Source organism: Pseudomonas silensiensis (genome assembly GCF_050434865.1).
In the GTDB taxonomy this organism is placed as follows: domain Bacteria; phylum Pseudomonadota; class Gammaproteobacteria; order Pseudomonadales; family Pseudomonadaceae; genus Aquipseudomonas; species Aquipseudomonas fluorescens_W.
On sequence record NZ_JBNDJH010000018.1, the window covers coordinates 1 to 57,671 of the forward strand.

44 protein-coding genes (1 of these 44 running past the window's edge) are annotated in these 57,671 nt (G+C 59.7%); 22 read left to right on the top strand and 22 right to left on the bottom strand.

Annotated elements, in window-relative coordinates:
- Positions 1–3,266, bottom strand: a 3,266-nt coding sequence (locus QF010_RS23160) for a DUF6531 domain-containing protein (protein WP_429534025.1), incomplete at its 3' end; no start/stop codon positions are given.
- Between the two features lie 263 nt (positions 3,267–3,529).
- On the opposite strand from QF010_RS23160, the gene QF010_RS23165 reads away from it, so the two are divergent.
- A complete protein-coding gene (locus QF010_RS23165; protein WP_429512505.1) occupies positions 3,530–4,225 on the top strand; it encodes an HAD-IA family hydrolase in 696 nt (231 codons plus the stop codon).
- Positions 4,226–4,295: 70 nt separating this feature from the next.
- On the opposite strand, the gene QF010_RS23170 is transcribed toward QF010_RS23165, so the two are convergent.
- The gene (locus tag QF010_RS23170; protein ID WP_008146002.1) at positions 4,296–5,042 is read right to left on the bottom strand and encodes a 3-oxoacyl-ACP reductase family protein; all 747 of its coding nucleotides are present in this window, start codon (positions 5,040–5,042) and stop codon (positions 4,296–4,298) included.
- Positions 5,043–5,167: 125 nt separating this feature from the next.
- Here QF010_RS23170 and QF010_RS23175 point away from each other — a divergent pair, with 125 nt between their 5' ends.
- Complete coding sequence (locus QF010_RS23175) at positions 5,168–6,091, top strand: LysR family transcriptional regulator (RefSeq protein WP_429534026.1); 924 nt, start codon at positions 5,168–5,170, stop codon at positions 6,089–6,091.
- 31 nt (positions 6,092–6,122) lie between these two features.
- Here QF010_RS23175 and QF010_RS23180 read toward each other — a convergent pair whose 3' ends face one another.
- The 3 genes from QF010_RS23180 to QF010_RS23190 all read right to left on the bottom strand — a co-directional run bounded on the left by QF010_RS23180 (position 6,123) and on the right by QF010_RS23190 (position 9,642).
- Complete coding sequence (locus tag QF010_RS23180) at positions 6,123–6,851, bottom strand: aspartate/glutamate racemase family protein (RefSeq protein ID WP_033055712.1); 729 nt, start codon at positions 6,849–6,851, stop codon at positions 6,123–6,125.
- Between the two features lie 56 nt (positions 6,852–6,907).
- On the bottom strand, positions 6,908–8,449 hold the full coding sequence (locus tag QF010_RS23185) for an NCS1 family nucleobase:cation symporter-1 (protein WP_429534027.1): 1,542 nt from the start codon (positions 8,447–8,449) through the stop codon (positions 6,908–6,910).
- 452 nt (positions 8,450–8,901) lie between these two features.
- Positions 8,902–9,642 (bottom strand): phosphoadenylyl-sulfate reductase, encoded by a 741-nt coding sequence (locus QF010_RS23190; protein ID WP_429534028.1) that lies wholly within the window; start codon positions 9,640–9,642, stop codon positions 8,902–8,904.
- A 173-nt stretch (positions 9,643–9,815) separates the two neighbouring features.
- On the opposite strand from QF010_RS23190, the gene thrH reads away from it, so the two are divergent.
- On the top strand, positions 9,816–10,433 hold the full coding sequence (gene thrH, locus QF010_RS23195) for a bifunctional phosphoserine phosphatase/homoserine phosphotransferase ThrH (protein ID WP_033055708.1): 618 nt from the start codon (positions 9,816–9,818) through the stop codon (positions 10,431–10,433).
- Between the two features lie 42 nt (positions 10,434–10,475).
- Here the strand turns inward: thrH and pabB are convergent, their stop codons facing one another.
- The 4 genes from pabB to rloA form a co-directional block, all read right to left on the bottom strand.
- The gene (gene pabB / locus QF010_RS23200) at positions 10,476–11,813 is read right to left on the bottom strand and encodes an aminodeoxychorismate synthase component I (RefSeq protein WP_429534029.1); all 1,338 of its coding nucleotides are present in this window, start codon (positions 11,811–11,813) and stop codon (positions 10,476–10,478) included.
- Between the two features lie 250 nt (positions 11,814–12,063).
- Positions 12,064–13,050 (bottom strand): alpha-L-glutamate ligase-like protein, encoded by a 987-nt coding sequence (locus QF010_RS23205; protein ID WP_033055705.1) that lies wholly within the window; start codon positions 13,048–13,050, stop codon positions 12,064–12,066.
- Positions 13,050–14,585: an osmotic stress tolerance membrane protein RloB gene (rloB, locus tag QF010_RS23210; protein WP_033055704.1), complete on the bottom strand. Its 1,536-nt coding sequence runs from the start codon at positions 14,583–14,585 to the stop codon at positions 13,050–13,052. Before rloB ends, QF010_RS23205 begins: the two co-directional genes overlap by 1 nt.
- A 5-nt stretch (positions 14,586–14,590) precedes the next feature.
- The gene (gene rloA / locus QF010_RS23215) at positions 14,591–15,127 is read right to left on the bottom strand and encodes a retropepsin-like aspartic peptidase RloA (protein WP_008146333.1); all 537 of its coding nucleotides are present in this window, start codon (positions 15,125–15,127) and stop codon (positions 14,591–14,593) included.
- Positions 15,128–15,429: 302 nt separating this feature from the next.
- Between rloA and QF010_RS23220 the strand changes: the two genes are divergently transcribed.
- From QF010_RS23220 to prpD, 6 genes are all read left to right on the top strand, one after another.
- Complete coding sequence (locus QF010_RS23220) at positions 15,430–16,149, top strand: GntR family transcriptional regulator (RefSeq protein ID WP_176471555.1); 720 nt, start codon at positions 15,430–15,432, stop codon at positions 16,147–16,149.
- Positions 16,146–17,036, top strand: a complete 891-nt coding sequence (gene prpB, locus QF010_RS23225; RefSeq protein WP_010456549.1) for a methylisocitrate lyase — start codon at positions 16,146–16,148, stop codon at positions 17,034–17,036. The genes QF010_RS23220 and prpB overlap by 4 nt, the downstream gene beginning before the upstream one ends.
- A 219-nt stretch (positions 17,037–17,255) precedes the next feature.
- Positions 17,256–18,383, top strand: coding sequence for a bifunctional 2-methylcitrate synthase/citrate synthase (gene prpC / locus QF010_RS23230; protein WP_033055701.1), 1,128 nt, complete (start codon positions 17,256–17,258; stop codon positions 18,381–18,383).
- Between the two features lie 202 nt (positions 18,384–18,585).
- Positions 18,586–21,180: a Fe/S-dependent 2-methylisocitrate dehydratase AcnD gene (acnD, locus tag QF010_RS23235; RefSeq protein WP_429534030.1), complete on the top strand. Its 2,595-nt coding sequence runs from the start codon at positions 18,586–18,588 to the stop codon at positions 21,178–21,180.
- A 54-nt stretch (positions 21,181–21,234) separates the two neighbouring features.
- Positions 21,235–22,425, top strand: a complete 1,191-nt coding sequence (prpF, locus tag QF010_RS23240) for a 2-methylaconitate cis-trans isomerase PrpF (RefSeq protein WP_429534031.1) — start codon at positions 21,235–21,237, stop codon at positions 22,423–22,425.
- A 201-nt stretch (positions 22,426–22,626) separates the two neighbouring features.
- Positions 22,627–24,111 (top strand): 2-methylcitrate dehydratase, encoded by a 1,485-nt coding sequence (gene prpD, locus QF010_RS23245; RefSeq protein WP_033055696.1) that lies wholly within the window; start codon positions 22,627–22,629, stop codon positions 24,109–24,111.
- A gap of 7 nt (positions 24,112–24,118) precedes the next feature.
- Here prpD and QF010_RS23250 read toward each other — a convergent pair whose 3' ends face one another.
- Entirely contained in the window at positions 24,119–25,021 is a 903-nt protein-coding gene (locus tag QF010_RS23250; protein WP_429534065.1) for a DMT family transporter, read from the bottom strand.
- Between the two features lie 137 nt (positions 25,022–25,158).
- On the opposite strand from QF010_RS23250, the gene QF010_RS23255 reads away from it, so the two are divergent.
- Positions 25,159–26,568: an aminotransferase-like domain-containing protein gene (locus tag QF010_RS23255; protein ID WP_429534032.1), complete on the top strand. Its 1,410-nt coding sequence runs from the start codon at positions 25,159–25,161 to the stop codon at positions 26,566–26,568.
- A gap of 121 nt (positions 26,569–26,689) precedes the next feature.
- Here the strand turns inward: QF010_RS23255 and ppsR are convergent, their stop codons facing one another.
- Positions 26,690–27,508 carry a posphoenolpyruvate synthetase regulatory kinase/phosphorylase PpsR gene (gene ppsR / locus QF010_RS23260; protein ID WP_033055694.1) on the bottom strand — a complete coding sequence of 273 codons (819 nt, stop codon included), beginning with the start codon at positions 27,506–27,508 and terminating at the stop codon, positions 26,690–26,692.
- A 174-nt stretch (positions 27,509–27,682) separates the two neighbouring features.
- On the opposite strand from ppsR, the gene ppsA reads away from it, so the two are divergent.
- The 8 genes from ppsA to QF010_RS23300 all read left to right on the top strand — a co-directional run bounded on the left by ppsA (position 27,683) and on the right by QF010_RS23300 (position 35,771).
- Entirely contained in the window at positions 27,683–30,058 is a 2,376-nt protein-coding gene (ppsA, locus tag QF010_RS23265) for a phosphoenolpyruvate synthase (RefSeq protein ID WP_429512520.1), read from the top strand.
- A 100-nt stretch (positions 30,059–30,158) separates the two neighbouring features.
- Complete coding sequence (locus tag QF010_RS23270; RefSeq protein WP_429534033.1) at positions 30,159–31,148, top strand: alpha/beta fold hydrolase; 990 nt, start codon at positions 30,159–30,161, stop codon at positions 31,146–31,148.
- Positions 31,149–31,285: 137 nt separating this feature from the next.
- Entirely contained in the window at positions 31,286–31,777 is a 492-nt protein-coding gene (gene rraA / locus QF010_RS23275; protein WP_046053152.1) for a ribonuclease E activity regulator RraA, read from the top strand.
- A 38-nt stretch (positions 31,778–31,815) separates the two neighbouring features.
- The gene (locus tag QF010_RS23280) at positions 31,816–32,811 is read left to right on the top strand and encodes a zinc transporter ZntB (protein WP_033055690.1); all 996 of its coding nucleotides are present in this window, start codon (positions 31,816–31,818) and stop codon (positions 32,809–32,811) included.
- Positions 32,812–32,874: 63 nt separating this feature from the next.
- Positions 32,875–33,123 (top strand): hypothetical protein, encoded by a 249-nt coding sequence (locus QF010_RS23285; protein ID WP_027922557.1) that lies wholly within the window; start codon positions 32,875–32,877, stop codon positions 33,121–33,123.
- Between the two features lie 2 nt (positions 33,124–33,125).
- Positions 33,126–33,950: a mechanosensitive ion channel family protein gene (locus QF010_RS23290; protein WP_008027407.1), complete on the top strand. Its 825-nt coding sequence runs from the start codon at positions 33,126–33,128 to the stop codon at positions 33,948–33,950.
- A gap of 88 nt (positions 33,951–34,038) precedes the next feature.
- Positions 34,039–34,629: an RNA polymerase sigma factor SigX gene (gene sigX, locus QF010_RS23295; protein ID WP_008146300.1), complete on the top strand. Its 591-nt coding sequence runs from the start codon at positions 34,039–34,041 to the stop codon at positions 34,627–34,629.
- 107 nt (positions 34,630–34,736) lie between these two features.
- Positions 34,737–35,771, top strand: coding sequence for an OmpA family protein (locus QF010_RS23300; RefSeq protein WP_429512525.1), 1,035 nt, complete (start codon positions 34,737–34,739; stop codon positions 35,769–35,771).
- A gap of 85 nt (positions 35,772–35,856) precedes the next feature.
- Here the strand turns inward: QF010_RS23300 and cobA are convergent, their stop codons facing one another.
- The 8 genes from cobA to QF010_RS23340 form a co-directional block, all read right to left on the bottom strand.
- A complete protein-coding gene (gene cobA, locus QF010_RS23305; RefSeq protein WP_429534034.1) occupies positions 35,857–36,621 on the bottom strand; it encodes a uroporphyrinogen-III C-methyltransferase in 765 nt (254 codons plus the stop codon).
- A gap of 11 nt (positions 36,622–36,632) precedes the next feature.
- The gene (locus QF010_RS23310) at positions 36,633–39,347 is read right to left on the bottom strand and encodes a nitrate reductase (RefSeq protein WP_429534035.1); all 2,715 of its coding nucleotides are present in this window, start codon (positions 39,345–39,347) and stop codon (positions 36,633–36,635) included.
- A complete protein-coding gene (gene nirD, locus QF010_RS23315; protein WP_008146292.1) occupies positions 39,347–39,664 on the bottom strand; it encodes a nitrite reductase small subunit NirD in 318 nt (105 codons plus the stop codon). Before nirD ends, QF010_RS23310 begins: the two co-directional genes overlap by 1 nt.
- The gene (nirB, locus tag QF010_RS23320) at positions 39,661–42,114 is read right to left on the bottom strand and encodes a nitrite reductase large subunit NirB (protein WP_033055686.1); all 2,454 of its coding nucleotides are present in this window, start codon (positions 42,112–42,114) and stop codon (positions 39,661–39,663) included. Before nirB ends, nirD begins: the two co-directional genes overlap by 4 nt.
- A 402-nt stretch (positions 42,115–42,516) precedes the next feature.
- Positions 42,517–44,187, bottom strand: coding sequence for a bifunctional protein-serine/threonine kinase/phosphatase (locus QF010_RS23325; RefSeq protein ID WP_429534036.1), 1,671 nt, complete (start codon positions 44,185–44,187; stop codon positions 42,517–42,519).
- A 7-nt stretch (positions 44,188–44,194) separates the two neighbouring features.
- Positions 44,195–45,406: a nitrate/nitrite transporter gene (locus QF010_RS23330; protein WP_033055683.1), complete on the bottom strand. Its 1,212-nt coding sequence runs from the start codon at positions 45,404–45,406 to the stop codon at positions 44,195–44,197.
- A 338-nt stretch (positions 45,407–45,744) separates the two neighbouring features.
- Positions 45,745–46,320, bottom strand: coding sequence for an ANTAR domain-containing response regulator (locus QF010_RS23335; RefSeq protein WP_008146285.1), 576 nt, complete (start codon positions 46,318–46,320; stop codon positions 45,745–45,747).
- A gap of 15 nt (positions 46,321–46,335) precedes the next feature.
- Positions 46,336–47,547: a CmpA/NrtA family ABC transporter substrate-binding protein gene (locus QF010_RS23340; protein WP_429534037.1), complete on the bottom strand. Its 1,212-nt coding sequence runs from the start codon at positions 47,545–47,547 to the stop codon at positions 46,336–46,338.
- Positions 47,548–47,776: 229 nt separating this feature from the next.
- On the opposite strand from QF010_RS23340, the gene QF010_RS23345 reads away from it, so the two are divergent.
- Positions 47,777–48,796: a quinone-dependent dihydroorotate dehydrogenase gene (locus QF010_RS23345; RefSeq protein WP_429512536.1), complete on the top strand. Its 1,020-nt coding sequence runs from the start codon at positions 47,777–47,779 to the stop codon at positions 48,794–48,796.
- Positions 48,797–49,088: 292 nt separating this feature from the next.
- Here QF010_RS23345 and rmf read toward each other — a convergent pair whose 3' ends face one another.
- Positions 49,089–49,304 (bottom strand): ribosome modulation factor, encoded by a 216-nt coding sequence (gene rmf / locus QF010_RS23350; protein WP_003223300.1) that lies wholly within the window; start codon positions 49,302–49,304, stop codon positions 49,089–49,091.
- 530 nt (positions 49,305–49,834) lie between these two features.
- Between rmf and rlmKL the strand changes: the two genes are divergently transcribed.
- Positions 49,835–52,105, top strand: a complete 2,271-nt coding sequence (gene rlmKL / locus QF010_RS23355) for a bifunctional 23S rRNA (guanine(2069)-N(7))-methyltransferase RlmK/23S rRNA (guanine(2445)-N(2))-methyltransferase RlmL (protein WP_033055679.1) — start codon at positions 49,835–49,837, stop codon at positions 52,103–52,105.
- 142 nt (positions 52,106–52,247) lie between these two features.
- Positions 52,248–54,647 (top strand): sensor domain-containing diguanylate cyclase, encoded by a 2,400-nt coding sequence (locus QF010_RS23360; protein WP_429534038.1) that lies wholly within the window; start codon positions 52,248–52,250, stop codon positions 54,645–54,647.
- 114 nt (positions 54,648–54,761) lie between these two features.
- Here QF010_RS23360 and dacB read toward each other — a convergent pair whose 3' ends face one another.
- A complete protein-coding gene (gene dacB / locus QF010_RS23365; RefSeq protein WP_033055677.1) occupies positions 54,762–56,222 on the bottom strand; it encodes a D-alanyl-D-alanine carboxypeptidase/D-alanyl-D-alanine endopeptidase in 1,461 nt (486 codons plus the stop codon).
- 233 nt (positions 56,223–56,455) lie between these two features.
- Here dacB and QF010_RS23370 point away from each other — a divergent pair, with 233 nt between their 5' ends.
- On the top strand, positions 56,456–56,800 hold the full coding sequence (locus QF010_RS23370; protein ID WP_007896965.1) for a YggL family protein: 345 nt from the start codon (positions 56,456–56,458) through the stop codon (positions 56,798–56,800).
- Between the two features lie 138 nt (positions 56,801–56,938).
- On the opposite strand, the gene QF010_RS23375 is transcribed toward QF010_RS23370, so the two are convergent.
- Positions 56,939–57,671: the 3' portion of a benzoate/H(+) symporter BenE family transporter gene (locus QF010_RS23375; protein WP_033055676.1), read on the bottom strand. The gene runs 458 nt beyond the window's last position; only the last 733 of its 1,191 coding nucleotides appear in the window; its start codon lies off the right edge, out of view; its stop codon occupies positions 56,939–56,941.

Sequence of the window (57,671 nt, forward strand, 5' to 3'; positions counted from 1 at the left end):
CCGCAGGCGTCGTAGCCATAACGCAAGGTGCCCCAGCCTTGGTGTTCGCTGATCAGGCGGTCCTGCTGGTCGTACTCGAATTCCAGCGGGTGATCTTGACCGTCATCGACGCTGACCAACCGGCCGAGGCTGTCGTAGCGGTACTCCACCTTGATGCCGTCGGGCAGGGTTTTGACCAGCAACCGTCCGGCCGAGTCCCGTTGATACGCCGTTACCAACCGCGAACCGTCGTCGCCGAACTCGATTTTCTCCAGCAACTGGCCGTTGAGGTCGTAGGCGTACGCCGTGCGTTGGCCGTCGAATCCGGTTTCCTGTCGGATCAAGCCATTGGGCGTGTAGTCCAGGAGATATTTTTCACCGGATTCGTTTTCGATCTCGGTGAGCAACAGCTGGGCGTTGTCGTAGCGGTACTTCAGCTGGGTGCCGTCGGCATTGATCCGGCGGCTGACCAGGTGCAGGTCGTCGAGGTATTCGTAGCGGGTGACGCGGCCCTGCTCATCGCGTTCGGCGGTGATCTTGCCGTAGGCGTTGTAGCTGAAGGCGCGGCTGGCGCCGGTAGGCAAAGTCGTCTGGATCAGTCGGCCGACGGCATCCCATTGGTACTGGGTAACGGCACCGTGTTCGTCCTGACGGGTAATCTGCCGCCCCAGCGCGTCATAGGAAAACCGCCGCACACCACCATCCGGCAGCGTTTCCTCAACCAACTGCCCCAAGCCATTCCAGACGAACATCTGCCGGCTGGTGTCCGGGTAACGGATCGACAGCCGCTGGCCTTTTTCGTCGTAATGGTAGTGGGTGACATGACCGTCAGGATCGGTCGCTTCGGTGATGTCACCCTGGGCGTTGCGCTGGTATTTCCACACCGCTTTGCCGCGAAACCGTGCGTGCAGGAAACCGTTGCGATATTCGTAGGCCGTCGGCTCGTCTTCCGGCGGAATCAGCGCAACCAATCGTCCGATTTCGTCGTAACGGTATTCGGTGACGGCGCCGAGCGGATCCTGCTCGGCAATCAGCCGACCATTGTCGTCGTAGGCCTTGAGGTGTTCGCCACCGTCCAACTCGACCTTGCGCACCAGCCGTGCGCGGTCGTCGTGCTCATAAATCTCTTCGCTACCGTCGGCGTTTTTAACCAGCACACTGCCGTTGTCATCCCAGACATAACGCGTGTCCATCTGCGAAAAAGTCGCCCAATGCCGCACGCACCGGGCAGCCTTGCCGGACCTTTCCCACTCCCAGTAGAAACTCGCCCCACCGGCCAGTTGCCGCTGCAGAATCACGTGCTGATCGTCGTAGTCGTAGCGTTCGCTTTCGCCGGCGGCATTGGTGGCTTCGATCAAGCGATGACGAGCGTCATAGCGGTAGGCAACCAGTGTGTGCTCGGTACGCCACGCGTCTTCCAGGGTGTCGGCCGGATGAAAACGCTGGTACTCGACGGCGACCAGATGCCGGCGCTCATAGCGCAATAGAAGGGAGCGCCCTGCGCCGTTATCGAGGCGCTTGATCCTGTCAGAAGAGTCCCGCTGCACTGTCAGCCGATTGCCGTAGGCATCACTGATGGCCGTCAGACGTCCTGCACGAAAGTGGAAAAACCGCGCTTTTTCGCCAGCCAGTGCGAGGATCAGTTCTTCCGGCTCGTCACCTAGATAAATCTCTGCCCGTGACAGGCTGTTGTGAATTGCCGGGCGCTCGATATTCGGTAGCGGAAAGGTCGTACGACGGTTTTCGTGGTCGATCCAGATGACCGTATCGCCGTCGATGTCCAGCCGATGGGATAACGAATGGCTCCAGCCAAAACCTAAACCGTTGTCGATCTCGGCCGCACTGGTGCGATAGAGCCGGGTGAAGTCAAACGGCAAAATCCCGTCCAGCGCACCATCGGTCAGGGTCAGCAGTTCTTCGCCCGTGACCATCGATACCGGACAGCCGTTGGTACAGGTCAACGGTCCGCAATCGGCGCTGTCGCCGTTGGGGTTTTTCGCCTGGTCCGGGGCAACGTCGCGATGTTCCTGCCGGCCAATCCGGGTCATGGCTTCAGACTTGTCGCGAGCAATGGCCACCGGATTCTTCACCAACAAGGCCGGCGCAACACCCGCGTTAATTTGCAACGACACGGCGGGAGCAGGTTTGATCGGTGCATTCCGGGCATTGACCATCAGCGGTTTGAGCGCGCCAGCGTGGGCTGTCAGGTCGGACTTGGCGGTGAGCTCCGCCAATCGCAAACTGGCGGCCGCCAGCCATTGCCGGGTCTGCGGGGACTTGATCCTGGACAGCACCTTCTCACTCAGACGCAATTTCAGTCCCGCAGGACTGGTAAGGCACATGAGCAGGAAACTGATCAATATCTCCGTACGAATTTCCGCCACGACCTCGGCGATGTACTGCGGCGGCAGCATCCTCAGCCAACTGGTGAACGCCGCGAGATGAATGAACATCAACGGCTCGTCGCTCAGCATCAGCAACACCTTGGCAATGGAATCCGCCGAGGCGTTCAGCAGCGTTTCAAGCTCGGTTTGGGTCAGGTATTCAAGGAGTTTTTCGCTGTTGGCCTGCAGGTCCGCGATCAGGGCGTAAATCTGTTTGACGTCATCCCACAAACCGTTCAGCGAATTCTCGAAGCCGCGCCAATCTGCCTGCTGCAACATGCCGTAGCGCTTGGTGAAACCGGCCTGGGAGAACCCGGCCCACGCTGGTTCGAACTCGGTCGTCCACTCGTTGCGCAACCAGCGTTCCAGCTCGCCGATGACGCCTTGATAGGAGGCGTAAAGTGCTTTGACGTGATCAGCGGATACATCGGGAAAGAAGGTGATGCGATAGTGCTGGCCGCGCGGGCAATCGGGGATTTCCAGGATGCCGCTGGGGCCGATCTCGTGGTGGATCGGTTCGCCAAACGTCTGCTCACCCGCCACCTCGGAAAGCAAAGGTTCAAGCATCACCGGCGTATTGCCGATCGGTACGAAACGCGCAGCCTCAAACAGATGCACCAGGGTCAACGGACCGCTGGCCGGGCACGCGGCGACTGTCGCACTGACAGGCGTAGTCGAGTTCTTCGGCGCGCTTAGACGGACTTCGTTGCCGACCCTGAACACTTGCTCGATATCCAGTGCCCTGCCGGTCCAGAAGCTTTCCGCCCAGGTGTCGTAGTCATTGAGGCAGAGCCGAAAGTCATCGAGCAGCGCTTCGACATTCGGCTGGTCAGGGTCCATGGCGGCGACCACCAGCAGCCCGATGGTGTTGTTCAAGGCCAGGAGGTTGTCAGGTATGAACATTCGCAGTCCCTCGCGCGGATCAATTCAGAGCGCGAGACTTTGCGTGGGATCGGCGGGGAAAGAAGTCGGGAAAGTAAGTGTTTGGTGTAGGGGAAATCGCTAAATGACGGAGAGCACTTCGGCGCAGGTTTTAGTGCTGATCAGGCGTTGCCCGTTGCCCTATGCCCGTCGCGCTCGCTATGCTGCTGAATCCTTTAATCGATCGCGGAACCGGCCGTACCTGAGCCGCCTCTGGGATGTCATTAGAAAACGGATCAGATGCGATGAATGCACCGCTGAATGAATTCGGCCCGATCAAGGCCGTGATATTCGATATGGACGGCTTGTTGCTGGACACCGAGGGCATTTACACCGAAGTTACGTCCATGATTGCTGCGCGTTACGGTCGGGTCTTCGACTGGAGCATCAAACAGAACATCATCGGCCGTGGCGCGGGTGATCTGGCGCGTTATGTGGTCGAGGCGCTGGACCTGCCGATCACCGCCGAAGAGTTCCTGGTGATCCGCGAACCGCTGATGCGCGAGCGTTTTCCTACAGCGCTGGCGATGCCTGGCGCACAGGAGCTGGTTCGGCATCTGAAGGCCAACAACATTCCGATCGCGGTGGGCACCAGTTCTTCGCGTCAGTCGTTTGGCCAGAAAACCACCTTGCACCGCGACTGGTTCGCGCTGTTCGATTTCATTGTGACGGCCGATGATCCGGAAGTCGGTGCGGCCAAACCGGCGCCAGACATTTTCCTCACGGCCGCGCGGCGCCTGGGTGTTGCGCCTGAGGATTGCCTGGTGTTCGAGGATTCGCCGTTCGGTGTTACGGCGGCGAAAGCGGCGGGGATGACCGCGATTGCGATCCCGGATGCGGCGATGGCTGACGAAAAGTACGCACACGCTGATGGCATTCTTCGTACGCTGACGGCGTTCAGACCGAGCGCCTTCGGCCTGCCGGCGCTTGAATGGGCTTAAAGCCGCGTACATGAAAACGCCGGCAACCTGATCAGGGTTGCCGGCGTTTTTTTATGCGTGATTCAGAACATCAGGCGCCGAAACCACCGTCGATGGTCAGGCTGGCACCGGTGATGTAGCCGGCTTCGGGACCGACGAGGTAGGCGACGAAGCTGGCGATTTCTTCCGCTTTGCCGTAACGGCCCACTGCCATCAACGGGATCAGGCTTTCGGCGAAGTCACCGCTGGCCGGGTTCATGTCAGTGTCGACCGGGCCCGGTTGCACGTTGTTGATGGTGATGCCGCGCGGGCCGAGGTCGCGAGCCAGGCCTTTGGTCAGGCCGACCAGCGCCGATTTGCTCATGGCGTACGGGCCACCACCGGCGAAGGGCATGCGGTCGGCGTTGGTGCTGCCGATGTTGATGATGCGACCGCCTTCGGTCATGTGTTTGGCGGCGGCCTGGGTGGCGATGAATACGCTGCGCACGTTGATCGCGAGGGTCTGGTCGAAGTCTTCGAGTTTGAAGTCCTCCAGCGGTGCAACGGCCAGCACACCTGCGTTGTTGACCAGAATGTCCAAACGACCAAAGGCTTTTACGGTGGCGGTCACGGCGTTGCGGATGGCTTCGGCATCGGCGCTGTCGGCCTTGATCGCGAGGGCTTTGCCGCCGTTTCCGGTGATGCTGTTTTGCAATTCTTCGGCTTTGGCCGTGGAGCTGACGTAGGTGAAGGCGACTGTCGCGCCTTCAGCGGCCAGGCGTTTGACAATGGCGGCGCCGATACCGCGGGATCCGCCTTGAATCAAAGCCACTTTGCCGCTGAGGTTTTGAGTAGTCATATCGATCTCCAAAATCCCGAGGCGAGATGCCTCGGTTGATGGAGCCTAGTATCGATTCAGGATTACCGGCTGTGTAGACGGTAATTGCGATAGTCTGTGTAAACCAAAAGTTTATAGTGGCGCTTATGGAAACCTTCAGTAGTATCGAATGCTTCGTGCGCAGTGCTGAGGTCGGCAGCTTCGCCGAAGCCGCGCGCCGCCTGAGTCTGACCCCGGCGGCGGTGGGCAAGAGTGTCGCCAAACTTGAGGCGCGGCTGGGTGTACGGCTGTTTCAGCGCAGCACCCGCAGCCTGACGCTGACGGAGGCCGGTCAGCTGTTTCTCGGCGAAGTCAGTTCCAGCCTGCACACCATTCAGAATGCCGTGGCCAATCTGGCCAGTGCCGAAGGACGACCGGCAGGAACGCTGAAGGTCAGCATGGGCACGGTGTTCGGGCGGTTGTATGTCGTGCCGTTGCTTGGGGAGTTTCTGCGGCGCTTTCCGGCGATCAACCCGGACTGGCATTTCGATAATCGTCAGGTTGATCTGATTGCTCAGGGTTTCGATGCGGCGATTGGTGGAGGATTCGAGCTGCCGCAAGGGGTGGTGGCGCGCAAGCTGACACCGGCCCATCGAGTGTTGGTGGCGTCAGCCGAGTATCTGGCGGGGCGTGAGGCGATTGTCGAGCCGGATGATCTGAAGTATCACGACGGCATCCTGATTCGATCGCCGCAGACGGGGCGTGTGCGCTCCTGGCAATTGACCAGTCGCACCCAGCAACACAACCCGCTGACGCTCAAGGCGCGGATGACCATGAGTGATTCGGAGGCGGCCTGCGCCACGGCCGCCCAAGGGTTGGGCATTGCGCTGGTGAGCATGCCGTTCGCCGTGGGCTATCTGGAGGCCGGGACCTTGCAGCGGGTGCTGCCGGACTGGTATGTCGACGATGGCAACATTTCGATCTATTACGCGGAGCATAAACTGCTGCCCGGCAAGACCCGGGCGTTTGTGGATTTCATCATTGAGCAGTTTGCGGAGCAGGGGTTGGGGCAGCGGTTTAGTGCTCTTTGAGTTGGCTTGCCCGCGATGGGGGCGACGCGGTCTACCGCCCGAACCGCCCCGGCCAGCCAATAATTTTCTTCGGCCGCGGCGTCGCATAAGTTCGCACCTTGGACGTCGACAACCCCAATCGCACCAATGACTCGGCAATCGTCACCGCCGCCGTCACACCATCCACCACTGGCACGCCTGTGCGCCGGCGAATCTGTTCATCCAGCCCGGCCATGCCGCCGCAGCCCAGGCAAATCACCTCGGCCTTGTCTTCAAGCACGGCCAATTCCGCCTGGCGAATAATTGCCTCCAGCGCACGCTCAGGATCGGATTCCAGTTCCAGCACCGCCAAACCACTGGCCCGCACCGACGCGCAACGGTCCCAGAGTCCGGACAGTTTGAGGCGATCCTCGATCAGTGGCACGGTGCGGTCCAGCGTAGTGACCACCGAGTAAGCATGGCCGAGGAACATGGCGGTGCTGGCCGCCGCATCGGTGATGTCCACCACCGGCACGTTGAGCAATTCCTGCAAGCCTTCGCGACCGTGTTCGCCGTAACCGGCCTGGATCACGGCATCGAAGGGTTGGTCGTAAGCCATCACCCGGTCCATCACCGCGATAGCGGCCAGATAACTTTCGAAATTGCCTTCGATGGAGTCAGCACCGAAGTAGGGCGTCAGGCCGATGATTTCCGTGCCCGGCGCGGCCACGGATTGAGCCGAACGTGCGATGGCCTGGGTGATGGACTCGGTGGTGTTGACGTTGACCACGAGAATTCGCATGGGAAGTCCTTATAACGGGTGGTTCTGCGGCCCGACGGTGCCGGGCCGCCAAGGGATTAATGGCTGACGTTATCGACGGCGATGGCTTCACCGCTGACGTCTGCGTAATGAGGCTGCCGCTTGGCGATGATCAGGTAGAGCATCCCGGCAATCCCGGCACCAATCAGCCAGGAGAAGGGCGATACGCTGTCGAAACCCGGTACCAGCGCCAGGACGATGGCGATCAGGGCGGCAGGAATGAACGCCGCGACGGCGCGTAAATTGACTCCGCGGCTGTAGTAATAAGCGCCGTTGGGGTCTTCGCTGTACAACTGCGGCACGTTGACCTGACCTTTTCGTACGAGCCAGTAGTCGACCATGATCACGCCGTACAACGGGCCGAGCAGGGCGCCGAGGCCGGACAGGAAATACACGATCACCAGCGGGCTGTTGTAGAGGTTCCACGGCAGGATCAGCACTGCGATGGTCGCGCTGATCAGTCCGGCGCGGCGGAAGGTCAGGTATTTGGGCGCCAGGTTGCTCAGCACGAAGGCGGGGGCGACGAAGTTGGCCATGATGTTCACCGCCACAGTGACGATCAGGAAGGCCAGGCAGCCGAGCACCAGAAAGAAGGTGTTGGGAATCGACGCGATGATTTCCGTCGGGCTTTCGATGATCCGTCCATTGATCTGAAATTGCGCGCCGCAGAGCAGGACGGTAATGCTGGCGAACACCAGAATATTCACCGGCAGGCCCCAGAAATTGCCGACCTTGATGGTCTTGCGGCACGGCGAAGAACGGGCGAAGTCGCAGAAGTTGAGGATCAGCGTGCCGTAGATCGACAGCCACAAGGCACCGCCGGCAAAGATGTTGCGCCACATCTCGCCGCCGGTCAGCGGCTCGCGGATCGACCAGGCGATGGTCGCGTTGGCCTGAAAGTACATCCACGCGGCGAGGGCGGCGACGGTCAGCAGAATCACTGGCCCGGCGAACGCCTCGTAGCGCCGCACCATCTCCATGCCATAGGCGAGGATCGCCAGTTGCACGAACCAGATCGCTACGAAACACACCCAGCCCAGGCTCGATAGACCGAGGATCGAGTTGTGGTCGTAGTCAGCGAAACCTGGATGCACCGCTGTCAGCAATACGCGAAAGACCACCGAGGCCAGGTAGGTCTGAATTCCGAACCAGGCGATGGCGATAACGGCGCGGATCAATGCAGGAATCTGCGCCCCGTGAATGCCGAAACTGATCCGGCTGATGACAGGAAACGGCACGCCGGTCTTTTGTCCCATGTAACCGGAGAGGTTCATGAAGCAGTACACCAACGCCGCACCGATCCCCAGGGACAGCAGGATTTGCCAGCCGCCCAGTCCGAGCGCATACAGCCCGATGGCGAATGAGTAATTGGCGATGTTGTGAACGTCGTTGGTCCACAGGGCGAAGATGCTGTAGCGGCCCCAGCGTCGACCTTCGGCCTTCGTCGGCGCCAGGTCCTTGTTGTGCAGGCGAGGGCTGAGTACGACGGGTTCTTGAAACGTTTGATCGTGAGGGGCTGAAGTGGGTGGGAAGGAGGGCAGATCCAGCGCGATGTTGTTATTGGAGAGGCTAGTACGCATTCCGGCAGGCTCCGAGCTTGGCGTCGCGATGACTGTGCATGAGCGTTGGCTCGACAAATCTTCGTCGCGGGCAGTCAGCATCATTGGTTACGGGGCATCTGCAGCCTGTACGGGATAGGGCGCTTCAGGCTTGCGGATCTAAAGTGTGTGTATGTTTTGATATGATTGTATACAAAACATGTATGCACTTAAGCCAGATCCATGCCAGTCAGCGATCTATGAATTCTGCCGCTAATTTCGTTTTGTTATCTATTCGCGGTAAGTGACTGAAAAAAAGGCGATATAAATTGACTGTTTGAACAGCTATTTATTTTTCAGCGGGATTTGCCGGAAACGTCGACTGAGGAAGTCAGGGCGAGGGGGTGTAACTTTTTGGGGCGCTGAAATGAAAAGTGCACACACAAATGGCACCTATGGTGACATTCGTGTGTACACATTTTTCGAGGCGGTTTTTAAGCCTTGGATTTGCTGATGATGTTGCCTGCATGCAGGCCGCATTCTTTCTGCGTCGCTTCTTCCCACCACCAACGACCTTCGCGCTCGTGCTGGTTCGGCAACACCGGGCGGGTGCAGGGTTCGCAGCCGATGCTGATGAACCCGCGCTCATGCAGGCTGTTGTACGGCAGCTCCAGCATGCGGATGTAACCCCAGACCTCTTCACTGGTCATTTGTGCCAGCGGGTTGAATTTGTACAGGGTGCGTTCCGGGGTGGAGAACGCGGTGTCGATTTCCAGCACCGCGACGGCGCTACGAGTGCCAGGGCTCTGATCCCGACGTTGGCCGGTGGCCCAGGCTTTCACACCGGAGAGTTTGCGACGCAGCGGCTCGATCTTGCGGATGCCGCAGCATTCGCCATGGCCGTCCTTGTAGAAACTGAACAGGCCCTTTTCCTTCACGAAAGGTTCGAGCTTGGTGTAGTCCGGCGACACCAGTTCGATGTCGATCTTGTAGTGGTCGCGCACCTGATCGATGAAGCGGTAGGTCTCGGGGTGCAAACGGCCAGTGTCGAGGCTGAACACTTTGACGTTCTTGTTCAGCTTCCAGGCCATGTCCACCAGCACCACGTCTTCGGCGCCGCTGAAAGATATCCACAGGTCATCGCCAAACTCGGCGAACGCGAGTTTCAGGATGTCCTGGGCGGATTTGTTGGCATAGGTCGTGGCGAGTTCCACGACGTCGAACGTTGGGCTCATCAGGGCGGCTTCCTACAGGTCGGTGGCGCTGGGCGCTCTATATGGTCCTGATGGTAACAAAAACCTACGGCGGCTGGCGCGCCCTATGCGTTGCACCGGTCAGCCTGAGTCGCTAGAGTTCGGCAGTCTTTTGGCTCGCTCGACTCAATAATCAATACAAATGGGAGTGTCTTGTGGAAATTGCCTGTCTGGATCTTGAAGGTGTACTGGTCCCGGAAATCTGGATCGCCTTCGCCGAAAAAACCGGGATTGAATCCCTGAGGGCTACCACCCGGGACATCCCCGACTACGACGTGCTGATGAAGCAGCGCCTGCGGATTCTCGACGAGCACGGCTTGAAACTCACGGACATCCAGGAAGTGATCGCCACGCTCAAGCCGCTGGACGGTGCCATCGAGTTCGTCAACTGGCTGCGTGAACGCTTTCAGGTGGTGATTCTGTCGGACACGTTCTACGAGTTCTCCCAGCCGTTGATGCGTCAATTGGGCTTCCCAACCTTGCTTTGCCATCGTCTGATTACTGACGACTCCGGGCGGGTGACGAGCTATCAATTGCGTCAGAAAGATCCCAAACGCCAGTCGGTTTTGGCCTTCAAGAGCCTTTACTACCGGGTGATCGCGGCGGGGGATTCCTACAACGACACCACGATGCTGGGCGAGGCGGATGCGGGGATTCTGTTCCATGCGCCGGACAATGTGATTCGCGAGTTCCCTCAGTTCCCGGCGGTGCATACGTTTGAGGATTTGAAGCAGGAGTTCATCAAGGCTTCGAATCGTGCCTTGAGCCTGTAACCCAATTTTGTGGCGAGGGAGCAAGCTCCCTCGCCACAAAAGCTAGAGGTTTTGCAGGGTATCGAGCAGTACTTTTACCTTGGTAATCGATTCCTGATACTCGGCCTGCCACTCGGAATCCGCGACGATCCCGCCACCGCCCCAGCAACACACCTGCCCATCCTTGACCAGCAAACTGCGAATGGCGATCGAACTGTCCATCTCGCCGCGCACGTCCAGATAGAGCAAAGACCCGCAGTACAACCCACGACGCGTCGGCTCCAGTTCGTCGATAATCTGCATCGCGCGAATTTTCGGTGCACCGGTAATCGAGCCGCCAGGGAAGCTGCCGGCGATCAGGTCCAGCGCGTCCCGGTCATCCGCCAGTTCTCCGGTCACGCTGCTGACCAGGTGATGCACATTCGGGTAGCTTTCCAGGCTGAACAACTCCGGCACCCGCACCGAACCGATTCGACAAGTGCGGCCGAGGTCATTGCGCAGCAAGTCGACGATCATCAGGTTTTCCGCGCGGTCCTTGGGGCTGGCCAGCAGTTCGGCGGCGTTTGCCGCATCTTCGGCAGCGGTCAGTCCGCGAGGGCGGGTGCCTTTGATCGGGCGGGTTTCCACATGGCGTTCGCTGACTTTGACGAAACGTTCTGGCGACAGGCTCAACACCGCGCCGCCGTCGGGCAGGCTCTGAAAACCGGAAAACGGCGTCGGGCAAGCCGCCCGTAGCGCGCAATACGCGGCCCATGGATCGCCCTGGCACTGAGCACGGAAACGCTGCGCGAAATTGACCTGATAGCAGTCGCCGGCCTGGATGTAATTCTGAATGCGTTCTAACGCGTGGCGATACTCGTCAGCGCTCAGGTCGGCCTTCATCGGGGCTTTCAACGTGAAAGGCTCGACTGCTTCAGCCGTAGGCTCACTGAATAACGCGATCAGACGCTGACGTTCGCTGTCGATCAGCGACGGGTGGAAGACCAACTGACTTGTACTCAGTTGGTGATCGCTGATCAGCGCCCAGTCATACAGCCCGAAACGTGCGTCGGGCAATTGCAGATCGTCTTGCGCCTGACTGGGCAGGTTTTCCAGATGCCGACCGAAGTCGTAGCTCAGGTAACCGATCAGGCCGCCAGCGAAGGGCAAGTCGCAAGGAACAGCCGCTTCACCGAGTCGTGTCAGATTGTCGCGAAGGCGTTGCAGGAAATCGCTGCCACTTTCGTCAGGCAATACCGCTAATTGCTCCAGCGGCCAGGCACTGAGCAGGTCATAACGTCCACGCTCGGCACTCGGCCGGCCACTGTCGAGCAGCACGGCACCAGGGGCATGACGAATCGCCGCGAAGTACTCGGCGGGGTTGGCGCGATAGGGGAGCGGGTGTACGGAACAGGTCAACATGGGCGGGGCAGATCAGCCATCGAGGCGGGGGTGGCGATTGTAGTCTCCTCGGGGAATTGCTCCTAGAGGGGATGTCGGGGATTGGTAGATTCGGAGCGGCTGGCGAGAGACCTGTGGCGAGGGAGCTTGCTCCCGCTCGGCTGCGAAGCAGTCGTTAACCGGCAGAAGCAATATGCCTGATACACCCGAGGCGAATGTTTTGGGGTTGCTTCGCAACCCAGCGGGAGCAAGCTCCCTCGCCACAACAGGGTCAGCCTTCGACGGCCGGAATATGCCCAAACATCTCCTGCACAAATTCCACTCGCTCGCGCACCGTTTCGGTGACCCCACGAGCCTTCAACTCTTCCAGCCGCGCTTCAACCGCATGGGTGCGCAACGTCAGCCCGCAATCATTGGCAATCTGAATGTTCAGCCCAGGCCGGGCATTGAGCTCAAGAATCAGCGGCCCTTTCTCCTGGTCCAGCACCATGTCGACACCGATGTAACCCAGCCCGCACAGCTCATAGCAGCCGGCGGCAAGTTTCATGAAGCCGTCCCAGTAGGGCAGTTGCACGCCATCCACTGCGTTGGTGGTATCGGGGTGTTTGGTGATGATGTTGTTCAGCCAGGTGCCGCGCAACGTCTGCCCGGTCGCGAGGTCGACACCGACGCCGATGGCGCCCTGGTGCAGGTTGGCCTTGCCGCCGGACTGGCGCGTCGGCAAGCGCAGCATGGCCATCACCGGGTAACCCATCAGCACGATGATGCGGATGTCCGGCACGCCTTCATAGCTGATGCTTTTGAAAATCTGGTCCGGGATCACCCGGTATTCGATCAGCGCGCGGTCGCGGTGCCCGCCCAGGGAATACAGGCCGGTGAGGATGCTCGAGATATGGTGCTCGAGTTCCTCATGGTCGAGGATCTTGCCGGACACTGTGCGATAGCGCCCCTCGAACCGGTCGGCCACCACAATGATGCCGTCACCACCGGCGCCCTGGGCCGGTTTGATCACGAAATCGTTGCGCCCGCCGATGATCTCGTCGAGGTCGTCGATTTCCTTCTCGGTGGAGATCACGCCATACAGTTCCGGCACATGAATACCGGCGGCGATGGCGCGTTCCTTGGTGATGATCTTGTCATCGACAATCGGGTACAGACTGCGCTTGTTGTACTTGAGCACGTAGTCCGCGTTACGCCGATTGATCCCCATGATGCCCCGGGCTTCCAGGGCCTTCCAGGTCTTCCAGAAGCCGAACATCAGGCGTCAGCCTTCTTCAGGAAAGCCTTGAAACGCACCAGTTCGGTCAGGCGGTAGCCGCGATAACGACCCATGGCCAGCATGAAGCCCACCAGAATCAGCAGGATCGCCGGGAAGGTGAACACGAAGTAAATCAGCTCTGGCACGGTCATGATCAGGTGCGCCAGCGACGCAGCGAACAGCGTACCGATCGCCACTTTCATGGCATGGCCGGAACCGCGTTCTTCCCAGGTAATCGACAGGCGCTCGATGGTCATCGTCAGAATCACCATCGGGAACAGCGCCACCGACAACCCGCGTTCCAGGCCGAGTTTATGGCTGAACAGACTGATTGCCGCGATCAGCACCACCACGAAAGTCAGTACCACCGACAGCCTCGGCAGCATTTGCAGCTTCAAGTGTTCAAGGTAGGAGCGCAGCGACAGGCCCAACGCCGTGATGATCGTAAACAGCACGATGCCGAAGCCGAGCTGGGTTTCCCTGAAGGCGAGGGCGATCAGCACCGGAGTAAAGGTGCCGAGGGTTTGAATGCCGATCAGGTTGCGCAGGATCAAAATCACCAGCACGCCGATCGGGATCATCACCATGATCATGAAGGTCTGCTGGGTTTGCAGCGGCAGGCCGTACAGCGAGTATTCGAGGAAGTTGGCGTCGGTGTTTTCGTCGGTCAGCTTGGCCAGGCGAATCGCGTTCATTTCGCTGTTGTTCAGGCTGAAGGTCACGTTGGCTTTCTTGCCGCCATCGACGGTGATCAGGTTTTCGTCGCCGGTCCACCACAGCAGGCGGTCGGTCGGCAGGCCTTGTTCACCGGTTTCCGGGTTGAAGTACAGCCAGTCGGTGCCGTTGAAACTGCGCAGCCACAGTTCCGGCGTTTGCGGTTGGTCGGCCACCAGACGAATGGTGTGGACCTTTTCTACCGGTACGTGGGCGATGGACAGCACCAATTCGACGATTTTCGCCTTGTGCCCGGGGGACGGATCGCCGCCCAGCAACAGCTTCACATTGTCGTCGTTGAGATTGTTGACACGCTTGATGGCTTCGCCGATGAAGGTTTCAACGTCGGCCGAGTGCTGGCGGATCGGTGCGAGCAAGGCTTCGGCGGCGACTTTTTCCGCGCCTTCGACGGCGATGCTGTCGCGGAAGGTCGGGCCTTTGACCTTGGATTTTTCACCGGTGTAGCGCTTGGTCAGCACCAGGCGGTAATACAGCGTTTGATTGCCCTTGGCCCGACGTGCCGACCAGGTGACTTTGCGGTTGCCGTCGGCACGGTTCACGGCCACGCCGTAGTTATTGGAAATGAAGCTCTCGTTGAGGCTGACGTAATCGCGGCTCAGCGGCGGCACGAACATCTGGATCTTGACCGGGTCCTTGGTACTGGCGACGAACTCGACTTTGGCGTCGATGTTCCACAAGTCGTCGGTAGCGTCTTCGGTCACGGGGATGCCGAGCACGAAGATCTGATAGGCCGTGACTGAAATACCCAGCACCACCAGGATGGCGATCAGGAATTTCAGGTGAAGGGTAAGAGAGCGCATTGGAATTACTCTGCGGTATGAGCGTCGGTGGCGCAGGCGGGTTTGCCAGCAGCGTATTTAAGACTGGGGTCGACCAGCGCATCGAAGCGTTTCAGCGCTTCGGAGCCGATCAGGAGCGGGTATTGGAAGGCGCTGCGGTCGGTCAAGTTCACTTCGATACTGCGTAAAGCCGAACCCATGCAGATATTCAGCTCGATCACCGGACGGGCGGTGTACTTCTTGCCTTCCTCCGGGTCGTAATCGCCGGCCCGGCGCTTGATTTTGCTGACGCGGGCCAGTGGTCGTTCGATCGGGTGCGAGTGCGCAGCGTCGATCGCCAGATAAAAGCGCACCCAGGATTCGCCATTGCGCTTGAAACGTTTGATGTCACGGGCACTCAAGGACGCGGTTTTCGCCCCGGTGTCGAGTTTGGCGGCGACTTCCAGGTCGATGCCGTCCAGGGAGGCGTACTCGTTGAGGCCGTAAACAGTCTTTTCCCCCGCCGCCGCGAAACCGGGCAGGCAAAGAAGATAAAGGAAGGTGGGGAAGGGCTTGAGTCTCATAAATCCTGGTGCGCAGCGGTCCGTACTTCGATTCAAGGCCCTGGCATCGCTGCGCAAGCTCCCTCGTATGCCTATCAACTGTTTATGACAAGCAGTGCAGATGTCACAAACAAATGCGGCCGGCATTCTAGCACGGTGGTTTTATGGCGCCAGCGCCGGGAGGCGGCTATAAACAGAGGGGATGCGTCGTTCTGGTGCAGTCGGTTATTAGACGATTGTCGACAATACCTATTTATCCTTTGACTAAAAGGTCTGTATTCGCTAGTTTTTGCGGCATCAGCTTTCAAGGTGTCGACAATATGCTGGATCAACTCGATCCCCCGGTCATTGCCCAAGACGATTCAGAGACTCTGTCCGAGAACGTCTTCCGGCGCATTCAGGCGGCCATCGTCAAGGGCGAGATCGCCCCGGGCAGCAAGATCTCCGAGCCGGAACTGGCGCGCACCTATGGCATCAGCCGCGGGCCGCTGCGTGAGGCGATCCACCGTCTGGAAGGCCAGCGCCTGCTGGTTCGCGTACCGCACGTCGGGGCGCGGGTGGTTTCGTTGAGCCATGCCGAGCTGCTGGAACTCTACGAAATCCGCGAATCCCTCGAAGGCATGGCCTGCCGTCTGGCGGCCGAGCGCATGACGCTCGAAGAAATCGACGAACTGCGCCGGGTCCTCGAAACCCATGAGCGCGATGCGGCGTTTCAGGCCGGTGTCGGCTACTACCAGCAGGAAGGCGATTTCGACTTCCATTACCGAATCATCCAGGGCAGCGGCAACCGCACCCTGACGCAGATGCTCTGCGGCGAGCTCTATCAACTGGTGCGCATGTACCGCATCCAGTTTTCCACCACGCCCAATCGCCCGCGTCAGGCCTTTGCCGAGCACCACCGAATTCTCGACGCCATCGCCGACCGTGACGGTGAGCTAGCCGAGTTGTTGATGCGCCGCCACATCGGCGCCTCCAAACGCAATATCGCCCGTCACTACCAGGACGGCACACACCAGACAGCCACTGAACGAGGTGAGTCATGAGTTCCAACAAGAGCACTCCAGGCCAGCGTTTCCGCGATGCGGTCGCCAGCGAACATCCGCTGCAAGTGGTCGGCGCGATCAACGCCAATCACGCGCTGCTGGCCAAGCGCGCCGGTTTCAAGGCGATTTATCTGTCGGGTGGCGGGGTGGCTGCCGGCTCCCTCGGCGTGCCGGACCTGGGCATCACCGGCCTGGATGACGTGCTGACCGACGTGCGCCGCATCACTGACGTCTGCGACCTGCCGTTGCTGGTGGACGTGGACACCGGTTTCGGTTCCTCGGCGTTCAACGTCGCACGTACCGTCAAGTCGATGATCAAGTTCGGCGCGGCGGCGATTCACATCGAAGACCAGGTCGGCGCCAAGCGCTGCGGTCACCGCCCTAATAAAGAGATCGTGTCCCTGCAGGAAATGGTCGATCGCATCAAGGCTGCTGTTGATGCGCGCACCGATGACAGCTTCGTGATCATGGCCCGTACCGACGCCCTCGCGGTGGAAGGTCTGGAATCCGCTTTGGATCGCGCCGCGGCGTGCATCGAGGCTGGCGCCGACATGATTTTCCCGGAAGCCATCACCGAACTGGACATGTACAAGCTGTTCGCCAACCGCGTGAAAGCGCCGATCCTGGCCAACATCACCGAATTTGGCGCGACCCCGCTGTACACCACCGAGCAGCTCGCCGCCGCTGATGTGTCGCTGGTGCTGTACCCATTGTCCGCGTTCCGCGCGATGAACAAAGCCGCAGAAAACGTCTACACCGCGATCCGCCGCGACGGCACGCAACAGAACGTCATCGACACCATGCAGACCCGCATGGAGCTTTACGATCGCATCGACTACCACACCTTCGAGCAGAAGCTCGATGCGTTGTTTGCCGCGAAGAAGTAACGAGGATTATGTAGCAGCTGCCGAGCAGCGCGAGGCTGCGTTCGAGGCCGAAGGACTCGCCAAGCCAGGCGATCGCGTAAGCAGGTTTTACGACTGCTGCGCAGCCGGACGCAGCCTCGCGCTGCTCGACAGCTGCTACGAGCGGACAAGCTGCTACGAAATCAAGATAACCGTGTAGAAATTGCAGATTCCCTAACAAATTCAAGATTGGAGACAGCAATGGCCGAAGCAAAAGTACTCAGTGGCGCCGGGCTCCGTGGCCAGGTTGCCGGGCAAACCGCACTGTCCACCGTGGGCCAGTCGGGCGCAGGCCTGACCTATCGTGGCTACGACGTTCGCGAACTGGCGGCTGACGCTCAATTCGAAGAAGTGGCCTACCTGCTGCTTTACGGCGAATTGCCGACCAAAGCGCAACTCGACGGCTACATCAGCAAGCTGAGCAAGCTGCGTGACCTGCCGCAAGCGCTCAAGGAAGTACTGGAACGCATCCCCGCCGACGCCCACCCGATGGACGTGATGCGCACCGGTTGCTCGTTCCTGGGCAACATCGAACCGGAGAAAGACTTCTCGGAACAACACGACGTGACCGACCGCCTGCTGGCCGCGTTCCCGGCGATCATGTGCTACTGGTATCGCTTCAGCCATGACGGCAAGCGCATCAGTTGCGTGAGCGACGAACAGTCCATCGGCGGCCACTTCCTGCACTTGCTGCACGACAAGAAGCCGAGCGAGTTGCACGTCAAAGTGATGAACGTTTCGCTGATCCTCTACGCGGAGCACGAATTCAACGCTTCGACCTTCACCGCACGGGTGTGTGCTTCGACCTTGTCGGACATGTTCTCCTGCATCACCGCCGCCATCGGTTCGCTGCGCGGTCCGCTGCACGGCGGTGCCAACGAAGCGGCGATGGAAATGATCGAGCGCTTCAGCTCGCCGGAAGAGGCGATCAAAGGCACCCTCGGCATGCTCGAGCGCAAGGACAAGATCATGGGCTTCGGCCACGCGATCTATAAGGACAACGATCCGCGCAACGAGGTGATCAAGGGCTGGTCGAAAAAACTCGCTGACGAAGTGGGCGACACTGTGTTGTTCCCGGTCTCCGAAGCCATCGACAAGACCATGTGGGAGCAGAAAAAACTGTTCCCGAACGCCGACTTCTACCATGCGTCGACGTACCACTTCATGGGCATTCCGACCAAGTTGTTCACACCGATTTTCGTCTGCTCGCGCCTGACCGGCTGGGCGGCGCACGTGTTCGAACAACGTGCCAACAACCGCATCATCCGCCCGAGCGCCGAGTACGTCGGCGTCGAACAGCGCAAGTTCGTGCCAATCGAACAACGCTGAATGGTGGGCTGCTCTGATCTCGGAGACCACCACTAAACTCTGTAGGAGTGAGCCTGCTCGCGATTGCGTCCAGTCAGCCGCCGAAAATATTGGATGACACACCGCGATCGCGAGCAGGCTCACTCCTACAAAGGGACGGTGTGAACCTCAAGGTCGACGCAGCGCCCATCAATTGTAATCACCGTGACCGAGTCCTGACCCGATGAACACAGAATTCCGCAAAAACCTGCCCGGCAGCCATCTGGATTACTTCGACGTCCGTGCGGCTGTCGAAGCCATCCAGCCCGGCGCCTACGACACTCTGCCGTACACCTCCCGCGTGCTGGCGGAAAACCTGGTGCGTCGCTGCGACCCGGCCACGCTCACCGAATCCCTGAAGCAGTTTATCGAGCGCAAACGCGACCTCGACTTCCCATGGTTCCCGGCCCGCGTGGTGTGCCACGACATTCTCGGCCAGACCGCACTGGTTGACCTCGCCGGCCTGCGTGACGCCATCGCCCTGCAAGGTGGCGACCCGGCGCAAGTGAACCCGGTGGTGCCGACGCAATTGATCGTCGACCACTCCCTGGCCGTCGAGCGCGGTGGCTTCGATCCAGAGGCGTTCGAGAAGAACCGCGCCATCGAAGACCGTCGCAACGAAGACCGTTTCCACTTCATCAACTGGACCAAGAAGGCGTTCAAGAACGTCGACGTGATTCCACCGGGCAACGGGATCATGCACCAGATCAACCTGGAGAAAATGTCTCCGGTGATCCAGGTGCGCGATGGTGTTGCCTTCCCTGATACCTGCGTCGGCACCGACAGCCACACCCCGCACGTCGATGCACTGGGCGTGATCGCCATCGGTGTTGGCGGCCTGGAAGCTGAAAGCGTGATGCTCGGCCGCGCATCGTGGATGCGTCTGCCGGAAAGCGTCGGCGTTGAACTGACCGGCAAGCTGCAACCGGGCATCACCGCCACCGACATGGTGCTGGCACTGACCGAGTTTCTGCGTCAGCAAAAAGTGGTCGGCGCATGGCTGGAATTCTTCGGTGAAGGCGCCTCCGCGCTGACTCTCGGCGACCGCGCAACCATCTCCAACATGGCCCCGGAATACGGCGCCACCGCCGCGATGTTCTACATCGACCAGCAGACCATCGACTACCTGAAACTCACCGGTCGCGAAGACGAGCAGGTGCAGTTGGTCGAGAGCTACGCCAAGACCACAGGCCTGTGGGCTGACAGCCTGAAAGGCGCGCAATACGAGCGCGGGTTGACCTTCAACCTGTCCTCGGTGGTGCGCAACATGGCCGGCCCGAGCAACCCGCACGCCCGCGTCGCGACTTCCGATCTCGCCGCCCAAGGCATCTCCGGCCAGTGGGACGACGTTCCAGGCCAGATGCCGGATGGCGCGGTGATCATCGCCGCCATCACCAGTTGCACCAACACCAGCAACCCGCGCAACGTCATCGCCGCCGGTCTGCTGGCGCGCAATGCCAACAAGCTCGGATTGACCCGCAAGCCGTGGGTCAAATCGTCCCTGGCGCCGGGTTCGAAAACCGTGGCGCTGTACCTGGACGAAGCCGGCCTGACCACCGAACTGGAGCAACTCGGCTTCGGCGTCGTGGCCTTCGCTTGCACCACGTGCAACGGCATGTCCGGCGCGTTGGACCCGGTGATCCAGCAAGAGATCATCGACCGCGACCTGTACGCCACTGCCGTGCTGTCCGGTAACCGCAACTTCGACGGGCGGATTCACCCGTACGCCAAGAACGCGTTCCTCGCTTCGCCGCCATTGGTCGTGGCTTACGCCATCGCCGGGACCATCCGTTTCGACATCGAAAAAGATGTGTTGGGTGTGGTCGACGGCAAGGAAATCCGCCTGAAAGACATCTGGCCGAGCGACGAAGAAATCGACGCAGTGGTCAAGGCATCGGTTAAGCCGGAGCAGTTCCGTCAGGTCTACATTCCGATGTTCGCCATCCACGAAGACACCGGTCCGAAAGTGACGCCGCTGTACGACTGGCGCGAGATGAGCACCTACATCCGCCGTCCGCCGTACTGGGAAGGCGCGCTGGCCGGGGCTCGTCCGCTCAAGGGCATGCGCCCGCTGGCCGTGCTGCCGGACAACATCACCACCGATCACCTGTCGCCGTCGAACGCGATCATGCTGGACAGCGCCGCCGGCGAATACCTGGCGAAAATGGGCCTGCCGGAAGAGGACTTCAACTCTTACGCAACGCACCGCGGTGACCACCTGACCGCGCAACGCGCCACCTTCGCCAACCCGAAACTGTTCAATGAAATGGTTCAGGAAAACGGCAAGGTCAAACAGGGTTCGCTGGCTCGCGTCGAGCCGGAAGGCAAAGTGATGCGCATGTGGGAAGCCATCGAAACCTACATGGAACGCAAGCAGCCGCTGATCATCATCGCCGGCGCCGACTACGGTCAGGGCTCGTCCCGCGACTGGGCAGCCAAAGGCGTGCGTCTGGCCGGTGTGGAAGCGATTGCGGCCGAAGGCTTCGAGCGCATTCACCGCACTAACCTGGTGGGCATGGGCGTGTTGCCGCTGGAATTCAAGCCGGGCACCGACCGCAAGACATTGGGCATCGAAGGCAGCGAAACCTACGACGTGATCGGCGAGCGCACCCCGCGTGCCGAGCTGACGTTGGTGATCAACCGCAAGAACGGCGAACGCGTCGAAGTGCCGGTGACCTGCCGCCTCGACACCGCCGAAGAAGTGTCGATCTACGAGGCCGGCGGCGTGTTGCAACGCTTCGCTCAGGACTTCCTCGAAGAGTCGGCGGTTGCCGTTTAACACGATGAGTTCGGGCGGGGCCATGCGGTCCCGCTCGATCCTAAAAGGAACATCATGGCTCACGCACCTCAAATTAGAATCCCCGCCACCTACATGCGCGGCGGCACCAGCAAAGGCGTGTTCTTCAGCCTGAAAGACCTGCCCGAAGCGGCACAGGTTCCAGGCCCGGCGCGCGATGCCTTGTTGCTGCGCGTGATCGGCAGCCCCGACCCGTACGACAAGCAAATCGACGGCATGGGCGGCGCGACTTCCAGCACCAGCAAAACCGTGATCCTGTCGAAAAGCGTCAAGGCCGATCACGACGTCGATTACCTGTTCGGTCAGGTGTCCATCGACAAGCCTTTCGTCGACTGGAGCGGCAACTGCGGCAACCTGTCGGCGGCGGTCGGTTCGTTCGCCATCAGCAACGGTCTGGTGGACGCCAGTCGCATCCCGCACAACGGCGTTGCCGTGGTTCGCGTGTGGCAGGCCAACATCGGCAAGACCATCATCGCCCACGTGCCGATCACCAATGGTGAAGTGCAGGAAACCGGCGATTTCGAACTCGACGGCGTGACCTTTCCGGCCGCTGAAGTGCAGGTCGAATTCATGGACCCGGCGGCAGAAGAAGAGGGCGGCGGTGGTTCGATGTTCCCTACCGGCAACCTGGTGGATGACCTCGAAGTACCCGGCGTCGGAACCCTCAAGGCGACCATGATCAATGCCGGTATTCCGACGATTTTCGTCAATGCCGAAGACATCGGTTACACCGGCACCGAGCTGCAAGGCGCGATCAACAGTGATCCGAAAGCGCTGCTGATGTTTGAAACCATTCGGGCTTACGGCGCATTGCGCATGGGCCTGATCAAGGATCTGGACGAAGCGGCCAAGCGTCAGCACACGCCTAAGGTTGCCTTTGTGGCCAAGCCTGCGGATTACGTTGCTTCGAGTGGCAAAGCGATTGCGGCGGGCGATGTCGATCTGTTGGTACGCGCATTGTCGATGGGCAAATTGCACCACGCGATGATGGGCACGGCGGCGGTGGCGATCGGTACGGCAGCGGCGATTTCCGGCACGTTGGTGAATCTCGCAGCGGGCGGTATCGAACGCAATGCCGTGCGCTTTGGGCATCCGTCCGGCACCTTGCGCGTGGGAGCTGAAGCCAGCCAGGTCAACGGTGAGTGGACTGTGAACAAAGCCATCATGAGCCGCAGTGCGCGGGTGTTGATGGAAGGGTTTGTCCGTATTCCCGGCGATTCTTTCTGAAGAAACACAAAACCCTGTAGGAGCGAGCCTGCTCGCGATGGCGGCATGACTGGCAACAAAGATGTTGAATGTTATGGCCTCATCGCGAGCAGGCTCGCTCCTACAGTGGATCGCATTTCAACAATAAGAAAATGTTGTCACCGACTGAGATTTATCTGAACCGAGGTCCCATCAACGAACCACTTCAAGAGTGAATCGAACATGAGCACCAACGTCGACCAGAACAACCGCCCCGACTACGACACGGTCCTGCAGGACATTGCCGACTACGTCCTCAACTTCAAGATCCAATCCGCCGAAGCCCTCGACACCGCCCGCAACTGTCTGATGGACACGTTGGGCTGTGGCCTGCTGGCCCTGCGCTTCCCCGAATGCACCAAACACCTCGGCCCCATGGTGGAAGGCACCGTCGTCCCGTTCGGCGCCCGCGTCCCCGGCACCAGTTATCGGCTCGACCCGGTCAAGGCGGCGTGGGACATCGGTTGCATCGTCCGCTGGCTTGACTACAACGACACCTGGCTCGCGGCCGAGTGGGGCCATCCGTCCGATAACCTTGGCGGCATTCTCGCGGTGGCCGATCATCTGTCGCAAAAGCGCCTGGCCAATGGCGATGCGCCGCTGACCGTTCGCGTGGTACTTGAAGCCATGATCATGGCCCATGAGATTCAGGGTGTGATCGCGCTGGAAAACTCCTTCAATCGCGTAGGCCTGGATCACGTCATTCTGGTGAAAGTCGCCTCGACGGCCGTCACCGCCAAGCTGATGGGCGCCAATCGCGAGCAGTTGCTGTCGGCGTTGTCTCACGCCTTCGCCGACGGTCAGGCGCTGCGCACTTACCGTCATGCGCCGAATGCCGGATCGCGTAAATCCTGGGCCGCAGGCGATGCGTCCAGCCGTGGCGTGCGTCTGGCGGACATCGCGATGCGCGGCGAAATGGGCATCCCCGGCGTACTGACCGCCAAACAATGGGGCTTCTACGACGTGCTGTTCAGCCACACCAACAACGACCTGGCGCTCAAGCCCGAAGACAAACGCGCTTTCAGCTTCTCCCGCCCGTACGGCAGCTACGTGATGGAAAACGTGCTGTTCAAAATCAGCTTCCCGGCCGAGTTCCACGCGCAAACGGCCTGTGAAGCGGCGGTGACTCTGCACCCGCAAGTCAGAAATCGCCTGCATGAAATCGACAAAATCGTCATCACCACCCACGAATCGGCGATCCGCATCATCTCCAAGGTCGGCCCGCTGGCCAACGCTGCGGACCGTGACCATTGCATCCAGTACATGACCGCCGTGCCGCTGGCGTTCGGCAATCTGGTGGCCGAGCAGTACGAGGACGACTTCCACGCGGCGCATCCGATCATCGACGTGCTGCGCGAAAAAATGGTCATCGTCGAAGACCCACGCTATACCCGCGAATACCTGGAGGCTGATAAGCGCTCCATCGCCAATGCGATACAGGTGTTCTTCAAGGACGGCTCCAGCACCGAGAACGTGTTGGTGGAATACCCGATCGGCCATCGCCGTCGTCGCACCGACGGCATTCCATTGCTGGAAGACAAGTTCAAGGCCAACCTGGCGACCCGCTTCAACGCCCAGCGCAGCGCTGAGATCTTTGCGTTGTGCAAGGATCAGGCTGCGCTTGAGGCGACACCGGTGAACCGGTTTGTGGATTTGTTTGTGATCTGACCGTCGCCTAGGGGTTTGCTTTTTTGCCGATGAGCCACTTTTCCACAGGCAATTTGGTGATCGCAAACCCCGTCAGCAAAATCGCCGAGTACATCATCAGTTCCCGGGACAAGGTTTGCCCCTCGTACCAGGCGCCGATAATCAACGCGAACACCGGAAAAATGATGAACACAAACGACAGAATGATCGGGCTCAGTCGCTTGAGCAGCAGGAAGTAAACGGTAAACCCGCCCACCGACGCCACCAGCCCCAGATAGAGCAGGGCGCTCCATGAGCGCGCGGTGATGGCATCGAACACCGGTGCTTCGACATTCAATCCGGCGACAAACAGCATCAGCCCGGCAATGCCAATCGGCAGCGTGTTGTAGGTAATCACGCTGATCGCCGTACCGTGTTTTTTCGTCACCACGTAACACAGCGCATGCATCACCGCGGTGCAGAGGATCGCCAACACCCCGAACAATTCGGCAGGGTCCAGATGCAACCCTTGGCTGCGGATAATCATGAACAGGCTGCCGAAACCGATGGCGATGCCCAGCACTTGCGAGGGGTAGATTTTCTCCCGCAGAAACAGCGCGGAAAACAGCAGGATGAACACCGGCATGCAGCTGAACAGCAGCGCCGTCAATCCGGACGAAACGTGCATCTCGCCGTAGTTGAGCAAGTAGTACGGCAGGCTGAAATACGTCAACGTGACGAAGACAAAGAACCAGCGACTTTCTCTGGGAAACAGCAGCGGTTCACGACGGATCAGGGCGAAGCCAAGAAAGAGCGGGAAGGCGATGAGGAACCGCAGGCCGGCGGCGGTCAGCGGCGGCACGCTTTCAACGGCAATCTTGATCCCGAGCCACGTGGTGCCCCAACTCAGGCACACGATCAGGAACAGCGCGCTGGTAACCAGGGCGGCCAGCCAGGGTTTGGCAGTACGTGAAGGTGCGCTGATGGCGATGGACATGAACGAACTCCTTTTATCGTCGGAATTGACCTTCATCTGCAAAGGGTCTATCCCTGATTGGACCTGTTTAAAGCACGCTATTCGGGGCTGGAATGACTGTCAAAACAAGTATTGCCATGGTGTCAATCATGCGCGACGGCCTGGCGAACGGTCTGGGGGTGAAATACAAACGCCTCGCCGACGCGATCGAAAAAGGCATCGCTGAAGCGCTGATCGAGCCCGGCTGCAAATTGCCGCCTCATCGGTTACTGGCGGATAGCCTCGGCGTGACCATCGGTACCATCAGCCGCGCTTACGGTGAGCTCGAACGTGTGGGATTGGTGGTCGCTCGCGTAGGAGACGGCACGTATGTGCGTCAGCGCGGGATGGAACGACCGCGAGACGGTGGCTTTCGCAATGTCAGCGATGAACCTCGGGCGTTTTTTGACATGAGCCGCAATCAACCGATTCCGGGGCAGGAAGCGTTTTTTTTAAGTCAAAGCCTGCAAGCGTTGTCCCTCGATCCTGAGGCGTTGCAACACCTCAGCAGCTACACCGTTGATGTCGGTTTACCGCGTTATCGCGCGGCGGGCGCGCACTGGCTCAGGCATAAAGCGTTTGTCCCGAACGCCGAGCAGATTGTTTGCGTGAACGGCGGCCAGCACGGTCTGTTGTGTGCCTTGATGGGGTTGCTCAAGGCGGGCGATACGTTGGTGACGGAGCATCTGACCTACCCGGGGTTGATCAGCGTCGCACGCCAGCTCGGGATAAAACTGATCGGTGTCGGGATGGATGATGAAGGACTGATGCCCGATGCGCTGGATGAGGTTTGCCGCAACCATCGTGTGTCGGCGCTGTATTGCACGCCGACGATCCAGAATCCTACGGCTGCAGTGATGTCCGTCGTACGGCGCGAGGCGATTGCAGAGGTCTGTCGACAGCACAATCTGTTGATTTTTGAAGACGAAGCCCACGCGGTATTGGCTCAACAGCGACCGTTACCCTTGAGCCATTTCGCCCCGGAGCGTTCGGTGCTGATCGGCAGCCTGAGCAAGGCGGTTTCGGCGGGTTTGCGAGTCGGTTACCTGCATGCGCCGCAACCGTTGATCGGACGCTTGAGCGCCGCCGTGCGCGGGACGTGCTGGATGGCCAGCCCGTTGTCGCTGGAAGTGGCGAGTCTGTGGATAGAAAACGGTATTGCCGAGCAGTTGCTGGGCCAGCAGATTGCGGAGATCGGTCGGCGCAAGGCGTTGGTGAGTGGTGTGCTGGAGGGGTTGGCCTACAAAACTCATTCCCATAGCCCGCACTTCTGGGTCGAAGTGCCCGAGCCGTGGCGGGCTTCGCAGATTGCTGAGGAGCTCAAGGCGAATAATTATCTGATCGCCACCGCTGAGGCGTTTGCGGTCGGGCACGGGGCGGTGCCGCAGTTCATCAGGGCGAGTGTGTGTAATTCGGCGGGGGATGATCGGTTGCTGTTGAGAGGGTTTGACGCATTAGCGCGGGCATTAACAAACACCGTGTAATCGTTCATCGCGGGCAAGCCCGCTCCCACAGTTTTCTCTGTAGTTTTCGAATTTTGCATTCAACACAGATCCCTGTGGGAGCGGGCTTGCCCGCGATGGCGGCCGATCAGGCGCTAGAGCACTATTTGAAACGCCGCTCCACGCCTTTCTCCACCAGAATCTTCGCCGAAATCTCTTCCACCGAAAAATGCGTGGAATTGATGTGCGGGATGTTCTCGCGGCGGAACAGATTCTCCACCTCACGCACTTCGAATTCGCACTGGGCGTAGCTCGAATAGCGGCTGTTGGGCTTGCGCTCGTTGCGGATCGCGGTGAGGCGGTCCGGGTCAATGGTCAGGCCGAACAGTTTGTGCTGGTGGGCACGCAGGGTGGCTGGCAGTTGCAGGCGCTCCATGTCGTCTTCGGTCAGCGGATAGTTGGCCGCGCGGATGCCAAATTGCATGGCCATGTACAGGCACGTCGGCGTCTTACCACAACGCGACACGCCCACTAGGATCAGGTCCGCCTTGTCGTAATAATGCGTGCGCGCACCGTCGTCGTTGTCGAGGGCGAAGTTCACCGCCTCGATCCGCTCCATGTAATTGGAGTTGCTGCCAATCGAGTGGGACTTGCCGACGGTGTAGGAAGAATGCTCGGTCAGCTCCTGTTCGAGAGGCGCCAGGAAGGTCGAGAAAATGTCGATCATGAAACCATTGGACGTTGCGAGGATCTCACGGATGTCCTGATTGACAATGGTGTCGAAGATGATCGGCCGAAAGCCGTCGGTTTCGGCGGCTTTGTTGATTTGTTGTACCATGGCCCGCGCTTTATCCACGTTGTCGATGTACGGCCGCGTGAATTTGCTGAAGGTAATGTTTTCGAACTGCGCCAGGAGGCTTTGGCCGAGGGTTTCGGCGGTAATGCCGGTGCCATCGGAGATAAAGAAAGCAGATCGTTTCATTTGCACCTTGGGCCTTAAGCTAGTGACGAATCTTGGATATGATAGGCGCGATTTGCCGGCCGCCAGTGGCCCGCATTCTCACTTATTTTCCAGGTCCAGGCCATACAGCTGGCAAACGCTCTAATGAGCAGCCGGCTTCTGAGCTTTTCCAACACAGTTAGTGGAGAGATCACCTTGGTAGAGTACGTAGTTTCCCTCGATAAGCTCGGCGTCCATGATGTAGAGCACGTAGGGGGCAAGAACGCATCCCTGGGCGAGATGATCAGTAACCTTGCAGGTGCCGGTGTATCGGTGCCCGGTGGCTTCGCCACGACAGCTCAGGCTTATCGTGATTTTCTCGAGCTGAGCGGCCTGAACGATCAGATCCATGCCGCCCTCGACGCCCTGGACGTCGACGATGTCAATGCCCTGGCCAAGACCGGCGCCCAGATCCGTCAATGGATCATGGAAGCCGAATTCCCTGAGAAGCTCAACGCCGAAATCCGTACCGCGTTCGCCACGCTGTCGGCCGGCAACCCTGACATGGCTGTGGCCGTGCGCTCTTCCGCTACCGCCGAAGACCTGCCGGACGCTTCCTTCGCCGGTCAGCAGGAAACCTTCCTGAACATCCGTGGTGTCGAAAACGTTATTCGCGCCGCCAAAGAGGTGTTCGCTTCGCTGTTTAACGACCGTGCGATTTCCTACCGCGTCCACCAGGGCTTCGACCACAAGCTGGTTGCCCTGTCGGCTGGCGTGCAGCGCATGGTCCGCTCCGAAACCGGCACCGCCGGCGTGATGTTCACCCTCGATACCGAATCGGGCTTCCGTGACGTGGTGTTCATCACCGGCGCCTACGGCCTGGGTGAAACCGTCGTACAAGGCGCGGTGAACCCGGATGAGTTCTACGTCCACAAAGGCACGCTGGCAGCCGGTCGTCCGGCCATCCTGCGTCGCAACCTGGGCAGCAAAGCCATCAAGATGATCTACGGCGAAGTCGCCACGGCCGGTAAATCGGTCAAGACCATCGACGTCGACAAGGCTGATCGCGCACGTTTCTGCCTGAGCGACGCCGAAGTCAGCGAGCTGGCCAAGCAAGCGATGATCATCGAGAAGCACTACAAGTGCCCGATGGACATCGAATGGGCCAAAGACGGCGACGACGGCAAGCTCTACATCGTTCAGGCCCGTCCTGAAACCGTGAAGAGCCGTACTTCGGCCAACGTCATGGAACGCTACCTGTTGAAAGAAACCGGCACCGTGCTGGTTGAAGGTCGCGCCATCGGTCAGCGCATCGGCGCCGGCAAGGTCCGCATCATCAAGGACGTGTCCGAGATGGACAAGGTCCAGCCAGGCGACGTTCTGGTCTCCGACATGACCGACCCGGACTGGGAGCCGGTCATGAAGCGCGCCAGCGCCATTGTCACCAACCGTGGCGGCCGTACCTGCCACGCGGCGATCATCGCTCGCGAGCTGGGCATCCCGGCCGTGGTCGGTTGCGGCAACGCCACCCAGCTGTTGAAAGACGGCCAGGGCGTAACCGTGTCCTGCGCTGAAGGCGACACCGGTTACATCTTCGAAGGCGAACTGGGCTTCGACATCAAGAAAAACTCCGTGGACGCCATGCCTGATCTGCCGTTCAAGATCATGATGAACGTCGGCAACCCGGACCGCGCCTTCGATTTCGCACAGCTGCCAAACGCCGGTGTGGGCCTGGCCCGTCTGGAGTTCATCATCAACCGCATGATCGGTGTTCACCCGAAAGCGCTGTTGAACTACGACGGTCTGCCGCAGGACATCAAGGACAGCGTCGACAAGCGCATCGCCGGTTACGACGATCCGGTTGGCTTCTACGTCGAGAAGCTGGTTGAAGGCATCAGCACCCTGGCTGCTGCGTTCACCCCGAAAAAGGTCATCGTGCGTCTGTCGGACTTCAAGTCCAACGAATACGCCAACCTGATCGGCGGCAAGCTCTACGAGCCGGAAGAAGAAAACCCGATGCTGGGCTTCCGTGGCGCCTCGCGTTACATCAGCGAAGCGTTCCGTGACTGCTTCGAACTCGAATGCCGTGCTATCAAGCGCGTGCGCAACGAGATGGGCCTGACCAACGTTGAAATCATGGTGCCGTTCGTCCGTACATTGGGCGAAGCGAGCCAGGTGATCGATCTGTTGGCCGAAAATGGCCTGGCCCGCGGCGAGAATGGTCTGCGCATCATCATGATGTGCGAGCTGCCGTCCAACGCGATCCTGGCGGAAGAATTCCTCGAGTTCTTCGACGGTTTCTCCATTGGCTCCAACGACCTGACCCAGCTGACCCTGGGCCTGGACCGTGACTCCGGGATCATCGCGCACCTGTTCGACGAGCGTAATCCGGCGGTCAAGAAGTTGCTGGCCAATGCGATTCAGGCCTGCAACAAGGCTGGCAAGTACATCGGCATTTGCGGTCAGGGTCCTTCGGACCACCCTGATCTGGCCAAATGGCTGATGGAGCAGGGCATCGAAAGCGTTTCGTTGAACCCCGATTCCGTACTGGAAACCTGGTTCTTCCTGGCTGAAGGTCAAGCTTCTGCTTGATGGCGTGAGTGAAGCCTCGGCCTGCTGCGGTGGGCCGGGGTTTTAAGATTCAAGTAGGGCGGGCTCCTCTGGAAGCCGCCCTTTTTTGTGCAAGAGCATTATGCAAAGCAGCAGCAACCTATTTCCTGTCGCCCTGATCAGCGCCGAGCGGCGCGGCGATCTGAGCGAAGACGTCTATCGTCTGAAACCTGGCAACAGCCCTGACGGCACCGTCGAACTGGCTGTGACGCGACTGGGCATGGCGGATGGCTCAGACGTGCGTGGCGTTCCGGTTATTTTGCTTCACGGCAGCTTTTCCAATCGCCGGTTCTGGTTTTCCCCGAAGGGGCTTGGGCTGGGCGCCTACCTGACGCGTCTGGGATTCGATGTATGGATTCCCGAAATGCGTGGCCACGGCCTGTCCCAGCGTAACCAGAACTACCGCAAGAACCGCGTTAGCGACTACGCCCGTTACGATCTGCCGGCCATTGGCGCGTTCGTGCGCGAGCAGAGCGGCCAGATCCCACACTGGATCGGTCACTCGCTGGGCGGGATTACCCTGGCGGCGGCATTGGGCGGCGAGTACATCGGTGAGCCGGTGGTGGCTTCCGCGGCGTTTTTCGGTACGCAAGTCAGCCGCACCTACTGGCCGTTGAAAATTCCGCCGGTGGAGTGGAGCGGACGCTTCATTCTCAAACGTTTTGCCCAGCTGTCCGGTTCACGGCTAAAGCGCGGCCCGGAGGACGAGCCCATTGGCCTGGCCCTGGAAAGCATGCGCTGGTATGGCCTGTTCGGGCGCTTCGGCGATGCCGACAAGGATTGGTGGGCCGGATTGGCCGACGTTCAGTTACCGGTATTGGCCGTGAGTGCCGCAAGTGACCATCAGGACCCGACCTGGGCTTGTCGCAAGCTGTTCGATCAGGTGGGTTCCGAGCATAAGCAATTTATCAACCTGGGTCGCGATCAGGGCTTTGGCGATAATTTCGGTCATGTGGAGATGCTCGTCAGCAAAGCCGCTCAGACTGAAGTCTGGCCGCTGGTGGTGCGCTGGTTGGCAGATCCGCAGACGCCATTGCTGGGTGATAAACCGGATCTGGCTGCGGCGGTCTGAGCCTGATGCTCTAACAAGGGCATTTCGCTCTGTTCGGCTTGCGGCTAAGATATGACGCATTGAGCTGTTCTGGTCACTTTCGGTTACTGAGCTATCAGTGATGTTCGTGCTGTCTTCCTCTTTACAGGAGTTTCTCGATGAACCATTACCTCACGCCTGACCTGTGCGACGCCTACCCGGAGCTGGTGCAGGTGCTGGAACCGATGTTCAGCAATTTCGGCGGCCGTGATTCTTTCGGCGGCGAAATCGTGACCATCAAATGCTTCGAAGACAACTCGCTGGTCAAGGAACAAGCCGAGCTCAAGGGTAATGGCAAGGTATTGGTGGTCGACGGTGGCGGTTCCCTGCGTCGTGCGCTGCTGGGCGATATGATCGCCGAGAAAGCCGCGAAAAACGGTTGGGAAGGGCTGGTGATCTACGGTTGCATCCGTGACGTCGACGTCATTGCGCAAACCGATCTGGGTGTTCAGGCGCTGGCCAGCCACCCGATGAAAACCGACAAGCGCGGCATCGGCGATCTCAACGTAGCCGTAACCTTTGCTGGCGTGACCTTCCATCCAGGTCACTACATCTATGCGGACAACAATGGCGTGATCATTTCGCCAAGTCCGCTTGCGATGCCTGAATAAAGCACTACTGACACTTTGTTTCAAGAATAGGGATGAGGATGTTCGAGGAAGAAAACGCGCAGTGGGGGCTGGTACATGCCCTGGTGCTGGACGGTAAAGGCGGTGCGCGTTCGATAGCCCGGACTGAACTCGATGACTTGCAGCTGCAGGCTCATGAAAGCCTGTGGCTGCACTGGGATCGCAGTCACCCGCAAACCCAGACCTGGTTGCGAAAATCCAGCGGTCTGAGCGAATTCAGCTGTGATCTGTTGCTTGAAGAAAACACCCGTCCGCGTCTTTTACAGCTTTCGGACAGCGAACTGCTGCTATTTTTGCGTGGGGTCAACCTGAACCCGGGCGCCGAGCCGGAAGACATGGTCTCGGTGCGGATTTTTGGGTCAGCCCAGCGGGTTATTTCTCTGCGTTTGCGTCCGTTGCGCGCCACCGATGATTTGCTGGTGCAGCTCGCCGAAGGCAAAGGACCGAAAACGGCGTCAGAACTCATCCTTTATATGGCGCAATACCTCACCAACAAGGTGCAGGATCTGGTCAGTTGCCTCTCGGAAGTGGTCGATGAGGAAGAAGAAAAGCTGGATGCCGACGAACGGTATACACCCGAGCATGGAGCCGTTTTGCAGATCCGTCGCAGGGCTGCCGCACTGAAACGTTTTCTTGCGCCGCAGCGGGAAATATTCGGGCAGCTGACACGGATAAAACTGCCTTGGTTCGTCGAAGACGACGGTGATTACTGGAACGAATTGAACAACAGCCTGACCCGGTATCTCGAAGAGCTGGAATTGACCCGGGAGCGGGTGGGGTTGGTCCTTGAGGCTGAAGATAGACGTTTGAGCGTGCGGATGAACCGCACGATGTACCGCTTCGGAATCATCACCGGGATCTTTTTGCCGATGAGTTTTCTGACGGGTCTTTTAGGTATCAATGTCGGTGGGATTCCGTTCTCTGCAAGCCCCTATGGCTTCCTGATTGCGTGTCTGATGATGGTCTCGGTGGCGCTGGGTCAGTGGTGGTTATTCCGACGTTTGCGCTGGGTCTGAGGGTGAGCCATGTGACCCGAGCAAATTTGGCCGCGTCTTTCACAGACATCACGAGAGGTGCGTATGCACGATCCGTTTGAACAGTCTTTGCGTGACATGCTCAATGCATCACCGTCCACCCGGGACGACGATGCGTGCCTTGGGCGTGTACTGAAAACCGCCAACCGCCAGGTCGGCGCTGGTGACCTGTTCAGCCTGCTGGGCCGCTGGCTGCCCGCGCTGATGATTGCCTTGAATAACGGATCGGCCCATGTCGCTCCGGTTTCCCGCCACCGTAAACCTACCGTTCGCACTGCTGATAAGGCTGATTGAATATGGAACTTGATCTCTGGACTCAGAGCCTCGTCACTGCAATGACTGCGTTATGGACCAAGGTTGCAAATTTCATCCCGAACCTGTTCGGCGCACTGGTTGTGCTGCTGTTGGGTTTCGTCGTTGCGAAACTTTTGGACACATTGCTGTCTAAGTTGCTCGCCAAGCTGGGGCTTGATCGCCTGATGGGCGGCACCGGTCTGACAAAATTGCTGTCCCGGGCCGGCCTTCAAGTGCCGATCTCTACCTTGATCGGCAAGATTGTCTATTGGTTCGTTCTGCTGATTTTTCTGGTTTCTGCCGCAGAATCCCTTGGACTTGAGCGAGTTTCGGCTACGCTTGACATGCTTGCGCTGTATTTGCCGAAAGTATTCGGCGCCGCGCTGGTGCTGCTGGTGGGTGTTTTGCTCGCACAATTGGCCAATGGGCTGGTGCGGGGTGCGGCAGAGGGCGTAGGGCTTGACTACGCTGCGGGCCTGGGGAGAATTGCCCAGGGCCTGGTGATTATCATCAGTATTTCGGTCGCAATCAGCCAGTTGGAGGTCAAGACTGACCTGCTCAACCACGTGATTGTGATCGTATTGATTACCGTTGGTCTGGCGGTTGCGCTGGCCATGGGGTTGGGAAGCCGGGAAATTGCCGGTCAGATTCTTGCGGGAATCTATGTGCGTGAGTTGTATCAGGTTGGGCAACAAGTGCGTGTTGGCGAGGTCGAAGGTCAGATCGAAGAGATCGGCACGGTTAAAACCACATTGCTGACGGATGAGGGTGAGCTAGTCTCTCTCTCCAATCGGATCCTCCTGGAACAGCATGTGAGTAGCCGCTAACCCGGCAAACCCTGCTAATGTATGCCGCCGCAAAATGCCCTGAAAAGGGTTGCGGCGGACATTGACCTGACTGTCGGCCCGACTTGTTTTGAATAAAGCTCAATCGCTGTCCACGCGCTACGACCCCCGCGAGCTCTCTGATGAGGAGTTGGTCGCGCGCTCGCATACCGAGCTGTTTCACGTAACGCGCGCCTATGAAGAACTGATGCGGCGTTACCAGCGAACATTATTTAACGTCTGTGCCCGGTATCTTGGGAACGATCGTGACGCAGACGATGTCTGTCAGGAAGTGATGTTGAAGGTGTTGTATGGCCTGAAGAACTTCGAGGGCAAATCGAAGTTCAAGACATGGCTCTACAGCATCACGTACAACGAGTGCATCACGCAGTATCGGAAAGAACGGCGAAAGCGTCGCTTGATGGATGCTTTGAGTCTGGACCCCCTCGAGGAAGCGTCTGAAGAGAAGGCGCCGAAACCTGAGGATAAGGGTGGACTTGATCGCTGGTTAGTGTATGTGAACCCGATTGACCGTGAAATTCTGGTGCTACGATTTGTCGCAGAGCTGGAATTTCAAGAGATCGCGGATATCATGCACATGGGTTTGAGTGCAACAAAAATGCGTTACAAACGTGCTCTAGATAAATTGCGTGAGAAATTTGCAGGCATTGCTGAAACTTAGTTCGGCGCAAATATCTCTTACGTGTAGGCAAGTTCTGATAGACTTGCCGCCGAGTTGTCCCCCGGTTTGCGGGACTGCTTCACAATCACCAGATGGGGATTTAACGGATGAAACTGAAAAACACCTTGGGCTTGGCCATTGGTTCTTTGATTGCCGCCACTTCTTTCGGCGCTCTGGCACAAGGCCAAGGCGCAGTTGAAATCGAAGGCTTCGCAAAGAAAGAACAATTCGACAGCGCTCGTAACTTCAAGAACAACGGCAACCTCTTCGGTGGTTCGGTTGGTTACTTCCTGACCGACGACGTTGAACTGCGTCTGGGCTACGACGAAGTGCACAACGTGCGTTCCGACGACGGTCGTAACATCAAGGGCGCTAACACCGCTCTGGATGCTCTGTACCACTTCAACAACCCAGGCGACATGCTCCGTCCATACGTTTCTGCCGGTTTCTCGGACCAGAGCATTGGCCAGAACGGCGGTGGCGGTCGTAACCGTTCCACTTTCGCCAACGTTGGCGGCGGTGCCAAGCTGTACTTCACCGAGAACTTCTACGCCCGTGCTGGCGTTGAAGCTCAATACAACATCGACCAGGGCGACACCGAGTGGGCTCCAAGCGTCGGTATCGGTGTGAACTTCGGTGGCGGCTCCAAGCCTGCTGCAGCTCCTGCTCCAGCTCCAGCTGAAGTCTGCTCCGACAGCGACAACGATGGCGTTTGCGACAACGTTGACAAGTGCCCGGACACCCCAGCCAACGTAACTGTTGACGCTGATGGCTGCCCAGCAGTTGCTGAAGTTGTTCGTGTTGAGCTGGACGTGAAATTCGACTTCGACAAGTCGGTAGTCAAGCCTAACAGCTACGGCGACATCAAAAACCTCGCTGACTTCATGAAGCAGTACCCATCCACCAGCACTACTGTTGAAGGTCACACTGACTCCGTCGGTCCTGACGCTTACAACCAGAAACTGTCCGAGCGTCGTGCAAACGCCGTTAAGCAAGTTCTGACCAACCAGTACGGTGTTGAATCGTCCCGCGTTCAGTCTGTTGGCTACGGCGAATCCCGCCCAGTTGCTGACAACAAAACTGAAGCTGGTCGCGCTGTAAACCGTCGCGTAGAAGCGCAGGTTGAAGCTAACGCTAAGTAATTAGCGCGCAGCTCTGAAAAGCCCGGCTTAGGCCGGGCTTTTCTTTGTCTGCGATTTGATGAGGCAGGGTTGAAGCGGGGGAGAGTCAGGCTGACTGGTTGACTGCATTCGCGGGAAAATCAGATACCGACAGGGGTACCTCTGCACAGGCCGCGACCGCGCCGATGACCAGGATTGCTGGGCTTTTCAACTCAAAGGCGTAGGCATCTTCTTCCATTGCTGTCAGATCGCTCCGACATTCCCGCTGATGTGGCAGGGAAGCGTTTTCAATCATTGCCACCGGTGTATCCGCCGCCATTCCTCCGGCGAGCAACTGCTCACGAATCTCGCTCAGTTTTGCGACACCCATATATACCACCAGCGTCGTGCCACCCTGGGCCAGGGCTTGCCAGTTCAGGCTGCTGCCATCCTGAGTGTGGGCGGTGACCAGCGTCACGCCGCGCGCAACGCCCCGCAGGGTCAACGGAATATCGCATTGCGTTGCACCGGCAAGCCCGGCGGTGATGCCGTTGACCAGTTCCACTTCGACCCCATGTTCACGCAGCCACTGCGCCTCTTCGCCGCCCCGGCCAAAAATGCACGGGTCGCCACCTTTGAGCCGCACCACGCATTTTCCGTGGCGGGCATAACGAAGCATCAGGCGATGAATGAATGCCTGAGGTGTGGAGCGACAGCCGCCGCGCTTGCCCACGGGAATGATCCGCGCCTGCGGGCAATGTTCCAGCACCGCATCGTTGACCAGGTCATCGATCAGCACCACATCCGCTTCGCTCAACGCCCGCACGGCCTTGAGGGTCAACAATTCCGGATCGCCAGGACCCGCACCCACCAGCCAGACTTTTGCGCTCATAGTGTTTTTCCTCACGAGGTGACGGCGACCGGCTGCGCAGTGGCGGCCAGTAAACGCTTGATTTCCGGGACGCAGGAGCCGCATTGCGTGCCGCAGCCCAATTCTTGTTTCAAACCTTGCAGGTCCAGACCGCGGCTAATGCCGGCGCAGACCGCGCTTTGGCTGACGTTTTTGCAGTTGCACAGGGTTTTGTTGCCAGCGGTCGTCGTATTGGCGTTGCCCGGTGGGGCGCTCAGCGGAGCCAGCAGCCAGCGCCGCAGTTGTTCGTCGGCGCGACCTTCCAGCCACAGGCTTTGCAGCCAGTGTTGGGCAAGGGTTTCACCGGCCAGGCGTATGGCAGTGATCCGGCCATTTTCGATCCGAACCCTTTTACCGATGGAGCGCCTTGGGTCGTCGTAGGCCAAAACCGGGCCATCGTTGAGTCCCAGGCATTGATCGATATCACGCAGCAATTGTGGATCGGGCGCGACGCCGCTGGCAGCGCGTATCAGCAGCGCGGGGCGTTCGCGACCAGCCAAACTGAGGCTGACGTAGGAAAACGCCTCACAGAGCGGTCGTAGCGTCTCAAAATGCTGTTGAACATCGCCCTCGATCAGGGCGAACAGCTGCCATGGGAGATTTACAGGTTCCAGACGCACGCCGCTGTGCTTGAGTTCGGGTTGTTTCGACAAAGGGTCGAACGCCGGTTGGGTGAGCGCATTTACGCCACCCTTGAGGAAACGGTCACCCCAATGCATGGGCAGAAAGGCCTGACCGGGTCGTACGCTGTCGTCGCCGCCGACGGCGACAATCACTGCGCCACGGCGACTTTTCAGGCTGACCAGGTCGCCCGATTGCAGCCGATGCCGGCGCAGTTCATCCGGGTGCAAACTCAACACGGCTTCGCTGACGTGGCCGAACAATTGCGCGGCGGTGCCGGTGCGGCTCATGCCGTGCCATTGGTCACGCAGGCGGCCGGTGATCAGGGTCAGCGGGAAGCGCGCGTCGCGTTGTTCCTTGGCGGCGCGGTACGGGTCGGCCACGAATTGCGCACGTCCACTGGTCGTCGGGAAAATTCCGTCCAGGTACAGCCGGGGCGTGCCTGCGCTGGCGCCAGTGGGGAAGGGCCATTGCTGCGGGCCGAGGTGGTCGATCAGGGCATGACTGATGCCGGACAAGTCCAGATCACGCCCGCGGGTCAATTGCTTGTACTCGTCGAAGACCTGCGCCGGGTTTTCAAAGGCGAACAGGCTGGTTTGCCCGGGACGCAGATATTTTTCCAGGCGCTGTGCGAAATCCACGGTGATCGCCCAGTCAGGGCGTGTTTCTCCGGGTGCGACGATGGCTCGGCGAACGTGGGAAATGCGACGTTCAGAGTTGGTCACCGTGCCGTCCTTTTCGCCCCAACTGGCGGCGGGCAGCAACAGGTCGGCAAACGCGGCGGTTTCGGTGGTGCGGAAGGCCTCCTGCAACACCACGAACGGGCAGGCTTGCAGTGCCGCGCGCACGGCGGTTTGATCCGGCATTGATTGCGCAGGGTTGGTGCAGGCGATCCACAGTGCCTTGATCTTGCCGCTGCGCACCTGCTCAAACAACTCGATAGCGGTGAGCCCGGTGTTTGCGGGCAGTTGATCCACGCCCCAATACGCCGCCACTTCCGCGCGATGTTCGGCATTGGCAGCCTCGCGATGGCCTGGCAGCAGGTTCGACAAGCTGCCGGTTTCGCGGCCACCCATAGCATTTGGCTGACCGGTCAGGGAGAAAGGTCCTGCACCGGGGCGGCCGATTTGCCCGGTGGCCAGGTGCAGGTTGATCAGTGCGCTGTTTTTCGCGCTGCCGGCGGTGGACTGGTTCAAGCCCATGCACCACAGCGACAGGAAGCTCGGTGACGTGCCAACCCATTCGGCGCATTGCTGCAATTGCTCGACGCTGATCCCGCAGAGCTGCGAAACCATCTGCGGCGTGTAATCGCGCACCAGATTTTTCAGTTCGACCAAACCTTCGGTGTGGGCCTTGATGAAGTCGCGGTCGACCCAGTCTTCCCACAGCAGCAGGTGCAAAATCCCATGGAACAAGGCGACATCGGTGCCTGGCAGAATCGCCAGGTGCAGGTCAGCCAGATCGCAGGTGTCGGTACGACGCGGGTCAATGACGATGACTTTCATTTGCGGCCGGCGGGATTTCGCTTCCTCCAGGCGACGGAAAAGTATCGGGTGGGCGTAGGCCATGTTGCTGCCGACGATCATCACGCAGTCGCTCAATTCCAGGTCTTCGTAGCTGCACGGCGGTGCGTCGGCGCCCAGGCTGCGCTTGTATCCGACCACTGCCGAAGACATGCACAGGCGCGAATTGCTGTCGATGTTGTTGGTGCCCACCAACGCTCGCGCCAGTTTGTTGAAGGCGTAGTAATCCTCGGTCAGCAATTGCCCGGAAATGTAGAACGCCACGCTGTCCGGGCCGTGTTCGGCAATGGTCTCGGCAAAAACGCTGGCGGCATGATCGAGGGCGGTATCCCAGTCGGTGCGGCCGCGGGCCAGGCCTTTGCCCAGGCGCAGTTCGGGATACAAGGCCCGGGCTGCGAGGTCGCCGGTCAGGTGCAAGGTAGAGCCTTTACTGCACAGTTTGCCGAAGTTGGCCGGGTGGGCCGGATCGCCGCTGACGCCGAGAATGCGCTCGCCGTCATGCTCGATCAGCACGCCGCAGCCGACCCCGCAGTAGCAGCAGGTGGAAGCGGTGATCTGGTTCATCAGCTTGCTTCCCGCAGGGCCAACAACACCCGGCCATTCTCGACCCGTGCTGAATGGTGGTGAGCGCAACCGATGTCCGGGGCCTGGGCTTCACCGGTCTCAAGGTCGATCTGCCAGTTATGCAGCGGGCAGGCGACCCGTTTGCCGTAGATCAAACCTTGGGACAGTGGCCCGCCCTTGTGCGGGCAGCGGTCGTCGAGTGCGAAAACCTCATCGTCGCTGGTACGAAAAATCGCGATGTCGCCTTTCGGGCCGGCGATGATCCGCGAGCCCAGGGCATTGATTTCTTCCAGTGCGCAGATATCCAGCCAGTTCATGCCGACACCTCCAGGTTCTTCACTGCGATGACGTCGAATTCTTTCTTCAGCAGCGGTTGTTCCAGGCGTTCCTTCCACGGGTCCTGTTCGAACGACAACGAGAACTGCAAGCGATCGTTGAGCGCCTTGCGCCGCTCCGGGTCTTCCAGCACGGCTTTCTTGATGTGTTCCATGCCGACCCGTTGCAGGTAGTGCACGGTGCGTTCGAGGTAGAAAGCTTCTTCGCGATAGAGCTGCAGGAACGCGCCGTTGTATTCACGCACTTCCTCGGCGGTCTTGAGCTTGACGAAGAATTCCGCGACTTCGGTCTTGATCCCTCCGTTGCCACCGATGTACATCTCCCAGCCCGAATCCACGCCGATAATTCCGACGTCCTTGATGCCCGCTTCTGAACAGTTGCGTGGGCAACCGGAGACGGCCAGTTTCACTTTGTGTGGCGACCACATGTTGAACAGGTCGTGCTCAAGCTCGATGCCCAGTTGCGTGGAATTCTGGGTGCCGAAACGGCAGAACTCGCTGCCGACGCAAGTCTTCACGGTGCGGATGGATTTGCCGTAGGCGTGGCCGGACGGCATGTCGAGATCCTTCCAGACGCCCGGCAGGTCCTGCTTCTTGATCCCCAGCAAATCGATACGCTGGCCGCCGGTAACCTTGACCATCGGCACGTTGTATTTGTCGGCCACGTCGGCAATGCGCCGCAGCTCCGAAGGATTGGTCACACCGCCCCACATCCGTGGGACTACAGAGTAAGTGCCGTCTTTCTGAATGTTGGCGTGGGCGCGTTCGTTGATCAGGCGCGATTGCGGGTCGTCCTTGGCTTCGCCCGGCCAGGTGGAAATCAGGTAGTAGTTGAGCGCCGGGCGGCATGTGGCGCAGCCATTCGGCGTGCGCCAGTTCAAATAACTCATGGTGCCGGCGATGGTCAGCAGATGCTGCTCGCGGATGGCCTGGCGGATTTGCCCGTGATTCAAGTCGCTGCAACCGCAAATGGCTTTTTCGCTTTTCGGTTTGACGTCTGCTGCGCCGCCCACGGTGTTGATCAGGATCTGTTCCACCAGTCCAGCGCAGGAGCCGCAGGAGCTGGCAGCCTTGGTGTGTTTCTTGACGTCGTCGACGCTGAACAACCCGTGCTCCTGAATCGCCTTGACGATGGTGCCTTTGCACACGCCGTTGCAACCGCAGACTTCGGCGGTGTCGGCCATGCTCATGGCTTTGTCCTGGCCCTGGTGTCCTACGTCGCCCAGGGCGTTTTCGCCGAACATCAGGTGATCGCGGATCTCGTCGATGGCGTGGTTCTCACGGATCTGCCGGAAATACCAGCCACCGTCTGCCGTATCGCCGTACAGACAGGCCCCGACCAGCACGTCATCCTTGATCACCAGTTTTTTGTAGACCCCGCCGATAGGGTCAGAGAGGGTGATGGTTTCGGTGCCTTCGCCGCCCATGAAGTCGCCGGCGGAGAACAGGTCGATGCCCGTCACTTTCAATTTGGTCGACGTCACCGAGCCCTTGTAGGTGGCGAAGCCCAGTTGGGCGAGGTGGTTGGCGCAGACCTTGGCCTGTTCGAACAGCGGCGCCACCAGGCCGTAAGCGATGCCGCGGTGGCTGGCGCATTCGCCGATGGCGTAGATGCGTGGGTCGTAGGTTTGCAGGGTGTCGTTGACCAGAATCCCGCGGTTGCAGGGAATGCCGGATTTTTCCGCGAGTTCGGTGTTGGGGCGAATGCCGGCGGCCATCACCACCAGATCGGCGGGGATAATGTCGCCATTCTTGAATTCAACCGAGCCGACCCGGCCATTGCCGGCGTCGTGCAGGGCCTGGGTTTGCTCGCAAAGACGAAAGTGCAGGCCGCGCGCTTCGAGGGCAGTTTGCAGCAACTGGCCGCTGGTTTTATCCAGTTGCCGTTCCAGCAGCCATTCACCGATGTGCACTACGGTGACGTGCATGCCGCGCAGCATCAGGCCGTTGGCGGCTTCGAGGCCGAGCAGGCCGCCACCGATCACAACGGCGTGCTTGTGGGTTTTCGCGGTGTCGATCATTGCCTGGGTGTCGGCGATGTCGCGGTAGCCGATCACGCCGTCCAAGGTGTTGCCGGGGATCGGCAGGATGAACGGAGTCGAGCCGGTGGCGATCAGCAGGCGATCGTATTCGGCCTCGCTGCCGTCTTCGGCGATCACGCGGCGCTTGACCCGGTCGATCTCCACCACTTTGCGGTTGAGCAGCAGCTTGATGTTGTTTTCCAGGTACCAGTCCAGATCGTTCAGCACGATCTCTTCGAAGGTTTGTTCGCCGGCCAGCACGGGCGAGAGCAGGATGCGGTTGTAGTTGGTATGGGGTTCGGCGCCGAAGACCGTGATGTCGTACAGCTCGTTGCTCAGCTTGAGCAGTTCTTCCAGGGTGCGAACCCCGGCCATGCCGTTGCCGATCATCACCAGTTTTAATTTTTTCATCAGGTTCTCCGGGGAGCTCGGACCCGCCTCATCAGGGCTTTCAGGTCTTGCTCGACAAAATTTGCGCAAACAAAAAAAGGCGTCCCGCTAGTTGCCTAGCGAGGACGCCTTTGTCCTGGTCCCGTTCTCTCGGGAAGCGCATCCTTCGTCGTTGAAGGCTGGGCTTTATGTCTGTTGAGAAAGGTAATGCAGTGGTTGTGCCAAGTCGCACAAATGCCGAATTTATGGGCTCTTGTCGTGGGCGGAGGGTATTTCCGTGCACCGGTTCAATGCGCGATGCCCGGTTTTGAAGCAGAAAAATCAAAAGATCGCAGCCTACGGCAGCGCCTACAGGAGATCGTGGGCACCCGTAAGGGCTGCCGCAGGCTGCGATCTTTTGATCTTTTGGGAACAGTGAAAAACTCAGCCATGAAACAGTAAAAACAGCAGCACCAGGTTCACCAGCAACGACACCAGCGCCAAGGTTCGCCAGACCTTCAACGGTTCGCGCTCCAGCAACGGTCTGGGTCGCACGCTCAAACTGCGCCGCTCGCCCTGTTCCAGCAGCAGCAACCATTCTTCCGCCGTTTCAAAGCGCTGAGCCGGATCCGCCGCCACGGCGCGCTCCAGACTTTGCGCAATCCATTCCGGCAGGTCGGGTCGATAGCGACTGGCGCTGACAGAAACCCCGAACCGTGGGCGCTGGAAGGCTTCGATTTCGCCGTAGGGATAATGCCCGGTGAGCAGGAAATACAAGGTCACGCCGACGGCATACAAATCCTGTTGCGGTGTCGGTGCTTCCCCACGAAAGGCTTCCGGCGCGATATAGCTGGGCGTTCCGGGCAAGGCAGAAGGCTGATCTTCGGACAGGCCTGGGCAGTAGGCGAGACCGAAGTCCAGCAGGCGTAATTCGCCGTCGTCCCCCAGCAGCAGGTTCTCCGGTTTGATGTCTCGATGGAGAATCTGCCGTCGATGCAATATGCCAACAGCGCGCAGCAGGCGTTCGGCCAGATCCAGCCATTGGGGCAGAGGCAGCGGTCCGACATCGGCGTGCAGCTCCGCCAACGTAGATCCGGAATATTCCCGCATCACGTAATACAAATGCTGACGCTGACTGGCGGCATGGACTTCAGGGAAATGCCGTCCGGCCACGCGCTTGAGAAACCATTCTTCCGACAGCAACGCCTGCCCGGCCAAGTGATCGTCACGCAGCGCGCCCGGCAAGGTTTTCAGCAGCCAGGGTTGTTGTTGCCCATCGCGTACCCGATAGAGCAATGACTGCTGGCTCTGACCAAGTATCCCTTCGACCTGCCAACCTTCGAACGTCTGGCCGGGTTTCAAAGCAGGCGGCAGTGGCCATTGCTGTAAATGAATCAAGGCATCGCCGATGCTCGTTTCACCGAGGGCATCGACTCGCACCAGCAAGGCGCTGGCGTTGTCCTGGCTACCGGCCAGATGCGCCGCGTTGACCAAGGTCTGTGCAGCGCTGTTGAGATCCGGTTGATCGCGCAGAATGGCCGCAATCGCGGTGTCGCCCAGCACAGCCCAAATGCCATCGCTGAGCAATACGAAACTTTCGTTCAGCCGCAGTTCGCCATCGAGAAAATCCAGCACCAAATGCTGATCGAGCCCCAACGCGCGCTTGAGCACATGCTGCATGCCCGGCTGGTCCCAGACGTGATCCTCGCTGACCCGCTGCAACGTGTCGGCGTGCCAGCGATAAACCCGGCAATCGCCGACATGGGCCAAGGTAAAACGCCTGCCGCGCATGACCAAAGCACTGACAGTGGTGAGCAATGGTTGCCCACCGCCATTGGCTTGCAACCAGCGATTTTGTGCCAGCAGCAGGCGATCCAATGCCTGCGCGACGCCCCAGGTTTCCGGCGTGGCGTAGTAATCCAGCGCCAGGGCCTGCAACGTCGAGCGGGCGGCGAGACCACCGTCGGCGCACTGGCTGACGCCATCGGCGATGGCGAACAGGTAACCCTTGCTCGCCGCCAGCGCCGGGGCCGGAGTCACCAGACGCAGGGCGTCCTGATTCTCCTCGCGAGGGCCGATGGCGCTCGCTTCGGCAAAGCTCAGTTGCAGGCTCATTGAGGCTTCAGACCCGAGCAGCGGTCACGGCGGCCGAACCCCAAGTGGTTCTCCAGCGACGTTTCACACCGTGCAGGCCGAACCAGGCCAGAACGCCAAGGCTGGCGAACAACCACAAGGCCAGTTGATAACTGCCGGTGCTTTGCTTGATCGCGCCCATGCCCGCTGCCAGTGCAAATCCGCCAATACCGCCGGCCATGCCGATCAAACCGGTCATCACACCGATCTCGCGACGAAAACGCTGCGGCACCAATTGGAAAACAGCGCCGTTACCGGCACCCAAACCAAGCATGGTGCAGACGAAAAGTGCCAATGCGGCGTAGGAACTTGGCAAATTGAAGCCGACCACGGCAATGCAGGTCGCCGCCACCGTGTACATCCCAAGTAGCGTGCGAATACCGCCGAAGCGGTCGGCCAGAGCGCCGCCCAACGGACGCATCAAGCTGCCACCGAACACGCAGGCCGCGGTGTAGTAACCGGCGGTCACCGGGCTGAGGCCATACTGGTCGTTGAAATAGCCGGGCAGGGCGCTGGCCAGGCCGATGAAGCCGCCGAAGGTCACGCTGTAGAAAAACATGAACCACCAGCTGTCGCGGTCGCCCAGGGCCTTGAAGTAGTCGGACATCGACTTGGCTTTCGGGCGCTCAGGTGCGTTTTTGGCCAGCCAGGCGAAGACGATGATGGTCAGGATCAGCGGGATCAGGGCGAAGCCGAACACGTTGCTCCAGCCAAACGCGGCAGCCAGTACCGGGGCGATCAGTGCCGCGAGCACGGTGCCCGAGTTACCGGCACCAGCGATGCCCATGGCTTTGCCTTGGTGTTGTGGTGGATACCATTGCGAGGCAAGCGGCAGGGCGACTGCGAAGGATGCGCCGGCCATGCCGAGGAACAGGCCCAGCACCAGCGCTTGTTCATAACTGTGGATGCCGAGTTTCCAGGCGCCGAACAGGGCGCAGATGACGATCACCTGGCCAATCAGCCCGGCGGTTTTCGGCGACAGGCGATCAGCCAGCAAGCCCATTACAAAGCGTAATACCGCCCCGGCCAGAATCGGCGTGGCCACCACCAGCCCGCGCTGCTGGGTGGTCAGGTGCAGGTCGGCGGCGATCTGCACGGCCAGCGGGCCGAGCAGGTACCAGACCATGAAACTCAGGTCGAAATAGAGGAAGGCCGCGAACAATGTCGGGGTATGGCCAGATTTCCAGAAGCTTGAATTCATCGCGCACCTCAGCTGTTAGGAGTCTCGAGAAGGAGTCATGAGCTTGCAGGTGGGGCGCCGCATCGGCCGCACCACCGGCCCCGGTCTGTGGGGCCAAAACAAAAAAACGCCGCCACCGGATTCGCCAAAGGGCAAATGAGGTGAGCGACGTCTTTGTCGTAGGTGGGGCAACCGCCGTTGGTTACCTGTAGTGATTACCTAGCGAGATCTGTGCCAACAGGTGAAACCGTGGTGCGGCTAATCGCGGGCAAGCCCGCTCCCACATGGATCTTTGGTGTCCACAAAACCTGTGGGAGCGGGCTTGCCCGCGATGAGGCCCTGACAGGCAATGCAATGCTTCAGCCGAGCAGTTCGCTCATAGCAATAATTTGCTCCGCCACCTGAATCAGCTTCTGCTGCCGGCTCATGGCCTGGCGGCGCATGAGCGTGTAGGCCTCTTCCTCGTTGCAGTCTTTCATTTTCATCAGCAGCCCTTTGGCCAGCTCGATGCGCTTGCGCTCGGCCAGTTGCTGGTCACGGGCGTTGAGTTGGGCGCGCAGGGCCTGGTCGCTTTCAAAGCGCGCCATGGCCACGTCGAGAATCGGCTGCAAACGCTGTGCGTGGATGCCTTCGACGATGTAGGCACTGACGCCGGACTTGATCGCCTGACGCATCACATCGGGGTCATGTTCATCGGTAAACATCACAATCGGACGCGGTTGATCGCGGCTCACCAGCACCACTTGTTCCATCACGTCGCGGCTCGGTGACTCGGTATCGATCAAAATCACGTCAGGACGCACCGTTTCGACGCGTGCGGGCAAGTCGATGGTCAGGCCCGACTCGTCGATCACCTCGAACCCGGCTTCGGTCAGGGCCGCCTTCAAGCGACCGACTTTCTTCGCGGTGTCGTTGATCAGCAGGATACGCAACATATTCGTAGTCTCCTGTCAGCGGCTGGCGAGAAGGGGCGAGCTGTCGCTCATGGCGTGCAGCTTGAAACTGCGGGCATAGCCGACCGGGTCCGAGCCGTCCCAGACCTTGCCGTCGATCAACTGGCTGCTGCGCATTGGCTGATCACTCGTGGCCACACCGACAGCAGTGGCGGCCTCTCGATACAAGTCTAGTTGCTGGACCTGACGGGCCACGCCCAGGTAGTCCGGGTCGTCGCGCAACAAACCCCAACGGCGGAACTGGGTCATGAACCACATGCCATCGGACAGATACGGCAAGTTGACCTCGCCATGACCATGGAAGCGCAACGCGTGCGGGTCCTGCCAGCGATTACCCAGGCCATCAGCGTAGTCACCGAGCAATCGCGGTTCGATGCAATCGAGTGGTGCGTCGAGGTATTGCGGCGCGCTCAACAGTTTCGCGGTGCTGCGGCGATTCTCGGTGCTTTCTTCGATGAAGCGACTGGCCTCCAGAATCGCCATCACCAGCGCCCGTGCGGTGTTGGGGTATTGCTCGACAAAGGCGCGGGTGCAACCGAGGACTTTTTCCGGGTGATCGGGCCAGATGGTCTGAGTGGTCGCCATCGTGAACCCCAGGCTCTGCTGCACCGCGCTCGCGGACCATGGCTCGCCGACGCAGAAGCCGTCGATGCGCCCGGCTTGCAGGTGCGCGACCATTTGCGGCGGCGGCACGACCACGCTGTCGACGTCCTGCAATGGATGGATGCCTTGACTCGCGAGCCAGTAATACAGCCACATGGCGTGGGTGCCCGTAGGAAATGTCTGGGCGAAGGTGAGTTTTGGGCGACTTTGGTGCACGTGCCGTTCCAGTGCTTCAGGACTGGTCACGCCTAAAGTCTGTAAGCCATGGGACAGGTTGATGCTCTGGCCATTCTGATTCAGGCCCATGAGCACCGCCATGTCGGTCGACGCGACACCGCCGATGCCCAAATGCACGGCGTAGATCAAACCGTACAGGCTGTGCGCGGCATCGAGTTCGCCACTGACCAGTTTGTCCCGCAGGTTGGCCCAGGACGACTGGCGCTTGAGGTTCAGGGTCAGGCCATAAGGTTGGGCGAAGCCCTGCGTGGCCGCGACCACTACCGAGGCGCAGTCGCTCAGGGCCATGAAGCCGAGGTTGATTTCGGTCTTTTCCGGGGCATCGCTGCCGTTGACCCAGGCCAGAGGGTTGGCTGGAACTTCAATCATCAGTAAACACCTTCCATAAAAAAGCGCCGGACCGGGCTGCTTGCCAGGGCAAGGCCAAGTGACGACGCCTTTGTCTTTCGACTCATCCCGCCGTTGGCATGAGTGCTGATGTGAGTGACGGTGCAAGGCATATGCCATCGCACGCTGATTTTGTCGCGCGCCTCGCCTGCAACCCCGATGCCCGGCTATAATCGCCGCCACTTTTCGTAGCCCAGAGTCAAACCCGCCCATGTACACCCTGGCCCGTCAGCTGTTGTTCAAACTTTCCCCGGAAACCTCCCACGATCTGTCCCTGGACCTGATCGGCGCGGGCGGGCGTTTGGGCCTCAACGGCTTGCTGTGCAAGGCCCCGGCGAAAATGCCGGTGACCGTCATGGGCCTGGACTTCCCGAACCCGGTGGGTCTGGCGGCCGGTCTGGACAAGAACGGCGCGGCCATCGACGGTTTTGCGCAACTGGGTTTTGGCTTTGTCGAAATCGGCACCATCACCCCGCGTCCGCAGCCGGGCAACCCGAAGCCACGGATTTTCCGTCTGCCGGATGCCGAGGCGATCATCAACCGCATGGGGTTCAACAACCTCGGCGTCGATCACCTGCTGGCTCGAGTGGCGGCGGCCAAGTTCAAGGGCGTGCTGGGCATCAATATCGGCAAGAACTTCGATACCCCGGTTGAACGGGCGGTCGACGACTACCTGATCTGCCTGGACAAGGTTTACGCCCACGCCAGCTACGTGACGGTCAACGTCAGTTCGCCGAACACCCCGGGCCTGCGCAGCCTTCAATTCGGCGATTCGCTGAAGCAATTGTTGGCCGACCTGGCGACGCGCCGCGCTGAACTGGCGCTGCGTCATGGCAAACATGTACCACTGGCGATCAAGATTGCACCGGACATGACCGACGAAGAAACCGCTCAGGTCGCGCAAGCGCTGATCGAAACCGGGATGGACGCGGTGATCGCCACCAACACCACCCTGAGCCGCGTCGGCGTAGAAGGCATGGAGCACGGTGACGAGGCGGGCGGTTTGTCCGGCGCACCGGTTCGCGACAAGAGCACCCACACCGTGAAGGTGCTGGCGGCCGAATTGACCGGTCGCTTGCCGATCATCGCCGTGGGCGGCATCACCGAAGGCAAGCACGCAGCTGAGAAAATCGCCGCGGGTGCCAGCCTGGTGCAGCTCTATTCCGGCTTCATCTATAAAGGTCCGGCGCTTATTCGTGAGTCCGTCGACGCCATCGCCGCATTGCGCTGACCTGTAGCAGCTGCCGAGCAACGCGAGGCTGCGTTCGGCGGCGAAGCCGTCGTAAACCCTGCATGCACAGTGTATCTGCAAGACCGAGGTGTCTGATTTCACGACGGCTTCGCCGCCGAACGCAACCTCGCGGTGCTCGGCAGCTGCTACAAAGGAATTGTATTTCGGCGAAAAGCAGGCATAAAAAAGGGCACCTCGAAGGTGCCCCTGGGCCGAAGCCCGCCGCCCGGATGGGGCGTGCGTGGTAAGTCGTTACGTAATCAGATTGTCGTGTCGGAGTGTGTGCCCTGTGTTAGCCGACGGCGTGAAGTTCGTTGAGTCTATGGATTCCCGCAGTGCCGGTCATACCGTCCCAGTTGTCGCCGCGTCCTTCTCGCCAGCCGTTAATCCAGGCTTGGCGTACCGACGGTAGAGTAAATGGGCAAAGCTCACGGGATTTGCCACCAACGCCATATTGATATCCGCGCAAAAATGCTCTTTCCAACGGATCACGCTTAAGTCTTCTCATAGGGTGTTGCCCTCACTTGTTGACTGTATTTATCGCGTCGACCTCAATTGAGGTCTGGCAGAAAAACTCCTGCCGTTGGGGCTTGCTGCCGGCGTCGCAAGCCAAGGTGTTGACGTCATTGCGGCGTCAACCTGTATTGAGTTCTAACCAATGCGTCACATCGAGGGAATGATCGTTTTGTCATAAGGACGTAACGATAAAGATGGTATGGCGATAAGTAACACCATGTTGTCCCGTGTTTATTGGCAAAACCCCGGTATGATCAGCCCCTCGCTGCATGATGGGGTTAATCCTTTAGTGAGAATGCCTCCTGTTGAGCAGGGGGACTATTCGACGAAGGGTCGACTTATGACATTTTGTTGCATCAACTTTTTTATCTGTCTTTGCATCTAAGCTCTTTTAACCCGAGCTTGCAGGGGTGGGACGGCACACCTTCGTGCCACGCGGGCGCTCTTTTAGAAAAGCGCCTGATTGAAAACCGGGCCGGCAATGCGTTGCCGGTTCACTTAGCTAAAGGCTCTGGAATTACCATGTCCGATCGTTTCGAACTCTTCCTCACTTGCCCCAAAGGCCTTGAAGGCCTGCTCATCGAGGAAGCCGTCGGGCTTGGCCTTGAGGAAGCGCGTGAGCACACCTCGGCTGTGCGCGGCATGGCCACCATGGAAACCGCTTATCGCCTGTGCCTGTGGTCGCGTCTGGCGAACCGGGTGCTGCTGGTACTCAAGCGTTTCCCGATGAAGGACGCCGAAGACCTTTATCACGGCGTACTCGATATCGAGTGGCAAGACCACATGCTCAACGATGGCACCCTGGCCGTTGAGTTCAGCGGTCATGGCTCGGGCATCGACAACACCCACTTCGGCGCGTTGAAGGTCAAGGACGCCATCGTCGACAAACTGCGCACGCCGCAGGGCGACCGTCCGTCCATCGACAAGCTCAACCCGGACCTGCGCATTCACCTGCGCCTGGACCGTGGCGAAGCGATCCTGTCCCTCGACCTTTCCGGTCACAGCCTCCACCAGCGCGGCTATCGCTTGCAGCAGGGCGCGGCGCCGCTGAAGGAAAACCTCGCGGCCGCAATCCTGATCCGTTCCGGCTGGCCACGCATTGCGGCCGATGGCGGCGCGCTGGCTGACCCGATGTGCGGTGTCGGTACGTTCCTCGTCGAAGCCGCGATGATCGCCGCCGATATGGCGCCGAACCTGCGTCGCGAGCAGTGGGGTTTCACGGCCTGGCTTGGTCACGTCCCGGCGCTGTGGAAAAAGCTTCACGAAGAAGCCACTGAGCGTTGCGCGGCCGGTCTGGCCAAGCCACCGCTGTGGATTCGCGGTTACGAAGCCGATCCGCGCCTGATTCAACCGGGTCGCAACAACGTCGAACGTGCCGGCCTGAGCGAGTGGATCAAGATCTACCAGGGCGAAGTCGGGACGTTCGAGCCGCGTCCGGACCAGAACCAGAAAGGCCTGGTGATCTGCAACCCACCGTACGGCGAACGTCTGGGTGATGAAGCGAGCTTGCTCTATCTCTACCAGAACCTCGGCGAACGTCTGCGTCAGGCCTGCCTGAACTGGGAAGCCGCGGTATTCACCGGCGCCCCGGACCTGGGCAAGCGCATGGGCATCCGCAGCCACAAACAGTATTCGTTCTGGAACGGCGCGTTGCCGTGCAAATTGCTGCTGATCAAGGTCACGCCGGACCAGTTCGTCACTGGCGAACGTCGCACTCCGGAACAGCGTCAGGTCGAGCGCGAGCAAGCCGAAGTCGAAGTCGCAGACAACGACGTAGCACCGGGCAAGTACGAGAAGTACAACAAGAACGGCAACCCGATCAAACCGGCACCGGTGGTGATCGAGCAGCCGCGCTTGAGCGAAGGCGGGCAGATGTTTGCCAACCGCCTGCAAAAGAACCTCAAGGCCCTCGGCAAGTGGGTCAAGCGTGAAGGCATCGACTGCTACCGCGTCTACGATGCCGACATGCCGGAATACTCCATGGCTATCGACCTGTATCAGGATTGGGTCCACGTCCAGGAATACGCCGCGCCGAAATCCATCGATCCGGAAAAAGCCTCGGCGCGCATGTTCGATGCCCTGGCCGCCATTCCGCAGGCCCTGAACATCGACAAGAGCCGCGTGGTGGTCAAGCGTCGCGAGCGTCAGAGCGGCACCAAGCAGTACGAACGCCAAGCGGCACAGGGCAAGTTCGTCGAGGTCAACGAAGGTGGCGTGAAGCTGCTGGTGAACCTCACGGATTACCTCGACACCGGGCTGTTCCTCGATCACCGGCCGATGCGCATGCGGATCCAGAAAGAGGCGGCCGGCAAGCGCTTCCTCAACCTGTATAGCTACACCGCAACCGCCAGTGTTCATGCAGCCAAGGGCGGCGCGCGCAGCACCACCAGCGTCGACCTGTCGAAAACCTATCTGGACTGGGCGCGTCGCAACCTGTCGCTGAACGGTTTCTCCGAGAAGAACCGTCTGGAGCAGGGCGACGTGATGGCCTGGCTCGATGCCTGCCGTGACGAGTACGACTTGATCTTCATCGATCCGCCGACGTTCTCCAACTCCAAGCGCATGGAAGGGATCTTCGACGTACAGCGTGACCAGGTGCAATTGATCGACCTGGCCATGGCGCGTCTGGCCCCGGGCGGCGTGTTGTACTTCTCCAACAACTTCCGCAAGTTCCAGCTCGAGGAGAACCTTGCCGAGCGTTATGCGGTCGAGGAAATCACCGCCCAGACCATCGATCCGGATTTCGCCCGTAATGGCAAGATCCACCGTGCCTGGAAAATCACGGCTCGTTGACACTTGAAGAGATTGGATCCACAGAGCCTTGATTTTTAAAGGCTCTTGGCTTCTTTCTGTGCTGGTCAAATTGATGGCTAATAGCTATAACTCAACGCATGGCCAATGGGCTTTCCCGCACCTGGCGTCTTGAGTTGCGTCTATGTCGTTACACGCCGTGCGCCCGAAAATCCTGGGTTTTATCAGTGAAGATGTCTCGGCCTGGCTGGTCGCTCTGCTGGTATTGGTTGTTGGCGGGATTCTCACGGGATTGCTGGCGTGGTCGACGCTGAATCTGTTCCACCATCAATTGCGGCAACGTTTCCAACTGCTGGCCAGTGAACGTTACAGCCGTATCGAAGAACGCTTCGAAGATCAGGAGCAGCGCCTCGATGGCCTGCGCCGGTTCTTTGCCAATTCCGATTCGGTCTCCCGCGCGGAGTTCGACGGTTACACCCAACCGCTGCTGCACCGGACTCAGGCCTATTCCTTCGCCAAGCGGATAACCGGTGCCGAACGAGCGGAATTTGAACGCCAGGTGCGTGCAGAGGGTTTACCCGAGTTCACCCTGCGCGAACTCAATGCCGACGGCCAACTGCAACTGGCGGCCGAACGGGATGAGTACGTGGCGGTGCTGTATAGCCAGACCCAAAGCAAACTGGGTTCGCCGCTGGGCTACGACTTGTGGGCTCAACCCTTGCGCCGTGCCACCCTTGAACGGGCCGATCAGCTCGGCGGCATGGCGGTATCGCAACCGATGCATCTGGTCAGTATCGAACCGGCCTATGCGCGCGGCGTGCTGCTGGCCGCACCGGTGTTGCGGCGCAGTAGTCCGGCTACGGCGGGGGTGAAATCGTACGGTTATGTCATGGCTGTGATCAGCATGCATCAGTTGCTGGCGGACGGGCTGCCGGACGCTGGCCGTGACTATCTTTCGGTGCGCATCCTCGACTTATCCACAGATGATCAGCACGAAGTGCTTTATGAGTCGCCCAACACGCCGGCGCCCAGTGAGTTGTCGGCGACGCGGCTGTTGCGGCTTGCCGACCATGACTATCAAGTCGACATTCAGCCCAGCGATGCCTTTCTGCGAGCCAATCACTCTTCGGTGACCAGCCTGGTGGTGCTGGGCGGCTTGCTCAGTCTGTTGCTCAGTGCCTTGCTCTATGTGCTGGTCAGTCAGCGTCGACGGGCGCTGAAAATGGTCGAGCAACGGACTCAGGAACTGCGCGCCCGCGAGCAGGAGTTGCGCGGCACCCATGGCCAGTTGCGTGGCGTGCTGAATGCCGCGACCCAAGTGGCGATCATCGCCACTGACCTGCGCGGGGTTATCCGCACCTTTAATGCCGGTGCCGAGCAAATGCTTGGCTACACCAGCACCGAGGTGGTGGGCCACATGACCCTGGAAAACCTGCACCTGCCCCGAGAACTCATGGCACGTTCGGCGGAGTTGAGTGCGCGTTATGGCAAACCGATTCCGACCTGCCAGGCGATGTTGGTCGAGGGCGGCGAGGAGGGCGGTCACGAAGCGCGGGAATGGACGCTGCTGCGTAGCGACGGCAGCCATTTGACGGTGAACATGCTGGCGACCCCGGTCCTCGACGAGCAAGGCTTGTGGGTCGGGCACCTGGCGATCTGCATCGACATCACTGAACGCAAGCGGGTCTACGAGGCCTTGGCGGCGCGGGATTTGTTGCTGAAGAAACTCAGCGCTCATGTACCCGGCGGGATCTACCAATTCAAAATGGAATTCGATGGGCGCTTCAGCGTGATCTACGCCAGCGACGGTATTCGCGAGATTTACGAACTTGAACCGGATGTGTTGTTGCTCAACGCCGAAGCGATTTTCACGCGGATTCATCCGCAGGACACCACCCGGGTCCGTGCCTCGATCCGGGCGTCGGCGGACACCCTCAGCCCTTGGCGCGAGGAATACCGCGTGCAACTGCCCCTGCGCGGCCTGCGTTGGGTTCGTGGCGAGGCGACACCGGAGGAATTGCCCGGTGGAGGCGTGCTTTGGCACGGCTATGTCTCGGACATCTCCGACTTGAAACGGGTGGAAGAAGAACTGCGGGCGCTATCGATCACCGACTCCCTGACCGGGATCCACAACCGCCGCTATTTCCAGGAACGCCTGACCACCGAAATGGGCCGGGTCGAACGCGGCGGTGGCGAACTGTCGGTGATCATGCTCGATATCGACCACTTCAAACGCATCAATGACCAGCACGGCCACGCAGTCGGTGATCGGGTGTTGCAGATCGTGTGCGAACGCATCGGCCATCGGCTGCGTCGCACCGACGTGTTCTGTCGCCTGGGTGGCGAGGAGTTCATGGTGCTCTGCCCGGACATCAACGGCGAGCAGGCGCACGTCCTGGCCTTGCAGCTATGGCAAGGGTTGCGCAGTTCGCCGATCGAAGGCGTCGGGACCGTGACCGCCAGTTTCGGGATTGCCAGTTGGCAAGTCGGGGAGGGCGCGGATGCGCTGCTGCTGCGTGCGGATTCGGGGGTGTATGCGGCGAAACTGGCAGGACGGGATCGGGTAGAAGGAGAGATGAGCTAACCCTGCCGGGAGATCTTGAGTGAATTGAAAAGATCGCAGCCTGCGGCAGCTCCTACAGGGTTATGTGTACACCTGTAGGAGCTGCCGCAGGCTGCGATCTTTTGATTTCGGGGGTTACAGCACCGAAGCCGTTTCCGGCAGTTTCGGCTGGCGATACAGGTCCAGCAGCACTTGATCGAGCACCGACGACGCGCCAAACGGTGCCTTGTCGTTGAGGATCGCCACTACCGCCCAGGTATTGCCGTTGATGTCGCGGCTGAAGCCGGCAATCGCCCGCACAGTATTCAAGGTGCCGGTCTTGATGTGCGCTTCACCGCGCATCGCCGTGGTCTTCAGGCGTTTGCGCATGGTGCCGTCGGTGCCGGCAATCGGCATCGAGCTGATGAACTCGGCCGAATACGGGCTTTTCCAGGCCGCTTGCAGCATGCCGGCCATTTCACGCGCACTCACCCGTTCCGCACGGGACAGCCCGGAACCGTTCTCCATCACCAGGTGCGGTGCGGTGATGCCTTTCTTCGCCAGCCACTGACGCACGACACGCTGTGCAGCCTTGGCATCGTCACCGTCGGCCTCAGTGCGGAACTGCGCACCCAGGCTCAGGAACAGCTGCTGGGCCATGGTGTTGTTACTGTATTTGTTGATGTCGCGGATGATTTCCGCCAGGTCCGGCGAGAAGGCCCGAGCCAGGACCTTGGCGTCTTTAGGTGTTGGCGCCAGACGGTCCACCCCCTGAATGCTGCCTCCCAGTTCCTTCCAGATCGCTCGCACGGCGCCTGCGGTGTAGGTCGCGTGGTCGAGCAGCGACAGGTAAGTCTGGGAACTGCAGCCCTCGCCCAACTGGCCGCCGACCGTTACGGTCACGCTGCCATCGGCCTGGGTCACCGGGTTGTAACGCACGCCACCGGTGCATTGCTTGGAGTTGACGGCTTTGACCTGGTTTTCGATGCGAATGGTGGCAATCGGCGGTTCTACCGAAATCAGCACCCGGCCGTTGTCGTTGCGCGCCACAAAGCGCAGGGCCTTGAGGTTGACCATCAGCGCGTCGGGTTTGACCAGGAACGGCTTGTTATCGTCATTACCGTCGTCGTTGAACTGCGGCAATTGCGGTTGTACGAAGAAGTTGCGGTCCAGCACCAGGTCGCCGGTGATTTGCGTCACACCGTTGGCGCGCAGGTCACGCATCAGCAACCAGAGTTTTTCCATGTTCAGTTTCGGATCGCCGCCACCCTTGAGGTAGAGGTTACCGTTGAGGATGCCGCCGCTGAGGGTGCCGTCGGTGTAGAACTCGGTTTTCCACTGGTGGTTCGGGCCGAGCATTTCCAGCGCCGCGTACGTGGTGACCAGTTTCATGGTCGAGGCCGGATTGACGGAGACGTCAGCGTTGAAAATCGTCGGGGTGCCGGGGCCGTTGAGCGGGATCATCACCAGCGACAGGGCGTTGTCCTGCATCTTGCTGGCCTTGAGGGCTTTTTCAACGTTGGGCGACAGCGAGGTGTTGATCGGGGCGGCGGAGACAGAGAAGGCCAGCGGGAGCAGAAAACCGGCCAGTAGCAATGGACGCAAAGATTTGATCATGTGAAATAAAACCCTACAGCCGAGGGGGAAAAAAACGAGGGCATGAAGATAAATTCCCTCAGTGGTCATGAAAGTGTCGGCATTATGCCCCAAGGTGTAGTGACTTGTGCCGTGCCCTGGCCTTCTAATCCGCTATTTTTTACCGACGGTAAGGCTTGCAGCCCAGAGAAACGGGCAATCGGCGCCTTAAACTGCTAAAGTGCCGCCCGTTATTACTTATGAGGATTGTTCCAATGGCGACTAACCGTTCCCAGCGTCTGCGCAAAAAACTGTGCGTCGATGAATTTCAAGAGCTGGGTTTCGAACTGAACCTGGATTTCAAAGAAGATTTGGCTGATGAAGCCATTGATGCTTTCCTCGACGCGTTCCTGAAAGAAGCCATGGAAGCCAACGGTCTGGGCTATGTTGGCGGCGACGACTTCGGTCTGGTTTGCCTGCAGAAGCGTGGCTCGGTGTCCGAAGAGCAGCGTGCCGCTGTTGAAGCCTGGCTCAAAGGCCGCAGCGAACTGACTGAAGCAACCGTCAGCCCGCTGATCGACGTCTGGTACCCGGAAAAGCCGATCAATCCGGTAGCTTGATGTTGTAAAAAACGGCGACCCAAGGGTCGCCGTTTTTTTTGTGACGATCAAAGGATCGCAGCCTCGTTTCACTCGACAGCTGCTACAGGGCAATGCAATCCATGTAGCAGCTGTCGAGTGAAACGAGGCTGCGAGCTTTTAGCTTTTGCGCCAATTCAGAATCACCAGCGTCAACACCCCCGCCACAATCCCCCAGAACGCCGAACCGATGGAAAACAGCGTCAGCCCCGACGCCGTGACCATAAAGGTAATCAGTGCTGCCTCACGTTCCTTCACTTCGCTCATGGCGATGCTCAAGCCATTGATGATCGAGCCGAACAACGCCAGCGCCGCAATCGACAGCACCAATTCTTTAGGCAGCGCGGCAAACAGCGCCGCCAGCGTCGCGCCGAACACCCCGGCGATCCCGTAGAAAATCCCGCACCAGACGGCCGCTGTGTAGCGCTTGTTGCGATCTTCATGGGCATGCGGCCCGGTGCAAATCGCCGCGCTGATGGCTGCCAGGTTGATCCCGTGGGAACCGAACGGCGCCAGCAGCAACGAAGCGATGCCGGTGGTGGTGATCAGCGGCGAGGCCGGCACGGTGTAACCGTCGGCGCGCAGCACGGCAATGCCGGGCATGTTCTGCGAGGTCATGGCCACCACGAACAGCGGAATGCCAATGCTGATGGTCGCCGCCAAGGAGAAGTGCGGCGTAGTCCAGACCGGCGTCGCCACTTCCAGATGGAAACCGCTGAAGTCCAGCAGGCCCATGAACCCTGAGAGCGCCGTGCCGATCAACAGCGCGGCCAATACGGCATAACGCGGCGACAGGCGTTTGACCACCAGATAAGTGAAGAACATGCCCAATACCAGCGCGGTGCGATGCTGC

Bases quoted from the DNA above. Each gene is read 5' to 3' on its own strand.
- dacB (WP_033055677.1), bottom strand. From the start codon at position 56,222: ATGATCAAATCTTTGCGTCCATTGCTACTGGCCGGTTTTCTGCTCCCG.
- rlmKL (WP_033055679.1), top strand. From the start codon at position 49,835: ATGTCCGATCGTTTCGAACTCTTCCTCACTTGCCCCAAAGGCCTTGAA.
- QF010_RS23340 (WP_429534037.1), bottom strand. From the start codon at position 47,547: ATGATTGAAGTTCCAGCCAACCCTCTGGCCTGGGTCAACGGCAGCGAT.
- QF010_RS23170 (WP_008146002.1), bottom strand. From the start codon at position 5,042: ATGACTACTCAAAACCTCAGCGGCAAAGTGGCTTTGATTCAAGGCGGA.
- QF010_RS23270 (WP_429534033.1), top strand. From the start codon at position 30,159: ATGCAAAGCAGCAGCAACCTATTTCCTGTCGCCCTGATCAGCGCCGAG.
- ppsR (WP_033055694.1), bottom strand. From the start codon at position 27,508: ATGAAACGATCTGCTTTCTTTATCTCCGATGGCACCGGCATTACCGCC.
- rloB (WP_033055704.1), bottom strand. From the start codon at position 14,585: ATGCGCTCTCTTACCCTTCACCTGAAATTCCTGATCGCCATCCTGGTG.
- rmf (WP_003223300.1), bottom strand. From the start codon at position 49,304: ATGAGAAGACTTAAGCGTGATCCGTTGGAAAGAGCATTTTTGCGCGGA.
- QF010_RS23330 (WP_033055683.1), bottom strand. From the start codon at position 45,406: ATGAATTCAAGCTTCTGGAAATCTGGCCATACCCCGACATTGTTCGCG.
- QF010_RS23280 (WP_033055690.1), top strand. From the start codon at position 31,816: ATGTTCGAGGAAGAAAACGCGCAGTGGGGGCTGGTACATGCCCTGGTG.
- QF010_RS23285 (WP_027922557.1), top strand. From the start codon at position 32,875: ATGCACGATCCGTTTGAACAGTCTTTGCGTGACATGCTCAATGCATCA.
- QF010_RS23345 (WP_429512536.1), top strand. From the start codon at position 47,777: ATGTACACCCTGGCCCGTCAGCTGTTGTTCAAACTTTCCCCGGAAACC.
- QF010_RS23290 (WP_008027407.1), top strand. From the start codon at position 33,126: ATGGAACTTGATCTCTGGACTCAGAGCCTCGTCACTGCAATGACTGCG.
- QF010_RS23325 (WP_429534036.1), bottom strand. From the start codon at position 44,187: ATGAGCCTGCAACTGAGCTTTGCCGAAGCGAGCGCCATCGGCCCTCGC.
- QF010_RS23310 (WP_429534035.1), bottom strand. From the start codon at position 39,347: ATGAACCAGATCACCGCTTCCACCTGCTGCTACTGCGGGGTCGGCTGC.
- prpF (WP_429534031.1), top strand. From the start codon at position 21,235: ATGGCTCACGCACCTCAAATTAGAATCCCCGCCACCTACATGCGCGGC.
- QF010_RS23180 (WP_033055712.1), bottom strand. From the start codon at position 6,851: ATGCGAATTCTCGTGGTCAACGTCAACACCACCGAGTCCATCACCCAG.
- QF010_RS23175 (WP_429534026.1), top strand. From the start codon at position 5,168: ATGGAAACCTTCAGTAGTATCGAATGCTTCGTGCGCAGTGCTGAGGTC.
- QF010_RS23370 (WP_007896965.1), top strand. From the start codon at position 56,456: ATGGCGACTAACCGTTCCCAGCGTCTGCGCAAAAAACTGTGCGTCGAT.
- acnD (WP_429534030.1), top strand. From the start codon at position 18,586: ATGAACACAGAATTCCGCAAAAACCTGCCCGGCAGCCATCTGGATTAC.
- nirD (WP_008146292.1), bottom strand. From the start codon at position 39,664: ATGAACTGGCTGGATATCTGCGCACTGGAAGAAATCAATGCCCTGGGC.
- QF010_RS23165 (WP_429512505.1), top strand. From the start codon at position 3,530: ATGAATGCACCGCTGAATGAATTCGGCCCGATCAAGGCCGTGATATTC.
- rraA (WP_046053152.1), top strand. From the start codon at position 31,286: ATGAACCATTACCTCACGCCTGACCTGTGCGACGCCTACCCGGAGCTG.
- QF010_RS23185 (WP_429534027.1), bottom strand. From the start codon at position 8,449: ATGCGTACTAGCCTCTCCAATAACAACATCGCGCTGGATCTGCCCTCC.
- QF010_RS23335 (WP_008146285.1), bottom strand. From the start codon at position 46,320: ATGTTGCGTATCCTGCTGATCAACGACACCGCGAAGAAAGTCGGTCGC.
- rloA (WP_008146333.1), bottom strand. From the start codon at position 15,127: ATGAGACTCAAGCCCTTCCCCACCTTCCTTTATCTTCTTTGCCTGCCC.
- pabB (WP_429534029.1), bottom strand. From the start codon at position 11,813: ATGTTGACCTGTTCCGTACACCCGCTCCCCTATCGCGCCAACCCCGCC.
- prpC (WP_033055701.1), top strand. From the start codon at position 17,256: ATGGCCGAAGCAAAAGTACTCAGTGGCGCCGGGCTCCGTGGCCAGGTT.
- nirB (WP_033055686.1), bottom strand. From the start codon at position 42,114: ATGAAAAAATTAAAACTGGTGATGATCGGCAACGGCATGGCCGGGGTT.
- cobA (WP_429534034.1), bottom strand. From the start codon at position 36,621: ATGAGCGCAAAAGTCTGGCTGGTGGGTGCGGGTCCTGGCGATCCGGAA.
- prpB (WP_010456549.1), top strand. From the start codon at position 16,146: ATGAGTTCCAACAAGAGCACTCCAGGCCAGCGTTTCCGCGATGCGGTC.
- QF010_RS23360 (WP_429534038.1), top strand. From the start codon at position 52,248: ATGTCGTTACACGCCGTGCGCCCGAAAATCCTGGGTTTTATCAGTGAA.
- QF010_RS23300 (WP_429512525.1), top strand. From the start codon at position 34,737: ATGAAACTGAAAAACACCTTGGGCTTGGCCATTGGTTCTTTGATTGCC.
- QF010_RS23190 (WP_429534028.1), bottom strand. From the start codon at position 9,642: ATGAGCCCAACGTTCGACGTCGTGGAACTCGCCACGACCTATGCCAAC.
- prpD (WP_033055696.1), top strand. From the start codon at position 22,627: ATGAGCACCAACGTCGACCAGAACAACCGCCCCGACTACGACACGGTC.
- QF010_RS23255 (WP_429534032.1), top strand. From the start codon at position 25,159: ATGACTGTCAAAACAAGTATTGCCATGGTGTCAATCATGCGCGACGGC.
- QF010_RS23205 (WP_033055705.1), bottom strand. From the start codon at position 13,050: ATGTTCGGCTTCTGGAAGACCTGGAAGGCCCTGGAAGCCCGGGGCATC.